The sequence below is a fragment of the Alkalihalobacillus sp. BA299 genome (assembly GCF_017745675.1).
Taxonomy (GTDB): domain Bacteria; phylum Bacillota; class Bacilli; order Bacillales; family Bacillaceae_F; genus Alkalihalobacterium.
Window position 1 is genome coordinate 1 of sequence record NZ_JAFLJM010000012.1, and the last position, 57,671, is coordinate 57,671.

General features: G+C 37.6%; 57 protein-coding genes (1 of these 57 running past the window's edge). 22 read left to right on the forward strand and 35 right to left on the reverse strand.

Annotated features, from left to right (window positions below; translation table 11 throughout):
- Window positions 1-538 precede the first annotated feature (538 nt).
- The 3 genes from J0N78_RS15660 to J0N78_RS15670 are packed head-to-tail and all read right to left on the reverse strand — an operon-like array spanning window position 539 to window position 3,125.
- Complete coding sequence (locus J0N78_RS15660; RefSeq protein ID WP_209124056.1) at window positions 539-1,324, reverse strand: ABC transporter permease; 786 nt, start codon at window positions 1,322-1,324, stop codon at window positions 539-541.
- Between the two features lie 3 nt (window positions 1,325-1,327).
- Entirely contained in the window at window positions 1,328-2,122 is a 795-nt protein-coding gene (locus J0N78_RS15665) for an ABC transporter permease (protein WP_209124057.1), read from the reverse strand.
- Window positions 2,112-3,125, reverse strand: coding sequence for an ABC transporter ATP-binding protein (locus J0N78_RS15670; protein ID WP_209124058.1), 1,014 nt, complete (start codon window positions 3,123-3,125; stop codon window positions 2,112-2,114). The genes J0N78_RS15665 and J0N78_RS15670 overlap by 11 nt, the downstream gene beginning before the upstream one ends.
- 162 nt (window positions 3,126-3,287) lie before the next feature.
- On the opposite strand from J0N78_RS15670, the gene J0N78_RS15675 reads away from it, so the two are divergent.
- The 3 genes from J0N78_RS15675 (at window position 3,288) to J0N78_RS15685 (ending at window position 10,907) form a co-directional block, all read left to right on the forward strand.
- A complete protein-coding gene (locus tag J0N78_RS15675) occupies window positions 3,288-4,580 on the forward strand; it encodes a glutamate-1-semialdehyde 2,1-aminomutase (RefSeq protein ID WP_247747366.1) in 1,293 nt (430 codons plus the stop codon).
- Between the two features lie 466 nt (window positions 4,581-5,046).
- Window positions 5,047-9,534: a glutamate synthase-related protein gene (locus tag J0N78_RS15680; protein WP_209124059.1), complete on the forward strand. Its 4,488-nt coding sequence runs from the start codon at window positions 5,047-5,049 to the stop codon at window positions 9,532-9,534.
- A gap of 290 nt (window positions 9,535-9,824) precedes the next feature.
- On the forward strand, window positions 9,825-10,907 hold the full coding sequence (locus J0N78_RS15685) for an FUSC family protein (protein ID WP_209124060.1): 1,083 nt from the start codon (window positions 9,825-9,827) through the stop codon (window positions 10,905-10,907).
- Between the two features lie 399 nt (window positions 10,908-11,306).
- On the opposite strand, the gene J0N78_RS15690 is transcribed toward J0N78_RS15685, so the two are convergent.
- From J0N78_RS15690 to J0N78_RS15705, 4 genes are all read right to left on the reverse strand, one after another.
- The gene (locus J0N78_RS15690; protein ID WP_209124196.1) at window positions 11,307-13,052 is read right to left on the reverse strand and encodes an ABC transporter ATP-binding protein; all 1,746 of its coding nucleotides are present in this window, start codon (window positions 13,050-13,052) and stop codon (window positions 11,307-11,309) included.
- Window positions 13,053-13,212: 160 nt separating this feature from the next.
- The gene (gene ntdP, locus J0N78_RS15695; RefSeq protein ID WP_209124061.1) at window positions 13,213-13,743 is read right to left on the reverse strand and encodes a nucleoside tri-diphosphate phosphatase; all 531 of its coding nucleotides are present in this window, start codon (window positions 13,741-13,743) and stop codon (window positions 13,213-13,215) included.
- A gap of 18 nt (window positions 13,744-13,761) precedes the next feature.
- The gene (locus J0N78_RS15700) at window positions 13,762-14,211 is read right to left on the reverse strand and encodes a DUF3939 domain-containing protein (RefSeq protein WP_209124062.1); all 450 of its coding nucleotides are present in this window, start codon (window positions 14,209-14,211) and stop codon (window positions 13,762-13,764) included.
- A 306-nt stretch (window positions 14,212-14,517) separates the two neighbouring features.
- Window positions 14,518-14,715, reverse strand: coding sequence for a gamma-type small acid-soluble spore protein (locus J0N78_RS15705; protein WP_209124063.1), 198 nt, complete (start codon window positions 14,713-14,715; stop codon window positions 14,518-14,520).
- Window positions 14,716-14,916: 201 nt separating this feature from the next.
- Here J0N78_RS15705 and J0N78_RS15710 point away from each other — a divergent pair, with 201 nt between their 5' ends.
- From J0N78_RS15710 to J0N78_RS15725, 4 genes are all read left to right on the forward strand, one after another.
- Window positions 14,917-15,138 (forward strand): hypothetical protein, encoded by a 222-nt coding sequence (locus J0N78_RS15710; protein WP_209124064.1) that lies wholly within the window; start codon window positions 14,917-14,919, stop codon window positions 15,136-15,138.
- Window positions 15,139-15,782: 644 nt separating this feature from the next.
- On the forward strand, window positions 15,783-16,934 hold the full coding sequence (locus J0N78_RS15715; protein WP_209124065.1) for an LL-diaminopimelate aminotransferase: 1,152 nt from the start codon (window positions 15,783-15,785) through the stop codon (window positions 16,932-16,934).
- A gap of 17 nt (window positions 16,935-16,951) precedes the next feature.
- A complete protein-coding gene (locus J0N78_RS15720; protein ID WP_247747367.1) occupies window positions 16,952-17,926 on the forward strand; it encodes an NADPH:quinone reductase in 975 nt (324 codons plus the stop codon).
- A 64-nt stretch (window positions 17,927-17,990) separates the two neighbouring features.
- The gene (locus tag J0N78_RS15725; RefSeq protein ID WP_209124066.1) at window positions 17,991-18,326 is read left to right on the forward strand and encodes a hypothetical protein; all 336 of its coding nucleotides are present in this window, start codon (window positions 17,991-17,993) and stop codon (window positions 18,324-18,326) included.
- A gap of 115 nt (window positions 18,327-18,441) precedes the next feature.
- Here the strand turns inward: J0N78_RS15725 and J0N78_RS15730 are convergent, their stop codons facing one another.
- The 6 genes from J0N78_RS15730 to J0N78_RS15755 all read right to left on the reverse strand — a co-directional run bounded on the left by J0N78_RS15730 (window position 18,442) and on the right by J0N78_RS15755 (window position 22,755).
- Window positions 18,442-18,972 carry a chromate transporter gene (locus J0N78_RS15730; RefSeq protein WP_209124067.1) on the reverse strand — a complete coding sequence of 177 codons (531 nt, stop codon included), beginning with the start codon at window positions 18,970-18,972 and terminating at the stop codon, window positions 18,442-18,444.
- Window positions 18,969-19,535: a chromate transporter gene (locus J0N78_RS15735; protein WP_209124068.1), complete on the reverse strand. Its 567-nt coding sequence runs from the start codon at window positions 19,533-19,535 to the stop codon at window positions 18,969-18,971. The genes J0N78_RS15730 and J0N78_RS15735 overlap by 4 nt, the downstream gene beginning before the upstream one ends.
- A gap of 373 nt (window positions 19,536-19,908) precedes the next feature.
- Entirely contained in the window at window positions 19,909-20,562 is a 654-nt protein-coding gene (gene bluB / locus J0N78_RS15740) for a 5,6-dimethylbenzimidazole synthase (RefSeq protein ID WP_209124069.1), read from the reverse strand.
- 12 nt (window positions 20,563-20,574) lie between these two features.
- Entirely contained in the window at window positions 20,575-21,333 is a 759-nt protein-coding gene (locus J0N78_RS15745; RefSeq protein WP_209124070.1) for an SDR family NAD(P)-dependent oxidoreductase, read from the reverse strand.
- Window positions 21,334-21,337: 4 nt separating this feature from the next.
- Entirely contained in the window at window positions 21,338-22,423 is a 1,086-nt protein-coding gene (gene mutY, locus J0N78_RS15750) for an A/G-specific adenine glycosylase (protein WP_209124071.1), read from the reverse strand.
- 17 nt (window positions 22,424-22,440) lie between these two features.
- On the reverse strand, window positions 22,441-22,755 hold the full coding sequence (locus J0N78_RS15755; RefSeq protein ID WP_209124072.1) for a hypothetical protein: 315 nt from the start codon (window positions 22,753-22,755) through the stop codon (window positions 22,441-22,443).
- Window positions 22,756-22,880: 125 nt separating this feature from the next.
- On the opposite strand from J0N78_RS15755, the gene J0N78_RS15760 reads away from it, so the two are divergent.
- On the forward strand, window positions 22,881-23,864 hold the full coding sequence (locus J0N78_RS15760; protein ID WP_209124073.1) for a metal-dependent hydrolase: 984 nt from the start codon (window positions 22,881-22,883) through the stop codon (window positions 23,862-23,864).
- A 75-nt stretch (window positions 23,865-23,939) separates the two neighbouring features.
- On the opposite strand, the gene J0N78_RS15765 is transcribed toward J0N78_RS15760, so the two are convergent.
- The gene (locus tag J0N78_RS15765; protein ID WP_209124074.1) at window positions 23,940-24,080 is read right to left on the reverse strand and encodes a YfhJ family protein; all 141 of its coding nucleotides are present in this window, start codon (window positions 24,078-24,080) and stop codon (window positions 23,940-23,942) included.
- Window positions 24,081-24,218: 138 nt separating this feature from the next.
- On the opposite strand from J0N78_RS15765, the gene sspK reads away from it, so the two are divergent.
- Window positions 24,219-24,368 carry a small, acid-soluble spore protein K gene (gene sspK / locus J0N78_RS15770; protein ID WP_209124075.1) on the forward strand — a complete coding sequence of 50 codons (150 nt, stop codon included), beginning with the start codon at window positions 24,219-24,221 and terminating at the stop codon, window positions 24,366-24,368.
- Between the two features lie 41 nt (window positions 24,369-24,409).
- Window positions 24,410-24,556, forward strand: coding sequence for a YpzG family protein (locus tag J0N78_RS15775; RefSeq protein WP_209124076.1), 147 nt, complete (start codon window positions 24,410-24,412; stop codon window positions 24,554-24,556).
- 811 nt (window positions 24,557-25,367) lie between these two features.
- Here the strand turns inward: J0N78_RS15775 and J0N78_RS15780 are convergent.
- From J0N78_RS15780 to recX, 3 genes are all read right to left on the reverse strand, one after another.
- Window positions 25,368-25,673 carry a YfhH family protein gene (locus J0N78_RS15780; RefSeq protein ID WP_209124077.1) on the reverse strand — a complete coding sequence of 102 codons (306 nt, stop codon included), beginning with the start codon at window positions 25,671-25,673 and terminating at the stop codon, window positions 25,368-25,370.
- Window positions 25,674-25,798: 125 nt separating this feature from the next.
- Window positions 25,799-25,945 carry an L-lactate permease gene (locus J0N78_RS15785; RefSeq protein ID WP_209124078.1) on the reverse strand — a complete coding sequence of 49 codons (147 nt, stop codon included), beginning with the start codon at window positions 25,943-25,945 and terminating at the stop codon, window positions 25,799-25,801.
- Window positions 25,946-26,039: 94 nt separating this feature from the next.
- Window positions 26,040-26,849 carry a recombination regulator RecX gene (recX, locus tag J0N78_RS15790; protein WP_209124079.1) on the reverse strand — a complete coding sequence of 270 codons (810 nt, stop codon included), beginning with the start codon at window positions 26,847-26,849 and terminating at the stop codon, window positions 26,040-26,042.
- A gap of 170 nt (window positions 26,850-27,019) precedes the next feature.
- On the opposite strand from recX, the gene J0N78_RS15795 reads away from it, so the two are divergent.
- From J0N78_RS15795 to J0N78_RS15825, 7 genes are all read left to right on the forward strand, one after another.
- Window positions 27,020-27,925, forward strand: coding sequence for a TIGR01777 family oxidoreductase (locus J0N78_RS15795; protein WP_209124080.1), 906 nt, complete (start codon window positions 27,020-27,022; stop codon window positions 27,923-27,925).
- Between the two features lie 88 nt (window positions 27,926-28,013).
- Entirely contained in the window at window positions 28,014-28,127 is a 114-nt protein-coding gene (locus J0N78_RS15800; RefSeq protein ID WP_209124081.1) for a YfhE family protein, read from the forward strand.
- A gap of 165 nt (window positions 28,128-28,292) precedes the next feature.
- Window positions 28,293-28,451 carry a YfhD family protein gene (locus tag J0N78_RS15805; protein WP_307794953.1) on the forward strand — a complete coding sequence of 53 codons (159 nt, stop codon included), beginning with the start codon at window positions 28,293-28,295 and terminating at the stop codon, window positions 28,449-28,451.
- Window positions 28,452-28,888: 437 nt separating this feature from the next.
- Window positions 28,889-29,413: a diaminobutyrate acetyltransferase gene (gene ectA / locus J0N78_RS15810; RefSeq protein WP_209124082.1), complete on the forward strand. Its 525-nt coding sequence runs from the start codon at window positions 28,889-28,891 to the stop codon at window positions 29,411-29,413.
- 123 nt (window positions 29,414-29,536) lie between these two features.
- Window positions 29,537-30,820 (forward strand): diaminobutyrate--2-oxoglutarate transaminase, encoded by a 1,284-nt coding sequence (gene ectB / locus J0N78_RS15815; RefSeq protein WP_209124083.1) that lies wholly within the window; start codon window positions 29,537-29,539, stop codon window positions 30,818-30,820.
- Between the two features lie 474 nt (window positions 30,821-31,294).
- Window positions 31,295-31,684: an ectoine synthase gene (locus J0N78_RS15820; protein ID WP_209124084.1), complete on the forward strand. Its 390-nt coding sequence runs from the start codon at window positions 31,295-31,297 to the stop codon at window positions 31,682-31,684.
- Window positions 31,685-31,947: 263 nt separating this feature from the next.
- Window positions 31,948-32,148, forward strand: a complete 201-nt coding sequence (locus tag J0N78_RS15825; protein WP_209124085.1) for a PLDc N-terminal domain-containing protein — start codon at window positions 31,948-31,950, stop codon at window positions 32,146-32,148.
- Here the strand turns inward: J0N78_RS15825 and J0N78_RS15830 are convergent, their stop codons facing one another.
- The 3 genes from J0N78_RS15830 to J0N78_RS15840 all read right to left on the reverse strand — a co-directional run bounded on the left by J0N78_RS15830 (window position 32,149) and on the right by J0N78_RS15840 (window position 34,115).
- Window positions 32,149-32,451: a hypothetical protein gene (locus J0N78_RS15830; protein ID WP_209124086.1), complete on the reverse strand. Its 303-nt coding sequence runs from the start codon at window positions 32,449-32,451 to the stop codon at window positions 32,149-32,151.
- Between the two features lie 163 nt (window positions 32,452-32,614).
- Window positions 32,615-32,779, reverse strand: a complete 165-nt coding sequence (locus J0N78_RS15835; protein WP_209124087.1) for a hypothetical protein — start codon at window positions 32,777-32,779, stop codon at window positions 32,615-32,617.
- A 241-nt stretch (window positions 32,780-33,020) separates the two neighbouring features.
- Window positions 33,021-34,115 carry a nitric oxide synthase oxygenase gene (locus J0N78_RS15840; protein ID WP_280637236.1) on the reverse strand — a complete coding sequence of 365 codons (1,095 nt, stop codon included), beginning with the start codon at window positions 34,113-34,115 and terminating at the stop codon, window positions 33,021-33,023.
- 260 nt (window positions 34,116-34,375) lie between these two features.
- Here J0N78_RS15840 and J0N78_RS15845 point away from each other — a divergent pair, with 260 nt between their 5' ends.
- On the forward strand, window positions 34,376-35,092 hold the full coding sequence (locus tag J0N78_RS15845; RefSeq protein WP_307794957.1) for an endonuclease/exonuclease/phosphatase family protein: 717 nt from the start codon (window positions 34,376-34,378) through the stop codon (window positions 35,090-35,092).
- Window positions 35,093-35,479: 387 nt separating this feature from the next.
- Window positions 35,480-35,794 carry a DUF3817 domain-containing protein gene (locus tag J0N78_RS15850; protein ID WP_209124089.1) on the forward strand — a complete coding sequence of 105 codons (315 nt, stop codon included), beginning with the start codon at window positions 35,480-35,482 and terminating at the stop codon, window positions 35,792-35,794.
- 74 nt (window positions 35,795-35,868) lie between these two features.
- Here J0N78_RS15850 and J0N78_RS15855 read toward each other — a convergent pair whose 3' ends face one another.
- From J0N78_RS15855 to J0N78_RS15865, 3 genes are all read right to left on the reverse strand, one after another.
- Entirely contained in the window at window positions 35,869-36,561 is a 693-nt protein-coding gene (locus J0N78_RS15855; protein ID WP_209124090.1) for a pseudouridine synthase, read from the reverse strand.
- 143 nt (window positions 36,562-36,704) lie between these two features.
- Entirely contained in the window at window positions 36,705-38,114 is a 1,410-nt protein-coding gene (locus J0N78_RS15860) for an alanine/glycine:cation symporter family protein (protein ID WP_374193921.1), read from the reverse strand.
- Window positions 38,115-38,469: 355 nt separating this feature from the next.
- Window positions 38,470-39,804 (reverse strand): S8 family peptidase, encoded by a 1,335-nt coding sequence (locus tag J0N78_RS15865; RefSeq protein ID WP_209124092.1) that lies wholly within the window; start codon window positions 39,802-39,804, stop codon window positions 38,470-38,472.
- Window positions 39,805-40,044: 240 nt separating this feature from the next.
- On the opposite strand from J0N78_RS15865, the gene J0N78_RS15870 reads away from it, so the two are divergent.
- Entirely contained in the window at window positions 40,045-40,863 is an 819-nt protein-coding gene (locus J0N78_RS15870; RefSeq protein ID WP_209124093.1) for a tyrosine-protein phosphatase, read from the forward strand.
- Between the two features lie 85 nt (window positions 40,864-40,948).
- On the opposite strand, the gene J0N78_RS15875 is transcribed toward J0N78_RS15870, so the two are convergent.
- Both J0N78_RS15875 and J0N78_RS15880 read right to left on the reverse strand, forming a co-directional pair.
- Complete coding sequence (locus J0N78_RS15875; protein ID WP_209124094.1) at window positions 40,949-42,310, reverse strand: aspartate aminotransferase family protein; 1,362 nt, start codon at window positions 42,308-42,310, stop codon at window positions 40,949-40,951.
- Window positions 42,311-42,331: 21 nt separating this feature from the next.
- Window positions 42,332-43,798 carry a CoA-acylating methylmalonate-semialdehyde dehydrogenase gene (locus J0N78_RS15880; RefSeq protein ID WP_209124095.1) on the reverse strand — a complete coding sequence of 489 codons (1,467 nt, stop codon included), beginning with the start codon at window positions 43,796-43,798 and terminating at the stop codon, window positions 42,332-42,334.
- Between the two features lie 583 nt (window positions 43,799-44,381).
- Between J0N78_RS15880 and J0N78_RS15885 the strand changes: the two genes are divergently transcribed.
- Complete coding sequence (locus tag J0N78_RS15885; RefSeq protein ID WP_209124096.1) at window positions 44,382-44,594, forward strand: DUF1540 domain-containing protein; 213 nt, start codon at window positions 44,382-44,384, stop codon at window positions 44,592-44,594.
- A 108-nt stretch (window positions 44,595-44,702) separates the two neighbouring features.
- On the opposite strand, the gene J0N78_RS15890 is transcribed toward J0N78_RS15885, so the two are convergent.
- From J0N78_RS15890 to J0N78_RS15920, 7 genes are all read right to left on the reverse strand, one after another.
- Window positions 44,703-46,316, reverse strand: a complete 1,614-nt coding sequence (locus J0N78_RS15890) for a PucR family transcriptional regulator (RefSeq protein ID WP_209124097.1) — start codon at window positions 46,314-46,316, stop codon at window positions 44,703-44,705.
- 276 nt (window positions 46,317-46,592) lie between these two features.
- A complete protein-coding gene (locus tag J0N78_RS15895; protein ID WP_209124098.1) occupies window positions 46,593-46,832 on the reverse strand; it encodes a hypothetical protein in 240 nt (79 codons plus the stop codon).
- Between the two features lie 44 nt (window positions 46,833-46,876).
- Window positions 46,877-48,334: an NCS1 family transporter gene (locus J0N78_RS15900; RefSeq protein WP_209124099.1), complete on the reverse strand. Its 1,458-nt coding sequence runs from the start codon at window positions 48,332-48,334 to the stop codon at window positions 46,877-46,879.
- Between the two features lie 219 nt (window positions 48,335-48,553).
- Complete coding sequence (hydA, locus tag J0N78_RS15905) at window positions 48,554-49,966, reverse strand: dihydropyrimidinase (protein ID WP_209124100.1); 1,413 nt, start codon at window positions 49,964-49,966, stop codon at window positions 48,554-48,556.
- A 30-nt stretch (window positions 49,967-49,996) separates the two neighbouring features.
- The gene (gene preA, locus J0N78_RS15910; RefSeq protein WP_209124101.1) at window positions 49,997-51,283 is read right to left on the reverse strand and encodes an NAD-dependent dihydropyrimidine dehydrogenase subunit PreA; all 1,287 of its coding nucleotides are present in this window, start codon (window positions 51,281-51,283) and stop codon (window positions 49,997-49,999) included.
- Between the two features lie 28 nt (window positions 51,284-51,311).
- Complete coding sequence (locus J0N78_RS15915; protein WP_374193917.1) at window positions 51,312-52,682, reverse strand: NAD(P)-dependent oxidoreductase; 1,371 nt, start codon at window positions 52,680-52,682, stop codon at window positions 51,312-51,314.
- Between the two features lie 176 nt (window positions 52,683-52,858).
- Complete coding sequence (locus tag J0N78_RS15920; protein ID WP_209124103.1) at window positions 52,859-53,749, reverse strand: nitrilase-related carbon-nitrogen hydrolase; 891 nt, start codon at window positions 53,747-53,749, stop codon at window positions 52,859-52,861.
- 557 nt (window positions 53,750-54,306) lie between these two features.
- Here J0N78_RS15920 and fbpA point away from each other — a divergent pair.
- Complete coding sequence (gene fbpA / locus J0N78_RS15925) at window positions 54,307-54,486, forward strand: Fur-regulated basic protein FbpA (RefSeq protein WP_209124104.1); 180 nt, start codon at window positions 54,307-54,309, stop codon at window positions 54,484-54,486.
- Window positions 54,487-54,561: 75 nt separating this feature from the next.
- On the opposite strand, the gene rlmN is transcribed toward fbpA, so the two are convergent.
- From rlmN to J0N78_RS15940, 3 genes are all read right to left on the reverse strand, one after another.
- Window positions 54,562-55,626, reverse strand: coding sequence for a dual-specificity RNA methyltransferase RlmN (gene rlmN / locus J0N78_RS15930; protein ID WP_209124105.1), 1,065 nt, complete (start codon window positions 55,624-55,626; stop codon window positions 54,562-54,564).
- Between the two features lie 168 nt (window positions 55,627-55,794).
- The gene (gene menC / locus J0N78_RS15935; RefSeq protein WP_209124106.1) at window positions 55,795-56,913 is read right to left on the reverse strand and encodes an o-succinylbenzoate synthase; all 1,119 of its coding nucleotides are present in this window, start codon (window positions 56,911-56,913) and stop codon (window positions 55,795-55,797) included.
- Window positions 56,914-56,918: 5 nt separating this feature from the next.
- Window positions 56,919-57,671 carry the 3' portion of a GNAT family N-acetyltransferase gene (locus J0N78_RS15940; protein WP_209124107.1) on the reverse strand. 72 nt of this gene lie beyond the right edge of the window, so 753 of the gene's 825 nt are visible here — the last part of the coding sequence; its start codon lies off the right edge, out of view; it ends in the stop codon at window positions 56,919-56,921.

Consider the following 57,671-nt stretch of genomic DNA (forward strand, 5'->3'; position numbering starts at 1 on the left):
CATAATACTAGCTCCTTTCGTAATGTAGCTCTGTTTTGGTTTGGTTTTTTTCATTAAACAGCTTAGCCAAAATAATCTACGATATTACGAGTAAGGGGCTAGTTTCGTTCATGATAACTTATCGTACAGAGGTGAGGGAAGTCTCGCTAGTCGGTGGGCGATGGAGCTAGACAATAAGAAAAGCGCAATCGCCCGTTTACTGACGTACGGTCTGGACTGAACCGCAGAAGATAAAGGAAACACAATGAACGGTAGTGAATTGATGTTGACTTATCGTACGGCGGTGAGGGAAGCCTCGCTAGTCAGTGGGCGATGGAGCTAGACAATAAGAAAAGCGCAATCGCCCGTTTACCGACGTATGGACTGGACTGAGCCGTAGGAGATAAAGGAAACACGATGAACGTTAGTGAGTCGATGTTGACTTATCGTACAAAGGTGAGGGAAGTCTCGCTAGTCGGTGGGCGATGGAGCTAGACATCCTCTAAAAAAGCTATACTTTCTTCAAACAAGTACGAAGAGACACTGCTCTTCGTCAATATTAATTGCCTGCACCTCGGTATTTAGTGACACCAATATTCCAAATCATGACCGCGAGTGTAAAAAAGACGATCCCCATAACCGGTGTCAACGCCGCATATACAAACCACTCTTCTCTCCCAAGAAAATAAGCAGATGGATAAACCCCCACAAAGGCAAATGGTAAAATCCAAGTTAAAATAAATCGGATCACTCCATTATAAATATCAACAGGGTATCTACCATAATTTCCGATATTGTACATCATCGGCATAAAATCCGTTTTACTATCCGACCAAAAGCTAATACTGGCAAGCATTGTAAATATACTACCGTAAATTAAGGCCCCACCCAGAGCTAAGGCTACAAATATAAACGGGTCATACCAGGATAATGTCAATTCTAATTGAATTCCTGCATAAATCATAATTACAAGACCTGTAATTACTCCAAATAACGATTCCAACTCCATCCTTTCAAGCACGATTTGAAACAGACTATGAATCGGTCGTGTTAAAACACGATCCATTTCTCCTTTTACAATATACCTTTCATTAAAATCCCATATATTAAAAAAGGATGTGAAAATCGCAAAAGGGACAAGGAAGAAACCATAAATAAAAATGATCTCTTCCCGGTTCCAACCACTCAAGACAGAGGTATGACCAAAGACAACGAGGATAAAAACGAGGCTAACCGCTTGAAATAATAAGTCAGATAAAATTTCAACAATAGTGTCCACTCGATAAGTTAATCTTGTTTTTAAATATTGAGAGGCATATTGAAAAAACATTGATATATGAAACATATTTTAGCCTCCTTGTACTACCATTTGTTTTCTAGCAATTATCCATAAAACTTGGATCGGGACAATTAATATAAGAGCCCAAAAGAATTGAATAGCTAAACTTTGCCATACTTCACTTCGAGTAAACCCTTCTGTAAAAATCATACTCGGAATATAACTAATCGCTTGAAACGGTAAAAGTGTCATGACATTTTGCGCCCAAATCGGGTAAAAACTAATCGGTAATAATAACCCAGAAAACAAGTCAATAACGACACGTTTCCCTCGGATCAACCCAGTATTGTTATATAAGAAAAATGTTAAAATGCCAGTGAGTAAATTAATCTGTGTATTAATAATAAAGCTAAACATTAGAGAAATACTAAAGAGTAACCATGTAAAAGCACTTGCTGAAAACGTGATCGGAAACACGAACCAAACGATCAACAAGCCAGGCGCCGAAAAGAAAAACAATCGAAAGAGTCCTTCCCCAAGCCCTTGCATAGTCTTCATTCCTAAATAATTGTATGGACGAATGAGTTCAATCGCTACTTTCCCTTCTTTTATTTCCTGTGCAATCTCACGGTCAATATTATTAAAATAAAACGCTCTTGCCATCCAAGCAACCGCAATATATGTTGTCATTTGTATGACAGAAAGCCCCTGTATTTCGTCATTCCCTCCATAAATTGCCATCCATAAAAAATAATACGCACCAATATTAATACTATAAATTAAAATGCCGCTATAATAGTTTGTACGGTAGGCAAGCATCATGAGGAAACGAATACGAATCATCTCCACATATTTACTTGCCATAAAAAACACCTTCTTCGTAAATGTTACGGATAATTTCCTCAGTCGAAACTTCGTTGATTCTCATATCCGACAACTTAAATTGACTAGCAACTAAACTAATAATCTGAGAAACTATTTCTTCTTGCTGAACAATAGCTACCCATACATTTTCTTGATTACCTTGTTTCCATTCAACCGGTTGATCCTTCGTTGCTTCTACTAAACTTTGTTGTAAAACAACCTCATCAAACTGGAACTGAATTTCTTTTCCTTGTCCCCAATTCCCTCGTAAGTTAGCTAGGGAGCCGTCGTAAATTATTTTTCCTTCATCAAGCATGATCACTCGCTCACATAAAGCTTCAATATCACTTAGGTCATGCGTCGTTAAAAGAATAGTCGTATTAAATCTTTCATTGATTCTCTTTAAAAATTCACGAATTTTTAATTTAACAAGTACATCAAGGCCAATCGTCGGTTCATCTAAAAATAAAAGCGGCGGGTTATGGATCAAGGCTGCCGCAAGTTCACACCGCATTCTCTGTCCTAACGAAAGTTTTCGAACAGGCTTATCTAACAGCGGCTCCAAATCTAATGTTTCAATAATTTCCTTTATATGAGGCTCATACTGTTCATCTGGTATATTATAAACTTTTTTTAGTAGTCGAAACGATTCTTGTACAGCGATATCCCACCATAGCTGTGACCGTTGCCCAAACACAACACCAATTGTTCGCACAAATCGTTCTCTTTCTTTATGAGGATTCATTCCATTAACAACGACCTCCCCCGCACTTGGAGTTAATATCCCAGTAAGCATTTTAATCGTAGTTGATTTCCCTGCACCGTTTTCCCCGATATACCCTACCATTTCTCCTTTTTTCACTTCAAATGAAATATCATCAACAGCCGCTAACACTTTATAATTCCTTGTAAATAAATCACGAAATGCTCCGGCCAATCCAGAACGACTAGAATAGGATTTAAATTCTTTTCTTAACTTACGTACTTCTATTGCATTCCCCATTACTTGTTATCACCTTTCCTGAGAAAACTCCTCACTCTTCATATTTAAGAAGAGGACGTAAATTCTATAACTAAAATAGTGTAACGCAATCACTGTTTTCGCTCAAGAACGAGGCTTATGGTAAAATAAAGAAGGCAAATTACGTTAAGAGGAGTTATAAAAATGAATCATACAAAGTCTGAAACACTTTATAAAGAAGCTGTAGAACATATTGTTGGAGGTGTAAACAGTCCCTCTCGATCTTATAAAGCGGTAGGTGGAGGAGCTCCTGTTTTTATGGAACGAGGTAATGGGGCTTACTTCTGGGATGTTGACGGGAACCGATACATTGATTATCTAGCAGCATATGGGCCGATTATTACAGGGCACGCCCATCCCCACATTACAAAAGCTATCACTCGAGCTGCTGAAAATGGTGTGTTATATGGGACACCTACAAACCTGGAAATTCAATTTGCAAAAATGATAAAAGATGCCATTCCTTCAATGGAAAAGATCCGATTTGTCAATTCAGGTACAGAAGCAGTGATGACGACAATCCGTGTCGCAAGAGCTTATACTAGACGAGATAAAATCATTAAATTTGCTGGGTGTTACCACGGCCACTCCGACTTAGTATTAGTTGCAGCTGGCTCTGGTCCTTCTACACTCGGCACTCCCGATTCTGCTGGCGTACCTCAGTCCATCGCAAAGGAAGTCATTACGGTTCCTTTTAACTGCCTCGACAGCTTTAAACAAGCATTAGAAAAGTGGGGTGATGAAGTAGCTGCCATTTTAGTAGAACCTATTGTCGGTAACTTTGGTATCGTCGAACCTAAGGAAGGGTTCTTAGCAGGCGTAAATGAATTGGCTCACCAAGCTGGGGCTATAGTCATTTATGATGAAGTCATAACCGCATTCCGCTTTATGTATGGCGGAGCCCAAAATCTGTTAGACGTTGAACCAGATATGACTGCACTTGGAAAAATTATTGGTGGCGGATTACCGATCGGTGCATACGGCGGAAAAAAAGAAATTATGGAAAAGGTTGCACCGCTTGGCCCTGCCTATCAAGCAGGAACGATGGCCGGAAACCCCGCTTCTATTAGTGCCGGCATCGCTTGTTTAGAAGTTCTACAAGAAGAGGGGCTATATGAACATCTTGACAAATTAGGTAAAATACTTGAAGATGGCATACTAACACATGCAAAAACATACAACATCCCAATCACAACCAATCGCCTAAAGGGTGCTTTAACGGTCTACTTTACCGAAGAGAAAATTACCAATTATGAACAAGCTGAAAAAAGTGATAGTGAAATGTTTGCTACGTTCTTTAAACTTATGTTAGAACAAGGCATTAATTTAGCACCTTCAAAATATGAAGCATGGTTTCTTACTATAGCTCATACCGAACAAGATATAACGGATACACTCACTGCTGTAAAACACACGTTTACAAAAATGGCAAAATGAATATTTATACATTCAATACAACCAGAAAAGAAAATGCTTTTCTGGTTTTTTTGCTACTGCACCCATTGTAAACGCTTACATAGTCAACATTTTCTTGTTTTAACAAACGTCAATCTCTTGTCAATTTTGAATGCCAATTACATGAAAATGAATAAAAATAATTGATTTTATTCACTGATCATGATATACTTGCTATACAATTCTGACAATTAGAACCTGCATTTAGAGGTTCTATTTTGATATGTTAGGAAACTATAATCAGGAATGTTTTATAGTCAAAAAGGATGTTCGAAAAGTTCACAAACAGAAAGAACGAACGAACGAGGAACTAGTTTCTTGCATCGACTTAAAATTTTTTCGGTATTTTTTGTCAGATTTTTTAACATTAGGTACTAACTGCTTGCTAATTTTTCGAACATGCACTTTCAACCTTAGGAGGTGAAGGTCAGAAATTCTGACCAAACAAATGAAGAAAACATGGAGTCCAAGTACATTTAAGAACTTTAACACGATTGAACATGATAGCTGTGGAATTGTATCTGTCATGGAAAAAACGAAGAAACCAACTAAAAAGAACATCGATGACTGTATCGATGCCTTAGTTAAAATGAATCACCGTGCCGGCTTTATTAACGACGAAGGTGATGGAGTGGGAATTCACATTGATATTCCTAAAAAAGTGTGGGAACAAAAATTATCTGCTGCTAATATGGACAGCAGTCTTGCTAATCGATCTGACTTTGTGGTCGGTCATTTATTTATTGATAAAAAAATAGATACAGATGCAGCGAAAGAGCGTATTCGCCAATTAGCTGTTAAACATGAATTTAATCTGGTCTTTGAAACCGACCAAGTCACAAATAGTGACGCATTAGGTCCATTAGGTCGAAAAGAAGAGCCTGTATTCTTCCAAATTGCATTACTGCCAAAGTTTGATTCTTCTAAGCTCGATTTAGCGATTTTTAATTTAATGCTTGATATTGAAGAAGATACGAATGTTCATGTCGCTTCATTAAGTAATTATTATGTCATTTACAAAGTAATGGGTGCTGGTGATGTATTACCTCGCTATTATGATGACTTGGCAAATCCACTCGTAGCTTCAACGATGACACTTGGGCATAACCGTTACTCGACAAACACATTATCTACCTTTTTCCGTGTTCAACCATTTAGCATCATTGGACATAACGGAGAAATTAATACAATCGCCAAACTTCGTGATGAAGCACGTATGGTAGATATTCCACTTGTTGACGGGGCGAGTGACTCTCAAGATTTAAACCGTGTTATAGAAACGATGATTTATAAACATGGATACAGCTTATTTGAAGTATTAGATATTTTATTTCCTCCAATCGTTAATGAAATCAAAGCTTTACCTGAACATTTACAAGATTTATACGCTTATATAAGAGAAGCTTGGGGACATTTCGCCCAAGGACCTGCAGGGATTATTTCCCGTTTTGGAAACGAAGCAGCATTTAGTGTAGATGCACTTGGCTTGCGTCCGGTATGGATGATTGAAAATGAAACATCTTACTATTTTGCATCAGAACAAGGGATTATTCCTTCTTCTGAATTTGTATCAGAACCAAAGCCTTTAGCTCCCGGTGAAAAAGTCGGCCTTAAATGGAATGATGATGATACTTTGTCTGTGTATTTCCAAGATGAGTATCAAGAAGAAGTTTACAAACGTCTAAATAAAAAATTAAATGTAGTAGGTAGTTATAAAAGACTTAACCCTCCTGCATTCGAGACTACAAACAAAGTGACAAACTTACCATTGAAGGTAACAAACAATCATTATGCTGCGTTCGGATGGGATCGAGAGCACATTCAAATGGTTGAGCAAATGGCAGAAAAAGGTGTTGAACCGATCCGTTCACTTGGTCATGACGCTCCTTTAGCTGCTCTACATCAAGGACGTAAAAACATTGCTGATTTTATAAAAGAAAGTGTCGCTGTCGTTACAAATCCAGCGATTGACCGTGACCGTGAAATGGAGCACTTCTCTACCCGCGTTATTTTAGGTAAACGTCCTTCATTATTCGAACGTGAAGAAGGTCATACGAATTTAGAACTTTCTTCTCCAATCGTTGTGGAAGGAGAAGCTGGTCTTTATTTAACAGAACAAACAGCTCATCCATCATATGATCAAGTCGTAGAATATTACACAAACCTTGATAGTAGCCATGTATTATCCGCCACTTTTACAAATGAAGAAAGTGTTGCAGAAGCATTAGGCCGCCTTATCGAAGAAGCAACAGAGGCTGTTCAAAACGGAAAAGAGCTCATCATAATTGATGATGCAAAAGCACATGTTGATGGAAACCTATGGCTCGATCCACATCTTGTTACATCGGCGATTGATCAAGGATTAACGAAAAAACAAATTCGTCGCAGCTGTTCTTTATTGGTACGTTCTGGATCCATTCGTAGCTTGCACGATATCGCCGTCATTTTCGGCTTAGGAGCAGATGTTGTTAACCCGTATCTACTCATTGCAACAGTTTGTGGCGATTCAAATGAACCTGTTATTAAAGTAACAGAAGCCTTAAATAAAGGTTTAGAAAAAGTGATTTCTACTATTGGTATTCATGAGTTACGCGGTTATGGAAGACTTTTCTCTGCAATTGGCTTAAATACTGAAATCGCAGATGTTCTGAACATCGTTAATTTCCTAGGATCTGAAGAATTAAGTTATAACTTCGAAGAAATGAAAAAAGATGCGTTAGATCGTGTTGAAGATTTCGCTAACGATAAAGCACGTCCAGGTAAATCATTCCATTTTTTCCCGCGTATTTGGAAAGCAATTGGAGATATTGCTTCAGGTTCAGGAGAATACTGTCAGTATAGTCAAAAGTTAAAGGAACAAGAAGAAAATAACCCTATTTCAATTCGTCACCTTGCTGATATTAAAGAATCTAAAGCGAAAATCGATGCTGAAAAAGTTAATGTTGGTGTAAATAAGCACAGCCTTCCTTTCATTATAAGTTCGATGTCGTTTGGTTCTCAAAATGAAGTTGCTTTTAGAGCGTATGCAGAAGCAGCTGACCGCTTAAACATGATTAGCTTTAACGGTGAGGGCGGCGAAATCAAAGATATGTTAGGCAAATATCCTAATACACGAGGCCAACAAGTCGCTTCTGGCCGCTTTGGTGTAAACGCTGAGCTAATTAACTCTACCAATTTAATTGAAATAAAAATTGGTCAAGGAGCAAAGCCAGGTGAAGGTGGACATTTACCGGGATCAAAAGTAACGGCTAAAGTTGCTGCCGCTCGTAATGCTACACTAGGTTCTGACTTAATTTCACCTTCAAATAACCATGATATTTATTCGATCGAGGACTTAGCTCAAATGGTTACCGAAATTAAGACGGCAAATGACCAAGCGAAGGTTTGTGTTAAAGTCCCTGTTGTTCCAAACATCGGAACAATTGCAGTCGGAATTGCAAAAGCTGGTGCTGACTACATCACATTAAGTGGATTTGATGGTGGTACGGGAGCCGCTCGTGTTCATGCACTTCAGCACGTTGGTCTTCCTGTTGAAATCGGAATTAAAGCAGCACATAACGCATTAATAGAATCTGGTTTACGTCATAAAGTTGAACTATGGGCAGACGGTGGTATGCGTAGTGCGTTAGATGTTGTTAAAATTATGCTACTCGGTGCAAACCGTGTTGGGTTCGGAACTCTATCAATGATCGCGGTTGGCTGTACGACTTGCCGTGGCTGTCACTTAGACACTTGTCATGTTGGTATTGCTACGCAAATTGAATCCGAGGCTCAAGCGAAAGAACATGGCCTTCGTCGTTTCGTTCCTCGTCAATTTGATAATGCTGTTCAAGGGTTAATGAATCTCTTTACAACGTTCGGTAAAGAGCTCCAAGCATTAACTGGCGCACTCGGGTTTGACAATGCACAGGATCTTGTTGGCCGATCGGATTTACTCGAGCAAACACGCGGTCTAGAGTTAATGGATTTAAGCAATATGCTTGAAGTCATTCCTGCTCAAGATGTTCCAATGCTTCCACAGCATGAAGTTACTGCTTCAAGCGAAGAAACTAAACTGGCTGTTGCCGCTGGAGCTGAATATCTCGACTATAACGTGGAAGATTTAACTAAATCTCGAGAATTCTCTGGAGTTACAGCTGAACAAAGAATACTTGGAAGTCGCGTATCTTGTCACCGTGTGAGAGGTCATTTAGATGGTTCTTATCGTACTCTTCCTGAAGTCAAATTAAGCTTTAAAAATGGTTCGATCCCCGGAAACGGTCTTGGTGCTTATAACAGTGAAGGTATCGCAATTCATGTTGATGGTGGCGCACAAGACGGAATTGGTAAAACTTCTTTCGGTGGTCAAATGATGATTTTTAAAGCAAAAGGTAAAAATGGTAAGTTCTATAATGGTTCTGTCGGTAAAGGAGCTGGGTACGGTGCACAAAAAGGCGTATTTATGTTCCAAGGAAATGCCGATGCCCGCGCAGGTATTCGTTTATCCGGTGCAGACATGATCTTCGGTGGAAGATTAACCAAACCATTAAAAGAAAAGCATTATGCAAACCTTGGTGTAAATGCAAACCTTAAAGGATTTGCGTTTGAATATATGACAAATGGACGTGGTGTTGTGTTAGGCGATCCTGGTCCATGGATTTGTGCTGGTATGACAGGTGGCGTTGTTTACCTTCGTCATCAACCAGAACTAGGCTTAACAAAAGAAGCATTACAAGCTCGTATTGCAAAAGGCGCTAAAGTAGAATTACAACCTCTTTCAGAAACTGGAATATCTGATCTAACTGAGCTTTTAGGCCTATATCAAGAGCGTTTAAATGAATACGGCCAAACAGAAGAAGCTGCATTAATCTCAGACCTAATGAAAGACCTAGAGACTAATTTCATGCAAATCATCCCTGTTAAACAACAGGCTGACCCTTCTGTATCAACAGAATAATATCAAAATTGCCCTCATAATAAATGAGGGCGTTTTTTTTGTAGATGATCGAGCATTATTTTTCTTGTTAATTAAATAAATGCCGATCTCGTATCATAGACAATTTAATTTCTTTTATTCATTTTCTATTCCCTTTTTGTTAACAATACCTTTAAGCTCAATCAATTTTTGAAAAGCTTATTTATAATAATCGTAAATTCTCTTGATTATTTTTTAATAAGGGTGTATATTACGTCATTGTGCTAGCTTATTTATATTTTAGGTGTTGTCGATGAAAGGATAGTACGTCTATGAAATTAGGTGCAAGAATTTTTAAAACGGGGTTGGCTATTATTTTATCATTATATTTAGCCATTTGGATTGGACTTGATAATCCATCCTATGCGGCACTGGCTGCAACTTTTGCAGTTCAACCTTCCATTTATCGTTCTTTCCAAACGATACTCGAACAAATTCAAGCAAATATTATTGGCGCTGTACTTGCAGTTATCTTTGTTCTTACATTCGGACCCGATCCGTTCGTTGTTGGCTTAGTCACTGTGATTGCAATTGCCATTATTATCAAACTGAAACTTGAAGCATCAACCATACCATTAGCGATAGTAACAATCATTATAATTATGGAAAGCCCCGTTGAAAACTTTATTGAGTTTTCTTCCATTCGTTTTCTTCTCATTATCATTGGTGTTTTCGCTGCATTTATCGTCAACTTAGTGTTTATCCCGCCGCGCTATGAAACGAAGCTTTATTATAAGGTCGTCGAATACACAGAGCAAACCATTCAATGGACCATGTTATTTATACGAAAAGACGCGGACCATAAAGCGATGCGAAAAGATCAAACGGTTCTTCATGAGAAAATGGTTAAGCTCGAAAACCTCTTCCTTTTATATAAAGAGGAACGAAATTACTTTATAAAAAATAAATATAGCAAAGCCCGTAAAGTCGTTTTATTTAAACAAATGATTATATGTGGACAAAAAATCTCTACTATACTAAAAAGCCTAGACCGCCGTGAAAATGAATTGTTTCATATGCCTGAAAATCTACAGGAATTACTAAAGGAACAGTTAAGACGTTTAACAGATTATCATAATCGAATTCTTCTGCGTTACGCAGGAAAAGTACATTCTCAACTAAAACCAGACATTTTAGAAGAAATAGATGAAGGAAAAATAACTTTAATGGAAAGTTATTTGGAGTTATATGAGCAAGCGGAAATTAGTAAAGAAGAATGGCTCCACCTTCTCCCCATCATTTCTCACATCATGGAATATGAAGAGAAACTAGAACATTTAGACCAGCTTGTCGATAGCTTTTTCACGTATCATAAAAATGAAAATAAAGTACTTATGCAAAAAGAAGAAGAATAAGAAAAGCTGAAGGTGTCTGCTTATCGGCGACAAGCGCTGGAGGCCCAGCAATTAGTGTCCTGACTTTTGGACACGTTTGATGGACCGAAGCGACCTCGAGCCGATGACAACTGCAGCTAGACATCATCGAAAAGTTATATTAATTTTTTAAAAAATCCTCTGAGATGTCCCAGGTGAAGTGAATCACTTGGGACGTTTCTCTGAGAACTTTTTTGAATGTTTTTGAGCAAGCTTAGCACTCCAAGCTACATTTAGCAGACTTTCTAAAGTGAAAGCGAAATTCTACACTCTTTATTTACTTACTATCCATTTCGTTTTATAACCAATCTTCATTGAATAGCTATTACCGTAATTCCCGCTAGCATTAATGCTAAATCTGTAACAGGAGCTTTCACTTTACTAATTCAATTGCTGGACTTCGAACAATCTTTTGTAGCTACCATTTTTACTTATTAATTGTTCATGAGTGCCGATTTCTACAACTTTTCCATCTTCGATCACTACGATACGATCCGCATGAGTAATCGTTGAAAGACGGTGTGCTACGATAAATGTCGTTCGATTTTTGGCCAGTATTTCTAAAGCTTCTTGAATATAGTGTTCGCTTTCTAAATCGAGAGCGGATGTTGCTTCATCAAAAATCAGGATTGGGGGGTTTTTCAAAAACACTCTCGCAATGGCAATCCGCTGTTTTTGACCACCTGAGAGCTTAACTCCTCTTTCACCTACTTCGGTATCATACCCTTTAGGTAAATTCATAATAAAATCATGAGCATTAGCAGCTTTAGCTGCAGCAACCACTTCTTCATCGGATGCATTTGGGTTTCCCATCAAAATATTCATTTTAACGGTATCGCTAAAAAGAATATTGTCTTGTAGAACCATCCCAATTTTATCACGTAGACTTTGAACTTTATAATCGCGAATATCTTGTCCATCAATTTCAATACTACCTTCTGTAACATCATAAAAACGAGGGATCAAGCTTATGATCGTACTTTTTCCTCCACCACTCATCCCTACGAAGGCTATCGTTTCTCCAGCCTTTACATCTAAATTGAAATCTCTAATTACCGTTAAGCTATCTACTTCATATCGAAACGTTACATCTTTAAATGTAATATCACCTTTTACGTACTTTAATGGTGTAGCATAATCCAGGTCGACTATATCATACTTCTCATCCATAAACTCAAAAACCCGATCCATTGAAGCAATAGCCTGCGTTAACGTTGTTGATGAATTAACGAGCCGTCGTAAAGGATTATAAAGGCGCTCCATATACATGACAAAAGCCACCATTGCACCAATTTCAAGACTGCCTGAAATGACGAAATAACCAGACACAAAAATGACGAGAAGCGGTGCGACGTCCGTTATAGTATTTACGACAGCAAAGGTTTTTGCATTCCATCGTGTATGATCAAGAGCTTTTTCAAGAAACTGATTATTACGTTTTGCAAACTGTTTTTTCTCGTAATTTTCCAAGGCAAAACTTTTAATGACATTCATTCCTTGAATTCTTTCATGAAGATGTCCTTGAACTTCAGCTAGAGCTTGTGAACGAACTCTCGTTAAATGCCTTAGTCGCGAATAAAAAAACTTAATGGAAAACCCATAAAGCGGAAACATACATATGGCAACTAGCGCTAACCAAGCATTCATTGAAAACATGATGGCTAATGCAATTAAAATAGTAAATAAATCAAGCCATATATTCATAAGTCCAGTGATGACAAAGTTCTTCGTTTGCTCCACATCATGAATCACTCTTGAAATAATTTCTCCAACTTTTCGATTAGAATAATAACGAAGACTCAATTTTTGAATATGAGAAAATAATTTTTTCCGAATATCATACAATACTTTACTTCCAATCCATTGAGCAAAGTACTGCCGATAGTATTCAACTGGTGGTCTCACGACAACAAATATAAAAAACATAATTCCCATGACCCATAATAATTTCGAAACCTTTTCATCTTGCAGCAACGCCTCTGCTAATACGATGTCATCTATGACATACTTAACAATAAGCGGGGTCAGTAACGGGATTCCGAACTTGAAAATCCCGATACAAACCGTTAACCCCACTACTTTCCAATATGGTTTTACAAACTTTAAATACCTTCTTATAGATCCCAGTCCTTATCCCCCCATATTCTTTAATAAAAATTATAGTTAATGCATTGAAAACAAAAGGCGACTCAAATATAAAGTATCAGGCACCTTTTCATGTATAGATGCTACCTACTGGTTGCACCATATTCAAGAATAGGAGCACAGATACTTATTGAGTCAGCCTCTACAGTCGGTATTGTAAAAATCGTTCATACCACATTTCAACAAATTGAGGAGCAAACGGTCCTTTTCGTTGATGGATCCAGGAAACAAGCTCTTCGACATTACGCTCTAAAATTTGATCGAGTTGCTCTGGATAGTTCATTTGTTTTCGATGAACAGCATACTCATCTTCATCTAAAAGCTTGTATGTCATATCAGGAAAAACTTTTATGTCTAAATCATAGTCAATATACTTTAACGCTTCTTCATCCCATGTAAAGGGGGAACCTAAATTGCAGTAATAGTAAATCCCGTCGGATCTGATCATACCAATCGTATTAAACCAATGATTGGCATCAAAATAACATATTGCTGGCTCACGTGTCCGCCATTGACGGCCATCTGCTTCCTTCACTAATATACGGTCATTACCACCAATTACTACTTTTGACGTCCCCTTTAGAACAACAGTTTCTTCCCAAACACGATGAATGAAGCCGTTGTGCTTATAACTCTGGATTTCGATAACACTTCCAGTCTTGGGGAAACCCATGTATTACTCCTTTCTCGCTTAACGATTTGGACGCCGGTGTGAAACTAGTCGATCATCAGGATCGATATATAAAGGATAATCTGGCTCTTCATGATGTAAATATTCCTTAATTAGAAAGTAATTAATTCGAAATGCTGGATCACCGGGTATCACTGGTATTTCGTGCTTCTCTTTGATATATTGATCGACTGCAACTTGTACTTTATCCATTGTTCTTGCCTTTTCAGCGTCTTCAAATACTTCAAACGTCTCTTTTGACATATAAAATTTTTGTTTCGGTATACCTTTTAAAATACTTTTTAACAATTCAAAGTTAATGGAATAATCATCGAGAACTAACGAACGTAATGATATTCCTATTGGCATATCACTGGCACATTGCTTAATAGCCTGTCTAACTTCGTCAATTGTTACTTCAATTTCCTGATGTTTTTCTTCCTCCTTTTTACGTTTCTTTTTCCAAAACATTACGTTTCTCCTTCCTAAAGAAGCTGTTGAACTAAACCACCTATTTCGCCTTCAAAAAAGTTTTATCTATATTATTATACATTTTTCAAATTTATTTTAAAATGAATAAGATAATTATTTATTTTCTCATTTTAAACTGTAGTAAAACGTCCACTTTGACTCAATATGCTTTATGAGAGGATTTTGTATCTTTTATAAAAAAATTAATTACTGATTATGGGAATGATTTGAACTAAAATGGTTCCTCCAACTAAAAAAAGACACTTTCTGAACGTCTCTCAGAAAGTGCCTTGCGTCAATAAATGATTATTGACTTTGTTGATTTGGATTTGCTTGTTGTTGCTTGCGTGCAGCTGATTGCTGGTTTTGCTGACGTACTTTTTGTGCGTCAGTTTCACTAGCAAATTCAGTGTTAAAGCTTTGCCCTTGAGCTGATGCAGCGTTTTGCTGTCTCACCTTTTGAGCGTTAGTTTTTGAAGCTTGATTTTGTTGGTTGTTATTCATGAGTCTCACCTCCACAAGAATTAATTTGTCCTGGAGGTCAACATTTTATCCATAAAATTTTTACTTAAATATAATTTCTCTCCCAGTATATTATCTAACTTTTATTCCGTTAGTTACTTTTACCACTTCAATGCTGCCCTGCATAGGACACATCCACTACAGAAACACTATAGATACTTATAAAATAAGGAGGACATATGAATGTACGTAGGACGTGACATGACTGAATTATCAATGATGCCAAAGAAAGATTGGTCTGATAAAGAATTAGCTCACTTTCATAAAAGCTTACAACAAATGACACCATACTTAAATTCTGAAGGAGTAACAATACACCGTGAAATTATTAAAGAAATTGAACAAAGAGGTGGTTTTAACCGAGAAGCTGATTATGAACATGGTAGCCAACTTCATTATGATTAATATGAAAAGCGGAAGCGCCCGTTTACCGACGTACGGACTGGACTGAACCACAGGAGATAAAGGAAACACAATGAACGTTAGTGAATTGATGTTGACTTATCGTACGGCGGTGAGGGAAGTCTCGTTAGTCGGTGGGCGCTGCAGCTAGACAAGAAAAGCGGAAGCGCCCGTTCAGCGGCGTATGGACTGGAGCCCCACCGTATGAGATAAAGGAAACACGCAGAGCGAAAGCGAGGCGATGTTGAATTATCGTAAGGAGGGGGAGCGAAGTCCACTAGACGCTGGGCGCTGCAGCTAGACAAGAAAAGCGGAAGGTGTCTGCTTATTGGCGACAAGCGCTGGAGGGCCAGCATTTAGTGTCCTGATCTTTTGGACACGTTTGCTGGATCGAAGCGATCTCGGGCAGATGACACCTGTAGCTAGACATCCTAAAAATTTATATTCCTTAACTAAAAAGGCTAACTCTCTAATGTCCCCTTTTAGTCCCACGATAAGAACCTACATTTATCGTAAACCGTGGGTCTTATCTACGAGATTGAGTTAGCCTCTTTTTTGTGAATCTTAATAAATATAAGTGAAATGGATAGGCATATGTTTTATTTTCCGTTAGACTATTTTGTAAAAGCATGTTTGGGGGATGAACAATGATAACACCATCACGAAGATTAAATCACTTAACGACAAGCGTCTTTTCTGAAATGGCGCAACGAAAAAAAGAAAAAATCAGTCAAGGAATAGATATGATTGATTTAAGTATTGGTAGTCCAGACTTACCACCGCCACTCAGCGTAAGAAAATATTTTGCAAATGAAGTACTCCATGACGACTCCTATCAGTATGCCATCAATAGCACTCAAACATTTAATGAAGCCGTTGTTTATTTCTATAGAGAAAGATATGATGTTGAAATTCAACCTTCAGAAGTCCTTCAGCTTATGGGCTCACAAGATGGATTAGCACATATCGCTCTAGCCTATCTAGATAAAGGTGACGTAATTATCGTTCCTGACCCTGGATATCCAATCTATTCAGCTTGTGCTCATATTGCTGGTGCTGAGCTTTACTACCTTCCTTATACGGAGGAAAATCAATTTATGCCAGACCTAAACTCCATACCAGAAGACATCCGAACACGTGCAAAGTTAATGATTACAAACTATCCAGGAAATCCAACGGCTGCGCTTGCGGATCGCAGCTATTTTGAAAAGCTTATTCATTTTGGGTTAGACCATAATATTTTAATCATCCATGATTTCGCATATTCTGAACTTATTTTTGACGGGAGAACACCGTTAAGTATTTTTTCTATTCCTGGTGCTGAAAAAACGGCAATTGAATTTAATTCTTTATCCAAAAGTTTTAATATGGCTGGTGCAAGAATTGGATATGTTATCGGTGACACAAACTTTCTAAATCCCCTCGCCGTGCTAAAATCTCATTTAGACTACGGGGTCTTTTTGCCGGTGCAAAAGGCAGCTGTTGAAGCCCTAACTGGAGACTTCTCTTTTTTAGAAAAGCATTGTCAAACCTATGAACAAAGACGAAATGTATTTATGAATGCACTTAAAGACATTGGTTGGAACGTTCGCCAACCTGATGGAGGTATGTTTGTATGGGCTAAAGTTCCTGAACAATATACATCAATGTCATTTTCACTTGCTGCATTAGATGCTGGAGTTGTAGTTACACCTGGAAATGCATTTGGTCGTGCGGGTGAAGGCTATGTGCGAATTGCCTTAGTCCAAAAAGAAGAGCAGCTAATAGAAGCAGCCAATCGGTTAAAATTGATTTTATAGGAGGAGAAGCGAAAGGAATGGTTATAAAAATGAAAGCAGTTGTTTATCAAAAATACGGTGGACCTGAAGTCCTTGAAATAATTGAAGTAGAAAAACCAAATCCACAGCCTGGTGAAGTTATTGTCAAAGTAGGAGCTAGTGGAATTAATCCAGTCGATACATATTTTCGTTCGGGTATCCGTCCTGTCGATCACTTTCCTTATATCCCGCATTTTGACCTAGGTGGGTCAATCGTTGACGTAGGAGAAAACGTAACGAAATGGAAAGTGGGCGATCGTGTTTGGGGTACTAATATTAAAGGTACAGCGGCAGAGTACGTTTCTGTTCCAGAAGAAAAACTTTTTCCACTTGCTAGTCATTTAAGTGAAGAAGATGGTGCTGCACTCTCAATGGCTTTCATGACTGCTTATTTAGCCCTTTTTGACCGCGCTCAGCTAAAAAGGGGAGAAACCGTTTTAATTTACGGTGCAGCAGGTGCTGTTGGAAATGCAGCAGTACAACTTGCAAAGCAACATGGAGCAAATGTTATCGCTACGGCTAGTTCACCTGAAAAAGCAAAAATTGCGAGTGATGCAGGTGCTGATGAAGTAATCCTATATACTGAAACAAATGTAGTGGATGCCGTTAAAGAGAGGACTGACAATCAAGGCGTCCCAGTAATCCTTGATATGTCATTAAGCGAAAATATGGAGACAGACTTCGAAGTTTTATCAAATGGCGGAAGAATTGTCGCGATCGGTTCACCAAAAAATAATACACCTACTCTACCATGGCGACTACTCAATATGAAAAATGCAGCATTATTAGGCGTACTATTATTTACAACACCATCCGAACAGTTAATAAATGCAGGTGAAAACATCTCTAACCTTTTTGCTGAAAAAAAGCTATTCACTCATATTGCTAAAGTATTCGACTTTAAAGAAGCGAGTGAAGCTCATGTAGCTCTAGAAAGCAAAAAATATAATGGTAATATATTAATAAAACCGTAACGTATGTTTATTATTACTCCCTCTTGCAAAACCTAACAAAAATGAGGTAAGGGGGAGTATTTTGGTGAAAAAAGAAGTTTACTACGTCAATCTAAACCCAATTAGTATGGACAACATTAGTCGAACACCTGTACAGGATGGGCAAATGATTGAATATGAAATTGAAGCTTCAGACGAACAATACAGAGAATTACAAGAATTATTAAAAGAAGTTCAAGCTCATGATTTAGAGTTATCCGATTTATTTACATTCAAACACTTTAATGAGGAGTTTGCCGAGGCAGATCGGCGCGAAACTCAACGCGGACTAAATCAAATTTATCGAAAAATCTATGAACTAGGCACTCCTCAAACCAAACAAGCTCTCGAAGAAATTCATCTAATGGAAAATGATGAATAAATTCATAAACTTATGTAGCTTCATACAAAAAATTATCATGATAAAGAAGAGGCTGACTTTGTACCTTCTCCATTTTCAGCCTCTTTTTTATTATTTTTAGTTGTTTACAGTTCAGTCAACCTAAAAACACCGCTCCATAGACTAGTGCTCCTGCGATGACTAGAGCCGGATGAACTTTCCACTTTTCTAAAAGGAAATAACTAACAATGATTAGCAATCCTGTTTGCCATATTCCTGTCGCTTCATAGGAAGAGGAAAAAAAACGATAGGCTAATACACCCAAAAGTACGGCGATTGTCGGACGAATTAACATAGTCATTTTTTTCACTTTAGGTGAATGACGGAATTTATATAACAAACTTAATAATGCAATCATTAATATGAGTGAAGGTGCTACAGTAGCAAATACACCAACGATTGCTCCGAGTACTCCACCTTGTTCAAAACCAACAAATCCAGCCATTTTCGGAGCAATTGGACCTGGTAATGCATTACCTAGAGCAAGTACTTCTCCAAACTCATCTACTGTCATCCATCCGTATCGATGGACCACTTCATGTTCAATTAACGGGATCGAAGCCGGACCTCCGCCATAGCCAATAATCCCAGGTATAAAGAATGCAATAAAGATCTCAATATAAATCATGAGCCTCCAGCCACCTTTTCACTAGATGCCTTTTTCCTGCCTACTAGTGCATAAGTAAGGAGAAGTGCAATCACAATCCCTGGATGAATACCTAAAAATTCAATAATAACTAATGAAATGATGACTAAAAATGATGTTTTCCACCAGCCAAGTCCCTCTTTTCCTTTATCAAAAAATTGCCAAGTTAATACCGCCAACATCACACCGACGACCGGGAGAACACCATGTGTCATCCCTTGAACCCATGCTTCGTCCTTATACGCTGCTAATGATGTTAAAAATACGATCATTAAAACAATTGTAGGAACAATTGATGCAATTATGGCATTCACCATCCCAATATATCCACCAACACGATAACCGATATAACCAGCCATTTTCGTAGCAATTGGCCCAGGCAATGTGTTCCCAATTGCTAATATATCACCAAATTCATCATTTTCCAGCCACTTATATCGCTCAACAACCTCTTTCTGAACAAGAGGGATGGACGCAGGTCCACCCCCATAACCAAATATACCGACTCTAAAAAAAGCGCTAAAAATTTCCCATTGTAATTTCATGTTGCACTTCCTCTCTTACCAGACAGCAATTGCTCCATCTGTCCGTATCTCAGTTCCTCCCGCTAAGACACCCGTCTTTAAGTCTCTCCAAATAATTTGCCCTCTACCGAAACTACCTGAATATGGGGCAATTTAAACTTGATATCCCTTTGCTGCTAATGCTTGTACAAGATGTGCTGGCATCGATTGTTCTACAAGTACAGTCTTAACTTTATCTACTGCCAACGCGGGGCATCTAAAGCCGCTCGGGGATTTTATTGAAAATCAATTGTTTTCATCACAACTTGCATATGTTTTTCTTTAACAAGCGTCTATTGAAATTTTACTTGGAGACGGACCATTTAGCCATGTAGCTTCCCTTTTCCTCAAACGTTTATTCTACTTTGTCTCCCCATTTTTCTGCAAAAATAAGTCCATCTAACTGTTGTCTTTTTTCCCAACCTTCTGCTTCTAAAATGGGTTTATCTGGATAGTGATTAGTATACCCAATCGATAAAAGGGCTACTGGATCAATATGAGGTGGAATATTCAATATATCCCTTACATCATTCTTTTTATAAAAGCTTACCCAACCTAATGCTAACCCTTCCACTGTTGCAGCCAACCACATATTTTGAATGGCACAAGCGGTTGACATGATATCTGTTTCCGGTATCGAGTTTCTGCCTAAAACATGCGAGCCTCCTCGAGTCGGATCGCACGTCACACAAATCGTAATCGGTGCTTCTTTTAACCCTTGAACTTTTAAACCAAGAAACTTCTGATGTCGTTCATCTTTATCTTCATAATGAATCGCAAGTGCTCTTTTTTCTTTATTTGCTGCCCAAGCCAATTTTTCTTTCACTTCTTGCGATTGAATAATAATAAAATTCCATGGTTGCATAAAACCAACCGATGGGCCATCATGACCTGCTTGAATGATGTTCATGATCGCATCTTCAGGAATCTCTTTATTAATGAATGATCTTACATCACGACGTCGTTTAATTACATCATATACTGTTTTCTTCTGTTCTCCCGAATACATCCGGTTTCCCCCTTAAAAATTAGATTTTGATTGTCCACCATCAACATTTAACGTTGCCCCAACTACCCACGATGCTTTCTCACTCGCCAGGAAAAGGACTGTATTTGCAACTTCTTCTACTGTACCAAATCGCCCTGCAGGAATTTCATTATTAACAAATTCTTTGATTTTTTCAGGGTTTTCCTCTAAACGTCTTTGCCAGTTTCCAGTAGGGTGCAAAATGGAGCCAGGAGCTACTCCATTAACACGTATACCGTCCTTAATGACTTCATCTGCAAGTGATTTTGTAAAACTAATCATCGCAGCCTTTGCACTATTATATGTCGGTTTCCCACCGGATTCCCTACCAAAAACTGAAGAAATATTAATAATACTTCCATTCTTCTTTTCCTTCATGATTGGTAGCGCTAGCTTACTAAAGTGAACGGCAGAAAAGTAATTCAGCTGCATCGCTTCTTCAAACAGAGCTAAGTCTGTCTCTGAAGTTGTTGAACCGTTACTTCCACCTACATTATTGACTAGGATATCAAGTGTTCCAAAATGAGTAATACACTGCTCGAACGCTCTTTTTCGCTCAGAACTGTTCATTAAATCTGCAGTAATACATACAACATCTTTTAACTCTTTCTTCACTTCTTCTAGAACTGAAATATCTCTTGCTATTATAGCTACTTGCGCACCCTCTTCAATAAATCCTTTGGCAATAGCCTTGCCAATTCCTTTTGAACCACCTGTTACTAATACGACTCTATTCTCTAAATTAAGATTCATTTCTTCACCTTCTCATTTGCTTTTCAATTATTTTCTGATGCGAAACTGGAAACGGATAGCTTTCAATCGAATTTGCATCTACCCATCTTGTATTATCACCATTCATTTTTTGATTTTGTAAAAGGGTTCCTTCATATACGGTTATATGCCATACAAGATGGGAAAAAACATGTTCTACCTTTTGTACAGCTTCACCAATTTCAACGATTATATCAAAATCATCAGTTAGAAACTCTCTTAGGCACTTTTGTTGCATAGCCGTTTCTTTCGGTGCTTCTACATTAGGAAATTGCCATAGTTTCGCTAACAGCCCGGTGTCAGGACGACGTTGAATAAGAACTTCTTCTTTCTCGTTTCGTATAACAATTGCAACCATGTCTTTAATTTTAACTTTTGCTTTCTTTTCTTTTATGGGCAAGCTCTTTTCTTTACCTGCATGGTAAGCCCGACAGTAGTCACGAACAGGACATAATAAACACCCTGGTGATTTCGGAGTACATACTAACGCACCTAACTCCATTAACCCTTGATTGAACTCTGACGGTTTTTTTTCTGAAATCATGTGAGACAGAGCTCGTTCGAAAATGGTTCTCGTTTTTGCTTTCCCAATGTCATCTTCAATTAAGAGAATTCTCGATATCACACGCATTACATTTCCATCTACAGCATGCTCAGGCTTATTATAAGCAATGCTTAAAACAGCACCCGCTGTGTAAGGGCCTACACCTTTTAGTTGACTAATTTCCTCTCTAGTGTCAGGCACCACTCCACCGTATTCCTCTGCGACTTCACGAACTGCAGCTTGTAAATTTCTCACTCGTGAATAATAGCCTAAGCCTTCCCATGCTTTTAAAACTTGCTGTTCTTCTGCAAATGCTAAATCCTCTAAAGTAGGAAACTTCTGTATAAAATTATTATAATAAGGAATGACCGTATCGACTCGAGTTTGTTGGAGCATCACTTCAGAAACCCAAATCCGGTACGGATCTTTCGTTTTTCGCCAAGGTAAATCTCGTTTATGTTCTTCAAACCAATGGACTAACTGATTTTGAAATCCTTTTATGTTAAATTCTTGTAGTATTTCTATCAAGCTCTAACCCTCCGCTTTTACACTTCTTTCATTGCACGAAATGCCCAGCAATGAATTTTTTCTTTTCCACCTTCAACCATTGAATGGATTTTACTAAAAAGATAATGCTCTTCATCTTGACGTAACTTTTTCAAGACAACATAATGAGCTTCTGTCGGGACTTTAAACATTTCAACATACAAGTGAGGTTGGTCAGTTGCCACGAACCACTGCATGTTACTTGCTTCAAAATTCGGTAATTCTGCGATAATATGCTCCATAACTTGTTCATATTCGTTAATATTTTCTTGTTTTATTTTATACTCCATAAAAATTTGTAAAGATTGTGTCATAATCTTAATTCCCCCTTTTTAATAACAGCAATTTCGGGTATAAATAAAGTAATGACTGTCGAAGATCTAATACAAAAACAGGTTACTTATCCATTCAAGCTTCACCGAAAGGAGGTAGTTCAAACTTGGATACGGGAACTCACGTTGTCATGGGAATTGCTCTCGGTGGGCTTGCTACATTAGATCCTGTCGTTGGAAATGACCCTATTATGAGACAAACGGTAATGGTTGCAGCGATCATTGGGTCACAAGCACCCGATTTTGATACAGTACTCAAATTAAGAAATAATGCTGTTTACATACGCAATCATCGTGGAATTACCCACTCATTGCCAGCTATATTAATTTGGCCGTTTATTATTGCTGGTGGAATATCGATGCTAGTTCCTGAGACAAATTATTTACATCTATGGCTTTGGACATTTCTAGCTGTTTTCCTTCATGTTTTTGTCGACATATTTAACGCATATGGGACACAAGCTTTACGACCCGTTACTCATAAATGGATTGCCCTTGGTTCGATTAATATTTTTGATCCGTTTATTTTTCTAGCACATATTGTCGGAATTATATTATGGCGTTATGGCTTCGACCCTGGATATACCTTCTTATTTGTTTATTTTCTACTTATACTGTATTACATTTGGAGGCTACAAGCACGTAAAAAAGTCATTGCTCATGCTAAGTCTCTCCATCCAAATGCAACTCATGTGTTTATATCACCAACATTTCGTTGGAATCAGTGGCATTTAGTTATTAGAACAAAAGAAATGTTGTACGTGGCTGAATCAAAAAATCACAAAATTAACTTTTTTGAACAATTTCCATTTGAACCTATCCCTGATGATCCAATTATCAATGCAGCAAGAAAGGATGCGAACTTGTCTGCTTTCCTTTCCTTTTCCCCTACCTATCGCTGGGAAGTGGAGCGGGTCAATGATTATCACGAAGTCCGATTTATCGATTTAAGGTACCGTAGTAAAGGACACTATCCATTTGTTGCCATTGTCCAATTGGACGATAACCTCCAAATTCAAAGCTCGTATACGGGATGGGTATATAGTGAAGAAACTTTAAAACGAAAGCTCGAGCTCTCAACCCAATCATAAGTTCATTATAGAAGTCTAGATTTCACTTTTTCCACTAAAAATAGTTGCTGTTATGGACCAGCAACTATTTTTTTCCTAACCTTTATATGTTCTACCCGCTTTTGCGCGTGTCGCTTCAAAATCTTCCCATAAACTCTCTACCCATTTTCTTGCTTGGCCGTAAAATAACTGATTATTACGTAATTCTTGTGCCAAACGCTCAAACCGTTCATTCACTGCAAATTACCTCCTCTAACAATTATTGCATTCATATCAAATCGTATGTCTCCTCATACTATGAAAGAAGCGATTGTTACTCAAGACATTCGGCTTCATGGTTTGGACTTACACTAGTTGTTGAAGGAGGGTTCACCGATGCGTAACAAAGAGAAAGGATTTCCACTTCGCAAATCATTTTCGGGAGAGCCACGAGCGAAAGAAGAGTATTCTTCTAAGCGAGCCGATGGTACCATTCGCGATCATCCACAAGCACGGATGCAGCAATCGAATCAGTCCCGTTCATGATATTGATTTCATTTCTCTAGGTTATTAGGAGGTGTTTTACCTTGCACAAGGTAAGAGGTAAAAATTATGCTGATCCATTTCAATCTCCACGAGCAAACCCTAAGCATGCATTCCATCAAGTGAACGGTGAAACCGAACAAAGTCAACACAACATCATCCTAGAAGTCCAAACGAGAAAGCGTTCATAAAGTAAAACTTCATTCAGTGGGGGTATTCCTTCATTCCCCACTGAATGTTAGTTGAGGCTCACACAATGTGGGTCACACAGACGTTGCCACAGGACGTGGCGCATTTAGTCTGTGTTCAATTGTCGGGTTGTTACTGGCACTTATTCACTTCATCTTTCTTGTTTCCATAAAGCCTTGAAGTGGGAGTCTTAGTGTTAGTTAAACGCCCCATTGAACGTTTTAGTCTTCACAAACCTTTTCCTTCCTTATTTTAAGGAGAAGCAACTCCTCTGCTTCTCCTTTTTTATACTCAAAAAGAAAAGCGGAAGGTGTCTGCTTATCGGCGACAAGCGCTGGAGGGCCAGCTAATTAGTGTCCTGACTTTTGGACACGTTTGATGGACCGAAGCGACCTCGAGCCGATGACACCTGCAGCTAGACAAAAAGAAAAGCGGAAGCGCCCGTTTAGCGGCGTATGGACTGGAGCCCCCACCGTATGAGATAAAGGAAACACGGCGAAAGTCATCGAGACGATGTTGACTTATCGTAAGGAGGGGGAGCGAAGTCCACTAGACGCTGGGCGCTGAAGCTAGACAACAAGAAAAGCGGAAGGTGTCTGCTTATCGGCGACAAGCGCTGGAGGGCCAGCAATTAGTGTCCTGACTTTTGGACACGTTTGATGGACCGAAGAGCGACCTCGAGCCGATGACACCTGCAGCTAGACAACAAGAAAAGCGGAAGCGCCCGTTTAGCGGCGTATGGACTGGACTGAGCCGATCCTTGAAATTTATAATTTCTGTTCTATAAGCAATTCTCCTTGAAGTTGACCTCGGTTATTTCTTTAATACAGAAATAGGAACTCCCTCTAATTCACTGCTTCCATTTCGATACCCCCAAGCAAATCTTCCATTCATATAAGAAATTAAGAAGCTCGATTGGTTATCAATCATTTCATATGTTTCACCGGGGTAAAACTCTTCTGGATTAAGGAGGTATGCCTTTGCCATGATCATCTTTCGTTCGTACACAGCGAATTCACTGGCCATTCCCATTTGCTCAGCTTTTTTTGCTTTTTCATTTAATTGAGCAATTTCATTTTGTAGTTCAAATTCAGTCATATCACTATAACGTTTTTCCATATACTACGCCTCCATCGGCTTATTCATTAATGTTATTATAATTCATTTTTAAAGGTCAAACCAATAACATTCTATTATAAAATGGGAAAACCAATAATAATTCCCTCTATTGACAAAGCTACAATTTAAACAAATGGAACTTTCCAATATAAATACGCTAAGATACCAGTAGCCATTAAACTAATAGGCATTGCTTTCATTGCCGGCATTCTCATGACAACTAGAAATACTAATACGGATAGGATTGGGGTTAAAGCTATCATGCTGTTCATAAAAAGGATACTCCCTTTCTTTAATTGGTCATATACTCATAATATCAAAGTTTGATCAGTACTTCACAATATCTTCGTTGTTATTTTATGACAATTATTCTTTCCTATCTTTATCTAAGTATTGATCAATTAAAAAGATTGAAAAGCCTTTTTGATAGAGCCTATGTTTCATTTTAAAACGATACTCGTTTTCACTTAAGTGTAAGTATTTTCGTTTTACTTTTTCAGCCTGATATACAATTGCTTCCCATTGTTGATCTAAATCAAAGGACAATGAATTTTGATTAATTCCTTCTTCAATCACTTCATACGAGAACCCTTTTGCTAATAATTGCCTCGTAATTTTCTGCTGGTAAGCTTGCTCAGACTCTGTTAACGTTTTTTTCGCTTGTTTTTCTATCCACTTATTAATATGCTCTAATTGTTCAGAATAAGGATATTCACGTAGAGCCTCTTCGGCTAAACTTCCATAAATACCCTTTCCCTGGAGTTCCTGTTTAATAATTTTAGGACCTTTTACTCCTGTATTTTTCTTTGTACGGACAAAAGCAAATGCAAAATCTCGATCGTTTAAAAAGTTATATTCTTTAAGCTTATTAACTACATTAACTATTTCCTGCTCCTCATACATTTTTCTTTTTAAATAATCAATTACTTCTTTTTCTGACCTCATACGATAAGACAGATAAGATAGCGCTAAATTGTATGCTTTTTTTATTTTATCTTCAGCTAAAATTTTTTCTAATGCTTCAACATCTATTTCCATCCCTTTAGTTAAACGCCATGCAATGAGAACATCTTGGTCAACACTAAATCCGTACTCTTCACCGTTTCCTTTATCAATGTAAATATTAAAACGTTCGGTATTATTTTTTTGTGTTGTAATTTTTGTAATAACAGCCATAGACATCTACCTTCTTACTTTCATTTAATTTTAAAACTGTTTTCGAATATTTTAGAAAATAGCCTTTTGAACAAATTATAAGGAAGTAATTATTTTTCTTTTGCTAAAAATATAAATCACTTATACTTAACTAAACATTTCTTGTAAAAATTTTGAAAGACGGTGGTTTTTTGAATATTGCTATTGCTGGAGGGATAGGCTTTATTGGTACAGCATTAACTCATCACTTTACAACACAGGGTCATCAAGTTTATATTTTATCGCGAACACCTAAAGAAAAGAAGAAAAACTTAAATTATATACAATGGTTAGTACCCGAGGCTAATCCACTTGAAAATCTTCCTCCATTAGATGCATTTATTAATTTGGCGGGAGAATCGATTGGTTCTGGACGCTGGACACACCAAAAAAAAGCGCAAATCTTAAATAGTCGTATTACAACCACTAAGGCTGCTATAAAATTACTTGAACAACTGGAACAAAAGCCTTCTATTTTTATTAATGCCTCAGCGGTCGGATATTATGGACATTCAACTACCGAAACCTTCACGGAAGAACAGGATCAAGGTGGAGAATCTAACTTTTTAAAGGACGTTGTCATCCAGTGGGAAAGAGAGGCAAAGAAAGCTGAACTATTAGGGATCCGGACCGTTCTTCCAAGGTTAGGCTTAGTCCTTGATCCAAAGGAAGGTGCATTACCCAAAATGTTACTTCCATATCGGCTTTTTGCTGGCGGTGCTTTAGGGTCAGGAAAACAGTGGTATTCGTGGATCCATATCCAAGACCTTGTCCGAATTTTTGAGTTTGCCATCGAAAACGAATCAATTCATGGTGCGTTAAATGTAACAGCACCTCATCCCGTTCAAATGACAGATATGGGGAGAGCCATTGCAACTATTCTAAAGCGACCACATTGGTTACCTACTCCTTCTGTTGCATTAAAAGTCATATTAGGTGAAATGAGCTCCTTACTTCTTGATGGCCAAAGGGTTATACCCAAAAAAGCACTCAATAATGGATTTAAGTTCACCTATTCAACAATAGACAAAGCGTTAAACAATATTCTTCATAAATGATGTATATTAAGAACTTCTTTTACTTTAGAATATTTTTCCTTCTATATACTCATACTATAAATATTACTTCATTACTAGGAGGAAAAACATGGAGAAAAAGAAGCGTCGCGACCAGCATGAAAGACAATCTCTTAAGAAGGCTCAACAAGTAACGTATCAATCAGATTTTAAAGCTGCAGATCGTGCAGCTCGCTCAAGGTAGTACGTGGTGACAGGCATCTTTATTACACTAAAGGTGCCTGTCACCACTATAACAAACACTATGGAAAATTTTTTATAACATGAACCTTATCCCTCTTTCTCAAAATAGAAATAGATGTTTGCAAAGCTTTTGCTACATCTATATTAAAAGTTTGGAGGGATTTTTGTGGGTAAAAAGAGAAAAAAGCAACAACAAGTGGCTAACGTTCAAAACGATGGCATGGATGTTGAATACTCTGCTGAATTAGCAGATGCTGAAGACATCGAAGCAAATGCTCGTGCAGCAGCTGCAGACCGCCGCGCGAAAAAAAAGAAAAAGAAATAGCTAGGTATTAACTAATACTTAATAATAAGGCTAATTAGTGAGTCGAGTGTGTACAACCCTCTTTAGATATGTTTATTTCATATCATTGGGTGTCTGCAAAAGGCTCATTGATTAGCTTTTTTAATGATTTCATTAGCTTTTAAAATTTATCACCACTAGCTGTTAAAAGAATTCGTCATGTTTTGTAAGATTTGCTCACATTTTTTCAAATTGTCCGAAAACATAACAATATGGGAGGAATATAGAAGATACGTGCTCTTAATAGATGGCAGCGTAAGTCATCATCATTAATCCTTGTTTATCATTAAATAGCTGGTTTGCTTTAATTACAGCATCCCCTTATCATTTATAATAGCTAATGAAAAAAATAATAAAACATCCATTAAGGAGGAATACGTTATTATTTACAATAATTTGCGGTTTGTAGGTGAAAAGCGATGAGTCAACTAACAAAAACAGTTAAACCATCCATTCCTAATGTCACTTTTGAAAAGCCATCCCTTGAAGATGGCGCCGCCATGTGGGAACTTGTAAATAACTCTACTCTTGATTTAAATTCTTCTTACAAATACATCATGTTTTGTGAGTTTTTTGCAGAAACTTGTGTAGTAGCAAAAGAAAACGGCAAGCTTGTAGGGTTCGTTACAGCTTTTGTCCCCCCTACTAAGCAAGATGTTGTTTTTGTGTGGCAAATCGGAGTCGATTCTTCTCAACGTGGAAAAGGGCTTGCATCTCATCTATTGCAAGAGTTAATTAGCCGAGAAGGTTGCCAAAATATTAATTATCTTGAAGCCACTGTTACACCTTCAAATCAGGCCTCTCAATCACTATTCCGACGCCTAGGGCGAGATCTCAATACGAACTGTGAAGTGTTAGAGTGTTTCTCAGAAGATTTATTTCCTGGAGATGATCATGAAGAGGAACTCACTTTCCGAATTGGACCATTCAATAAAGATAAATAATATTTATTAGAAAATGTATTAGGAATTGGAATGATTCGATCGGCTCATGTGAAAAACTTCACAAATTCTTTAGATTGATGCTTTATTCCTTTCTTACCAACTAAAAGGAGGATCTATATCAAAATGGAAACCAATAATTTAAGTATATTTAACGAATTAGAATCTGAGGTTCGAAGTTATTGCCGAAGCTTCCCTGCTATTTTTAATAAAGCAAAAGGATATAAACTTTGGGATGTTGAAGGAAATGAGTATATTGACTTCTTCTCTGGAGCAGGAGCCCTCAATTACGGACACAATGATCCAAAAATGAAAGCAAAACTTGTTGATTATATATTAAATGATGGGATTGCCCATTCATTAGATAAAGCAACAGCAGCAAAAGCTGAGTTTTTAGAGAAATTTAATAATGTAATTCTTAAACCGCGTAATATGGAATACAAAGTGATGTTTCCTGGACCAACTGGGACAAACACAGTCGAAAGTGCATTAAAGCTTGCTAGAAAAGTCACTGGTCGTACAGATGTGATTAGTTTTACAAATGGTTTTCACGGTATGACAATTGGTTCTTTATCAGTAACAGGTAACTCTTTCAAGCGTAAAGGTGCAGGTATTCCATTACAGCATGTTGTGACAATGCCTTATGATAGCTTTGTCAATGACGAACTCGACACTCTGGAGTATCTCGAGCGCTTTTTAGAAGACAACGGAAGTGGAGTAGAAATTCCTGCCGCAATGATCCTCGAGACAGTCCAAGGTGAAGGGGGCATTAACGCTGCCCGTTTCGAGTGGCTGCAGAAAGTAGAGAGCATTTGTCGTCGTTGGGGTATTTTACTAATTATTGACGATGTTCAAGCTGGAGTTGGTAGAACAGGTACATTCTTCTCTTTTGAAGAAGCAGGAATTAAACCAGATATCATTTGTTTATCAAAATCAATTGGTGGCTACGGATTACCATTAGCATTAACACTAATTAGTCCAAAATACGATATTTGGGAGCCAGGCGAGCATAACGGAACATTCCGTGGTAATAACTTAGCATTTGTTACAGCTACTGAGGCACTTACGTATTGGGAAAATGATTCTTTTGAAAAGAGCATCCAAGAGAAATCTAAAAAAATCAGCGAGTTTTTAGTAAGCCTTACTGTGAAATATCCACAAATTAAAGGTGAAGTGCGTGGCCGTGGCTTTATGCAAGGAATTGTAAGTCAAGTTGAAGGCTTAGCCTCAGAAATTGCCAAAGCTGCATTTGAACGAGGGCTTATTATGGAAACAGCAGGTCCAGACGATGAAGTATTCAAGCTCTTCCCTGCCCTTACAATTGATAATGAAGGTTTAGAAAAAGGCTTCGCTATCATTGAAGATAGTATTAAAAGCTTAGTAAAAGAAAAAGAAGTCGTATCGTCATAGAAAAGCGGAAGGTGTCCGTTCAGCGGCGTAGGGACTGGAGCACCCCCGTATGAGATAAAGGAAACACAACGAGTGCAGCGAGTCGATGTTGACTTATCGTAAGGAGGGGCGCGAAGTCCACTAGCCGCTGGGCACCTGCAGCTAGACAAATAGAAAAGCGGAAGGCGCCTGTTTATTGGCGACAAGCGCTGGAGGGCCAACAATAAGTGTCCTGATTTTTGGACACGTTTGATGGACCGAAGCGACCTCGAGCCAATGGCGCCTGCAGCTAGACAAATAGAAAAGCGGAAGGTGCCCGTTCAGCGGCGTAGAGACTGGAGCACCCCCGTATGAGATTAAAGGAAACACGACGAGTGCAGCGAGTCGATGTTGACTTATCGTAAGGAGGGGCGCGAAGTCCACTAGCCGCTGGGTGCTCAAGCTAGACAGCAAGAAATCTTTCTCATAATAAAACAATTACTGGAGGAAATGATAATGAAAGTCATTAAACTAGAAGATGTTATTGGAACAGAAAATGAAGTAAAAAGTGATAACTGGATTAGCCGTAGACTACTATTCAAAAAAGACGGTATGGGATATTCTGTTAATGATACTATTATCAAAGAAGGTACAGAAACACATATTTGGTATCAAAACCATTTAGAAGCTGTATATTGTATTGAAGGTGAGGGTGAAGTAGAAACTTTAAGCGATAATAAAATTCATCCGATTAAAGCCAATACCCTTTACGCATTAGATAAAAATGATGAGCATTTACTTCGTGCAACTAAAGGTGATATGCGTATGGTTTGTGTGTTTAACCCACCGCTTACAGGAAGAGAAACACATGATGAAAATGGTGTGTACCCTGTTGATGACGAGTAATCAGTAGCTTTATAGGAAGTAGAATAGTTACTAAGGACGGAACCTATTTTGGATAGTCTCACCAACTTATTCTATTACATTCTGTACAAAAAAGCTGTGCCTAGGATTATTTCCTACTCGCACAGCTTTTTTATATGGTTATGGTAGTAAGTACGTTTGATTATTAATAATGGACTATTGCATAGTGTAATACTACAAACAACTAGTCATATAAGTTCTGGTAATATATTATATATACATAATTATGTAAAGGAGAATATAATATGGATATTTTAGCTGTATTCAGTTTTATTATTTTTTTTGTAGTTGGACTGTTTCTTTTAAACATATTTACTAGTATCTGGGCCTACAGAGATGCTATAAGTAAAGGCAACAGTAAGGAATATGCTGTCATTGTTTTAATAGGGACTTTATTTTTCCCAGTCTTAGGGTTAATCGTTTATTTTCTTATTCGAAACGATTAATTAATGCAACAATATTTTTTGAAATTGAATATTATTCGTATTAATTCCAATTGTTGCTAAAAGCTCAATTACTTCATCCAGTGAATCAGCTGGATATGCAGACTGACAAATATGATCAGCTTTTGATAATTTTTCCTCTGTTAGTACTTCTTGCGGTAGGAGCTCCTTCATTGAAGTAATAACCTTAATCACTTCTTCATCTCTCTCAAATGATATAAGACCAGTAACATTATTGTATAGAATAATAAGCGGCACATCTGTCAACGGGTGGACAAAATGCGCTTTATAAATCACCTGTTCCATAATTATCAAACTCCCTCCTTACTATAGAACATATTCTACCATAAAAATGAGGGTAACTCATAAAAGTCTGCGCTCCCGTTTTACACAAAATATAGTTGTTATAATAGCAACTATATTTTGTGTAAAAGGTGCCTGATACCTAACTGTTAAGTCACCCACATTGTTATTTATTCATTTTTTCATCAATCTCAGATAGTAGTTTAGTAGCCTCTCTAGCAGTTAGCCTTTCTATGGCATGAGCTATTCTGTTACCTAACACCATAAAACCAAAGAAAATGGAGAAAAATAATACAACGAATACCACAACGAACCCTTCAAACAAAGTCATATGTTTCCTCCTCGTATTCTACTTTATGAAACTATATGAGGTTCGAACGGGTTATATGCAAATTAATCTGAAACATTCCAGGTAAGATTGTATAACTTTTGAACACTATGATTTTTGTAAAAAAATTTATACCGTTCAATTTGAAAAGTAATCAAAAACACGAGAACATTGCTCCTATTCTCGTGTTTTTTAAAAATATTTATTTCGTGATAGCTATAATAACGTAATTCAAATTCTTATTTTATTCATACCGTTTTTCTTGATAAAAATAATTTGGAGTAATCGTTTCATTTTCATATGCTTTATGAAATACATGCGTTGTTGCTGGCGATACTGGCGGTATTAACCATGTCCAGTCTCCTGTTAACGAACGTCCGCAGCGATTCTCTTTTGTCTCAAAATGTTGAAATTGATTCGCTGCCGTATGATGGTCTACAATACTAACTCCTTTCTCTTTAAAAGAATGAAGAACTGCAACATTTAACTCAACTAACGCTTTATCTTTCCATAATGTCGATGCTCGACTTGTATCTAATTCCATTAGTGATGCGATTTTTGGCAATATATTATAACGATCTTCATCTGCTAAATTTCTTGCTCCAATTTCAGTACCCATATACCAACCATTAAATGGGGCTGCCGTATAATGCAGACCGCCTATTTCAAGCCTCATTTCAGACACAAAGGGAACACCATACCACTTTAATTGAAATTTTGAAAAAGCATCTAGTTCAGGGTGAACGATTGGTACTTCTAAAACGATGTCTTTTGGAATGTCAAACCATTGCGGAACGCCCCTTTTCATTTGTATGACGTACGGCAAAATATCAAAATGTGTTCCTTCTCCTTTCCACCCTAACTTAGTACAATACTTTGTAAACGATATAGAAGCTGGGTCACCGATACTACCGAATTCAGTAGTATAACCTGCGTATCGTATAAGTTGATAATTCCATATTCTAACTTGTTCTTCACCGCAGATTACTGGCTTGAACACTGTTATGGTCGGAAGAATCTTTCCACCATTTGTGCCATATGTAATATGTCGGTTTAAAGCCTCAGCAACTTGTTCTGCGGTTTCAGCACGTCTTTCATCTATCACGTGAAGGCTGTCCCAAAAAAGTCGACCAATACACCTGTTACTATTTCTCCATGCTATTCTTGCTCCGTGTTCTAGTTCTTCATATGTATGATCATAATGGCCAGTCTTTTCAATACTTTTTCGAACCTCTTGTAATCTTGCTTCTATTTGCTCCGTACTCTTACCTAGTTCTCTATAACAGATATATATAAATTTCTCAGCTTCCTTTAGTATGTCTTGCTTAAACTGCAACATAGTCCACCTCATTGTCCAAATAACCTATATTAGTATGCCCTTCTTCAATTATCATTATTATAGCTGACATTTAGGTAGACCTACCGATTAAGGTAGCTATTTCACCAAAACGACATAGTATTTAACTGTACGCTATCATTATTGATCATTTACACCTTTTTAAAAAACGTTATGTCTAAACCTAGCTAGTCTCGGTAAAAATAGAAGTTAAAAGACTAAGGAGGCGAGCTACATTTAAACTTAAAGTTCTATCATTTAATATCCGGCACGGACTCGGAACAGATCGTCGTTTTAACTTACATAGAATCACTAAAATTCTGAAGCAAAGTGATGCTGATATAATTGGGTTGAATGAAGTCGACAAATCGTTTTCAAAGCGCAGTCATTTTATTGACCAAGCAAGTTGGATAGCAGAACAACTACAAATGGAGTATGTGTTTGCTCCAGCCATATCTATTCGATCACGAAAAGTAGAACGACGAGAGTATGGGAACGCCTTATTATCGAGGTTCCCTATATTAAAATCTGAAGCTCACATCGTTCGCCTACGCCCATTTCTATGTGAGCCACGATCGATTATTGAAGCTTCCATTCAAATGAATCATAGACATGTAAAAGCTCTTGTTACTCACTTTAGCCTTCATCCTTTATTACGAAAAGTACAGATGAATAAAGTGTTGGAACTGTCATCAAAAGAACTCCCTACTTTCTTAATGGGAGATTTCAATTGTAGGCCTTTTTCTAGAGATTACAACAAAATAGCTCATTACTATAACAATTCATGTAATAAACGCATACAAAAAGAGCTCCGAACTTTCCCTTCCAGGAAACCCAAAATGCAACTCGACTATATTTTTGTAAATGATAAAATTGAGGTCATATACTCTGACGTCATCACTACATTTAGAGAAGCTTCGGATCATTTACCAATTACTTCACTAGTAAAAATTAAAAATAATTTTTCAACCACTTTATAATGCTTCCTGACCTTCCATTTACTGAAGGCAGGAAGTATATTAATTAGGCTCTTTTCTCAAAGATTGTTGCTTTTAGCTTTTGGACCGTAAGCCAAGTGTATGCTTGGCTCTTCACGCATAGCGTGAAGGTTTTGAAAATAAAATAGCCGTTTAGACAAATGAATTTGTCTTGAAAAGGCTATTTTATTTTCAAAAAACGGTCCAAAAGCAACAAAGTTTACGAATACAGCCATTAATTATATGTTTAGATTGCATTTATACCTTTTAACGTTATCTGTATATCGTTGACTTTTTTGTTTCACAATATTGTTGTTTTTATACTCGCATAGTTATTGTTATAATTACAGTGTTAAACTTGTTTATATTTTTAATGGGAGGTTCTCTTAGATGTTAGACACACCGCTTAAATGGTTTCGAAATATCGGTATATTAGAAGGCTGGTCATTTATTTTACTTTTGGGTATAGCTATGCCTTTAAAATACATGGCAGATATTCCACAGTTTGTCACTGTGATTGGAATGGCACATGGTGTTTTATTTATGCTTTATGTAGGAATCGCTTTATATGTGACAGTCAAATACCGGTGGTCATCACCACGTTTTATCGGTGCAGTTCTTGCATCCGTTATCCCATTTGGCCCATTTATATATGACGCACGTATCATCCAGCAATATAAAATAAATGTAAAAGAAAGTATTTAATGGTATAAACACCCTGCTATTTTCACAGAAAAAAGCGGGGTGTTTATATAGATGCCTACTCACTTTTTGTATTTCTATAACATCGTCATTAATTCTTTAAGTTCACTTTCACTTAAATCGCGCCATTCACCTGTTTCTAGTGATTCAAGAGTTATATTCATAATTCGAACCCGCTCTAGACGTTCAACTTCATAGCCAAACACCTTACACATTCTCCTAATTTGACGGTTAAGCCCTTGAGTGAGAATAATTCGAATCACGTAATCATTGACCCGTGACACTTTGCATGGCTTTGTTTTTGTACCGAGAATTTCTATCCCAGTTGACATTCCATATAAAAAATTTTCAGTAATTGGTTTATCTACTGTGACTATATATTCTTTTTCGTGATTATGTTCAGCTCGCATTATTTTATTAACGATATCTCCATCATCAGTTAACAACATTAAGCCTTCAGATGCTTTATCGAGTCGTCCAACCGGAAAAATTCTCTCGGGGTAGTTAATAAAGTCAATAATATTGCCTTCTACTAACGGCTGTGCTGTACAGGTAATTCCGACAGGTTTGTTAAATACAATATATATTTTTTTATGGTTAACCCTCATTTTAATTTGTTGCCCATCAATGCATACGATGTCTGTGCATTCAACTGTATCGCCATGTTCGCAAACTCTATCATTAATAGTGATTCTTCTGGCATCAATTAGCCGATTCGTTTCTCGTCTAGAACATCTGCCGGTTAAGCTAATAAATTTATTTATTCTCATCTTACGTTTCCTTCCTTAGGTACGAACGAATCCGTGTCTTTTTAATACTAAATCAAATACGAATAAACACAAAAAGCTACGGTTTTCTTTTTGGAAATACCGTAGCTCTTCATTGTAGCTATATTCCATTATGGTAATGAAGCTTAACTCGACATTTTATCTTTATCCTTGTTATATTCATGCTCCCAGAAATCAGCATTTTTAATATCTAGCTTGACAGGATCAAAGACTGGATCAATGCCTTGTTTTTTCTGTTCTTCGTAGTCTTTGAGTACTCTTAATGCTGGTTTGGCAAGAATGAGGATCGCAATTAGGTTTAACCAAACCATCAATCCTAAACCAACATCACCTAATGCCCAAGCAAGGTCAGCCTCACGAACCGCTCCGAAAAATACCGCAGCAAGGAGAATAACTTTTAATAAAAACATTCCTGTTTTATTAAATTTGCCTCTTATTAAATAGGCAATGTTTGTTTCCGCCATATAATAATACGCCATAATTGTAGTAAATGCGAAGAAAAATAAAGCAATGGCCACGAATGCTGCCCCAAAACCAGGAATAACCGATTCAATTGCCGCTTGCGTATAACCAGCCCCTGCAGGAACTTCTCCAATATAATTTACAATTGTATTTCCAGCATCATCGACAACATTATACATACCTGTAAAAAGGATCATAAAGGCTGTTGCCGAACATACGAGTAAAGTATCAATATAAACAGAGAAAGCTTGTACTAACCCTTGTTTCGCTGGATGAGAAACTTCTGCAGCCGCTGCCGCGTGTGGTCCAGTTCCTTGACCTGCTTCATTCGAGTAAATACCACGCTTAACTCCCCAAGCAATGGCTAATCCAATGATTCCACCAAATGCAGCATCAGCACCAAAAGCACTACTTACAATTAAAGAAATAACCGCTGGTAGTTGAGTAATATTTGCCCCGATGATTACAAATGCGAGTAAAATATAAGCAATTGCCATAAACGGAACGACTAGCTGTGCTACGTTTGCAATCCTTTTTACCCCACCAAAAATAATAACACCAATAATAACGATTAAGATAGATGCAGTAATATACGGATTAATAGAGAACGCATTATCTACCGCAACTGCGATTGAATTGGATTGAATCCCTGGCATTAATAAACTCATTGCAAGAAGTGTAGCAATCGCAAAAATAACTGCATACCATTTCCAGCCTATCCCTTTTTCAATATAATAAGCTGGTCCACCACGATATAATCCATTTTGTTTCTCTTTGTAAACCTGTGCTAAAGTCGATTCAACGAATGCACTAGATGCTCCTATAAAAGCAATCGTCCACATCCAAAACACTGCACCTGGTCCCCCGAAGGCAATGGCAGTAGCAGTACCCGCAATGTTACCTGTTCCTACTCGACCTGATAGTGCAATAGACATCGCCTGGAAAGAAGAAACACCAGCGGATGAGCTTTTACCTCTAAACATTAAGGAAACCATATCTTTAATATGTCTTACTTGTAAAAAGCGCGTAAGTATTGAAAATAATAGCCCTACTCCTAAACAAAAGTAAATCATCGGATTGCTCCATAAAATACCATTAAGCCAGTTTACAAAAGCCTCCAAATAAACCCCTCCATATTCTTCCAAATTGTTTGAACCTTTTTTATATTCGAATTATAATTGAAATTAATTTTTATTGCAATATACTAAACTACCTTATTAATTCGCTAAAGTAATATAATAATATATTTTCATATAAAAAACACCCTTTCAACCTAATTTGAAAAGGTGTTTTTCCTTGGTAAATATAGGGTTGATTGCTTTATACAGTTTGAACTCTCTTTCTTAAACTCACCATCAGTCATAACATTTCCTGTCGCTTGAAAATCTGGATCGTTTTTTCACCTGGAACCCATTTCATTTCGGTGACTTATTGTGGTATAGAGTTTTCGGCATTGATATAACCAGTCCCGTAAATATATTTATCGTATTTATCTGGATCGTTCCATAGATCTGTGCCGCTTTTCAACAACTCTTTTACTTGTTGTGGAGTAGCATTTCGATTATGCTCTAATATTAATGCGACGATCCCAGCACAAATTGGTGTTGCCATTGAAGTTCCTGATAAGATAATATATTCTGAACCAACCCGATTATCTTTTTGAAGTTTATCTATATACGATTTTGGGGAACGGAGTGAAGTTATATTAACACCTGGAGCTAAAATATCGGGTTTTTCCTTTCCATATATCGTTGGGCCCCTACTAGAAAAGCTCGCAACATCATCATCAATTCTTTCTATTGTTTCTCTGTCATCCAACGCTCCAACGGTAATTACTCGTTCACTGATTCCAGGACTGGCAATAGTTTGCCGTTCTGGCCCTTCATTTCCAGCAGCAACACAGACAACTATTCCAGCCTCCCACGCTTTCTCTACAATTTGCACCATTGGATCATCATTTTCACTTTCAAATCGTTGAGCAGTTGCCCCTAAAGACATACTTATAATATCGATTTTTCGATCAGAATTACTTTCATTGTATTTAATACAATATTCAACGCCCTGCATCACAGTTTCTAACGTGCCAGACCCTATTTTATTTAATACTTTTACACCAACAAGGTTAGCTTCTGGAGCAGGTCCTCTATACCTTCCTGATGAAGCCGAACCGTCCCCAAGAGCATCTCCGGCGCAATGAGTTCCATGCCCATTATCATCGTACGGCTCACTCTTTTGATTAATAAAGTCCACAAATTCTATTATTCTTCCCGAAAGATCCTGATGAGAGTATATTCCTGTATCGATTACAGCAATAGTTACTCCCTTACCGGTCAGCGTCGTTCCATTCCTAACCACATTTTTTGCATTTGATGCTACAACAGCAGTATCTAGTAAAGCGTGAACTTTGCGATTTAAATAAATTTTTCTTACGTGTTTACAGCTCGAAAGGATTTTTTCTAAGGCAATTGGTGTCATATCTGCACTACAGCATGATACTATGTTAAACCCTTTTCGAATCTTACAACCTGAATGATTACTAAAGATTTGTCCTACTTCATGGCACCCCTCTTCATAGCATCCCTTTTCAAATTCAATAATAACCGTCATTTTTTTCCTTACTTTTATTACCCCTTCAAAAAATTTATGAAGAAAGCATGGTGTCCATTTAAATGGCTTGTATAGATTTAACACTTTTTCACGTAAAGGTTTGTCAAGCTTATGACTATGAGAGCGCACCATTTGTACCATAGAGTATCCAAACACTTGTATACCTCCTATTAATGTTTTAAATACTCTATGGAATTTATAAATATTTGATTCAGTTATTGTCTATAACCATTTGAAAATATGTTAATAACTATCATCAAGTTTGACCATTTGATTATTTTCTGAATAATCTGTTAAGATAAAGAGGCTTACGTGAATTAATGCTTATATAGGGACATTGGAAAGGATTACATATATTAAAATAACAAATAAAAATCAGGTGAAGGAGATAAGTCCATGAACAAATTAAATTTACATTCACGACGTCATGACGAGCAAAGTATGAGAGAAATCCCTTTAGAAGGGGCTGTTAATTTTCGTGATATGGGGGGATATCCAACCGTTGATGGACGAAAAGTAAAGTGGGGAAAATTATTTCGGTCTGGCGCATTAAATGACTTAACAGAAAATGATATCGTTCATTTACAAAAATTAGGAATAAAAAGAATTTGCGATTTAAGACGGAGTATCGAAACGAAAGTTAAACCGAATCCGATTATTCCTGGTGTTGATTATATCCATCTACCCGTTATTCCAGAAAATGATGAGAAGTCGAACGTTCGTCAAGTTGGCGATTTATCATTACATGGAGAAAAAGTTAATCTAGGTGAACCAGGTGAAATGCTATTGCGTCTCAATCAAGTAATCGCTCACCAAACAGAAACGTATACTCAGTTATTAAAAATGTTATTTGAAGAAGAACGTGTTCCTCTAGTTATACATTGTGTTGCTGGAAAAGATCGTACAGGAGTTTGTAGCTCACTTATATTACTGACATTAGGAGTTCCACAAGAAATTGTTATTGAAGACTTTACTTATACAAACAAATTCCTTGATCAATTAAGACAAAAATTATTGACTAAAAAGTTTATAGAAAAAACGAAAGATGTTAATCCAAAATCGATAGATGCTTTACTTGAAGCAAGACCTGATTATTTATATGCATTCCTTAAAGAAATTGAAGATCACTATGGTTCCTTTGATACCTATTTATATGAAAAGCTCGGGATAAGTAAGGGTGACCGAAAAGATATTCAAAACCGCTTTCTTGTGTAACACACCCTTTTTCATTATGTAAATGATGTAAAAAAGGTGTCAGGTACTTTTAGTTCACTAAAGGTACCTGACACCCCTTTAATACCTATTCATCTTTCAATTCATTTAGTGCTTCTTTTATTGTCTTGACTAAAAACGCTAAATCTTCCTCTTCCGTATTTAAAGGTGGTGCAATCGTTAACACATTGTTGTAACCTGCAACTGTAGCTCCATTTTTTCCAATAATCACACCCCTTTGTTTACATGAAGCAATTACTTTATTGACGATACTAACATCGATTGGCGTCTTCGTTTCTTTATCAGCAACTAGTTCGATACCAATTAGTAGACCTTTCCCACGAACATCTCCTACATAAGGGTGATTTTGCAAAAGGTTCGTTAAGTCATTTTTTAATCGCTCTCCTAGCTGTTTAGAACGTTCAAATAAATTTTCATTCTCCATTATCTCTAAGTTTTTCAATGCTAAAGCACATGCTGCTGGACTGCCACCAAACGTATTGACATGTCTAAAATAGTCATACTCCTCTGTTCCTTTAAAAGCTTCATAGATTTCTCGTTTAACTGCTGTCGCTGATAATGGCAAGTATGCACTCGTGATTCCTTTTGCCATCGTAATAATATCTGGCTTGACCCCATAGTTCATAAACCCGAACGGTTCACCGGTTCGGCCAAACCCACATATGACTTCATCAGCGATCAGCAATGCTCCATGCTTCTCGCAAACTTCTTTAACCGCGGACATATATCCATCAGGTGGCATGAGAACTCCACCACCAGTAATGATAGGCTCCATAATCACTCCAGCGATCGTTTCGCTTAACTCCCATGTCATTGCACGATCAATGTCTCGGACGGATTCTAATTCTTCAGGAGGACAATTTGGTGCATCATTCGATCGGTATAAATCTGGTGGCGGAACATGAATAAACCCAGGTGCTAACGGTTCATATTTGTATTTTCTTTCGGCCTGACCTGTTGCAGCTAACGCCCCCATTGAATTACCATGATACGCACGATACCTTGAAATAAATTTATAACGATTAAAATCACCTTTTTGTTGATGATATTGTCTCGTGATTTTAAAAGCCGTTTCGTTTGCTTCTGAACCACTATTTGAAAAGAAGATGACGTACTCATCACCAAGGATTTCATTTAGTTTCTCCCCAAGTTTGATCGCGGGCAAATGACTTTGCGTCAATGGAAAATATGCTAATTCCTTTAATTGCTCATAAGCTGCTTCAGCTAGTTCCGTACGTCCATAACCTACATTGACACACCATAACCCGGACATCGCATCTAAATATCGCTTACCATCATGATTTGTTACCCAAGCACCCTTTGCTTTTGTGATAACCATTGTTCCATCAGGATTATAAGGCTTCATCGAATGCCAAATATATTTCTCATCTTTTTCTAGTGCTTTACTATTTTCATTTGTACTTAGCATTGTAATTCCTCCCTCCTACCTTTAAAAATCATATCGAGATGTAATCATTTTTTTCCGTGTGAAAAAGTTAACGCCGTCCTTACCATTCACATGAAGATCACCGTAAAAAGAATCTTTCCAGCCTGAAAACGGGAAGAAAGCCATCGTCGCCGGTACACCAACATTGATTCCAAGCATACCTGCATCGGCTTCTTCACGGAATTTTCGGACCGCTTTTGCATCTTTCGTATAGATCGTTGCACCATTTCCATAGCGAGACTTCCGAATAAATTCTAATCCTTCATCTAAGTCTTTAGCCCTTAACATACTAATAACGGGGGCGAAGATTTCTTCTTTAGCGATGACCATATCTGGTGTCACGTGATCGAAAATCGTAGGACCTAAGAAATTCCCTTCTTTCATTTCATCCATTTCTTTTCGACCGTCACGAATAAGGGACGCACCTTCTTCGACACCCTTTGATATAAAATCTAAAACTTTAGCTCGATGCGAGTTGCGAATGACGGGTGTTAAAAGGACTTCATCATCCAAGCCGTTACCGATGATTAATTCATCAGCCCGCGCTTTTAACTCGCTTACAAAGGCTTCCCCCTCACCAACAACAACAACTGCACTACAAGCCATGCAGCGTTGTCCTGCACTACCATAAGCGGAAGCTACAATATGAGTCACAGCTTTTTCTACATCGGCATCGGGCATAACGATATGATGATTCTTCGCACCAGAAAGCGCTTGAACTCGTTTACCATTTGCAGCTGCTCGCTCATACACATATTTTGCGACAGGCTGGGAGCCAACAAAAGATATCGCTTTCACATCTTCATGTTCAAGTAAACCATTTACAACATCATGGGCTCCGTGAACGACATTGAGTACACCATCAGGAGCACCTGCTTTTGTAAACAATTCGGCGAGTTTATTAGCTAACATCGGTGTTCGTTCAGACGGCTTTAAGACGAACGTATTCCCACAAGCAATGGCTAGCGGAAACATCCATAATGGCACCATCATCGGAAAGTTAAATGGAGTAATTCCACCAATGACTCCTAATGGATAACGAAACATTTCCGAATCAATATCCTCAGCAATCCCTGATAATGTTTCTCCCATCATTAAGGTTGGTGCACCTGCTGCAAATTCTACACATTCAATCCCACGTTGCACTTCACCATGTGCTTCTTTAAAGGCTTTTCCATTTTCTTGCACAATGAGCTTTGCTAATTCATCATGATTGTCGGAGAGTAGCGTATGAAATTTAAATAAAATTCGAGCTCTTTTTGGTACAGGTGTGTTTTTCCATGTAAGGAACGCTTCACTTGCTGCATGTACTGCTTGATTGACATCTTCCTCCGTTGATACTGGAACAGTAGTCAACACCTCACCGGTAGCTGGATTGGACACATCTAATGTATTTGTAGTACTTGCTTCCACCCATTGGCCATTGATGTAATTTTTTAAGACATTCGTTTGTTTTTTTATTACTGTCATAGTCGTTGCCTCCTGTAATTTTTCTGATTTTTCCAACATCTATTTTCTTGTATCCATTATCTCTCATTTTGAAGAAGTCTTCATTAGACACAATGTCAAATATCTTAGTGAGAAAATTCCACAAAATGAATAATGAAAAAATTATTTTTATGCTAAGAAAAGCGCAAGCGCCCGTTCAGCGGCGTATGGACTGGAGCCCCACCGTATGAGATAAAGGCAACACAGAGAGCGCAAGCGATCTGATGTTAACTTATCGTAAGGAGGGGGAGCGAAGTCCACTAGACGCTGGGCGCTGCAGCTAGACAAGAAAAGCGCAAGCGCCCGTTCAGCGGCGTATGGACTGGAACCCTCCGTATGAGATAAAGGCAACACAGAGAGCGCAAGCGATCTGATGTTAACTTATCGTAAGGAGGAGAGCGAAGTCCACTAGACGCTGGGCGCTGTAGCTAGACATCCTCGAAATGTAACTTTCTTATTCTTTAAAAAAGTAAAATTACAAATGCTTAGTTTTTATTAGAGTAAAAATAGATGATTGCGGAAAAATAGTAGCAGAAAAGGATTAAAATAATAGGAGGATTTATTAATGCCTAAAGTAGAAGTTTCTTGTGCCATTTCAAATTGTTCGTTTTACGGGGAAGGGAATATTTGTACAGTAGAGAAAATTATGGTTGAACTAGATGCTCATGCTAGATATGATACAGAAATGTCTTCTGAATTAAGCGAAAAAAATCATATAGATAAAGCCGGTCATTCAGCAGAAACATGCTGTAAAACATTCAAACCTAAAAGCAAATAACTATAAACCATCAATGATTTGTTCATATCAAGTAGTCATTAAATATTTTTATCTTGAGTGTCAGGAACCTCGCCTCAATGCCTGACACTCAAATAGATTAGTTACCCTTTACATTTCATACGACGATATTTGTTCATTTCTTTCGGTCATATTTAAATAATTATAAGCGAGCAACATAAATTCTATCGCTAACCTTTTTTCTGAGTTCATGAAATCGTCTCCTAGAAGGTTCTCTAACTTTTCAATTCGGTGATACATTGTTTGCCTTACAACATATAGCTTTTTCGCGGTTTCTTGTTTTGAACCATTACATGCCAAATAAGCTTTCAACGTTTCGATCAACTTACCATTATACTTTTGGTCGTACTCTATTACAGGCTGTAAATACTCCATGACGATTTCTTGAAGGTCGCTATGTCTATTAATTAAAGACAAAATACGGTACAAATGTAAATCATCATAAAAATAGCTTTTCCCCTCTTTCGAAAGCTTATCTTGGAGTACTAGCGTTTCTTTGGCAGTAATATAGCTCATATGTATCTCACTTAAATGTTTTACAAATTTACCTACTCCAAACGAAATCGAGGAAACCTTTAATTTTTGACAATACTCAGCAGCATTAAAACGATAAAAGCCTTCAGACATTCTCGGCTTCCACGTTTTTATCGTTCGTTTATTGCCTAAAATGAAAATGATATGATGCCTAATCTCAATCGAAAATACATAAAATCCTTGTTGCTCAAAGATCGTTCGGAATAATAGCTTAAAGTATGTCCTATCTAAAGTAGATGATGGGTCGGTTAAATCAAGCTTACACGCACAAACGACTCCCCCATTTAACTTAAGATCCGGCTCTATATATGCTAAATGTTCTTTAATACCTTCATTGCTGTGATGACCTTCAAGCCAATCTGTCATCCATTCCGCTTCTTCCATTCTTCTTTTTTCTTCTACATATAAATCACGTAACAAATATTGTGCAAGAGCCGTTGTTGTACGATCAAGGATAAGCAAGTCAAATTCGTTGATCTCTTTATGCTTTGTGAGAATGACCAACTCAGCAAATTGGTTGCCTAAAATTTGGACAGGCTGACGTGCAATCGAGTTAACAGGAATGTGTTGTGCCATCTCAATTTTCTCTAGTACACTACTCCTTTCACTAACAGGTAACTCTGGAACAAATATCGTATCATCATCAAAAAAAGCGACAACTTGTACGTCCAAAAACTTTTGGAAAAACTTTAAGATGTCTTCATAATGGTTAATTTCTAAAAGCTTTTTATTCAAGTGCTGAGAGTAACTTTCTAAATCTGAAATCATTTGGTACTGTTGATTAATTAATAGTGAGTGGATATCTTGAGTAATTTGAACAAAGGCTACTTCTTGATGAAAGAGGATGACCGGAAACTGATGTTCATTCGCCATATTAATTACTTCTTGAGGAATGTTTGAAGTGTGTGTACCCATTTCAATACACAGGCCTGAAGCATTACTTTCAATTAATTGTACGAGAAAGGAAAGAAATAATGCTTTATTCTCCTTCCATCCTAACCCAGTTGTCAGAATCAATTCATGTCCATTTAGTAGCTTTTTAATATTGATCACTTCAACGACATGAACCCATTTTACATTTCTAGTCAGACCGTCTTTTCCAGCAATGACTTCTGTATTTTCAAAGTGCTTCCTGCTTAGTATTTCATTGATCGTTAAATATGATTTCATTTACTCACTTCCTCTTTACACCATCTACTTTGCAATAGAAAAAATAGGCTCTTTTCTCAAAGATTGTTGCTTTTAGCTTTTGGACCGTAAGCCAAGCGGATGCTTGGCTCTTCACGCATAGCGTGAAGGTTTTGAACATAAAATAGCCGTTCAGCCAAAAAAAATTAAGGTAACCAACTACTTCTACTTTATAACTTAATTTTCCTTTATTTTCAGAAAATTAAAAGGCAGGGGGAAAGTACCCCTGCCTTACGCTAGTTTAACTTAAAAATAACCTCAGCTTACTGATCGTTTATTTTGTTGAATGATAATTGAACTAAAGTACTTTCTAGCATCGGCCGTTATTATGTGTAACCTTTCAATCTCATTTTTGCGGCCAGTTATATCAGGTGTTTTTAATTCAAACTCGACAAACGCACCGCTTAAGTTTTCTGTGACTGCTTTGATCCGGTACCCTTGTTCAATTAGGAAATCAATTTTCTCCCTTTCTGTAATATATTGATGATATTCAGACATGTTTATCCTCCTAACAATATTAATGTAATCTACTCTACACTTGCTTATGGTGCAACTTGCTTTACCGGTTCATCCTTCTCATTTACTTCCCAATCTCTACCGACCGTTATACCTAAATACTTTTCATCACTAGGGTCTTCAATTTCAGCTTGCTTGTATTTCACAAACCACCAATACTTAGCGAGGTAGTAATACGATATTAGACCAACAGCAAACCCGACAACAAACGAATAGTTCGGTAAAAAGTATGCTACAACTCCACCTAAGCCCCAAGCAATAAAGCCTGCTGCATTAAAGCCTCTAGCATAATGGTACTGCCCTTCTTCTCGATATAAATCAGGTACATTGACTCGACGCTTACGAAGTAAATAATAGTCAGCAACTAAAATTCCAACGATGGATGATAAAATTCCACCTACAATAAGTAATGCTGGAATTATAATACCAAATAAGCTCCACGGCTGAACGAGACAACCAATGATACCAGCAGCGACTACACCTGCCCAGAAAGGAACTTTTGGTCCTCCGATATTCGAAAAAATCGTTGCCGCTGGAATTAAATTCGCTGAAATATTTGTTGACCATTGAGCAAAAACAATCATTAGTAAAAGTACCCCTAGTACAACTCCACTCGCTGCTTGTTGAAGCGCTACGACTGGATCATAGTTAGAAACCGCAATGTATGAAACCCCACCGATAATGACCATGAACGTTTGTACAATAGGAAGAGCTATTAAACTTCCAGCAATTTGTGATTTATTCCGTTTCACCCAGTTTCTCTCTAGTTTTGGTCCTTTAATAAACCGCGATATCGATGGCATGTCAGCCGCCAGTGTTCCCCAAAATCCCATATTACTCATAATGACAATCATAAATGCCGTAACAGCCGCTCCACCTGTGACTGGACTTTCTACCCATGCCCAAACGTTCCGACCTTCTGCTAAAGCTTGATCAGATAACGTTAAGTACATCCAGCCTGAAATAATGATAATAATCGGTGCAGCTAAGTCTGCAAACCGTTCAACAGCTTTAATTCCTAGTGCAGTATTAATCACTTGGACCGTTGCAAATATTAAGAAGCAGACAAACCAATTATCAAAACCAAATAACACAAATAAAATACCATTCATTGCAGTTGAACCGAAGTACGTATTAATACCAAACCAGCATGCAGCAACAAACCCACGAATAACGGAAGGAATATGAGTACCAATTGTTCCAAATGGTGCCCTCATATATACCGGAAAAGATAAACCATGTTCAACACCGATATCACCAGTCAATGTCATACATAAGCCAATAGCAATACTCCCAATAATGGTAGCTAATACAACCCAGCCTAGTGAAAGACTTTGTACACCAGAGCCGCCAATGGCAAAGGCTGCTAATACGACCGCCATTCCAATCCAAATAAACGCGAACCCAATCGATCCAATCTTTTTACCACTATGTGGTATTGGCAATAAATCTGGAGACTTGAGATGATTTTGTTTTTCCTTCATCATATCACCCTACCTCTTATTATTTTCCCAATATTCAGTTAAAAAATGACAGATCGACGATGGGTCAACTGTTTTATTTACTCCACTTAACTAACATTTAGTGGGCGATACATAACCCCAAAAAATAAATGAATTTTCACTTTATAAAGACAATTGCTCGACCATGACAGCCAGTAGCCAAGCAATTGTTATTTTATTTCTTGACCATTCAAAGCTTCTTCAATTGATGACTTTATTTGTAACATTTGACGGCGTATTGTATCGTCTTCGTTTTAAATATTGACCTTTACCTAGTTTACCAACGAACTGCTTATCACGGATAACAAACTCACCCCGCGATAACACCGATACAGGTTCTCCCGTAACTTTCATCCCTTCAAATGGATTATAATCTGCAGCCATATGGTGGAACTCTGCTGAAATCGTCCTTTCAACATTCGGGTCAAAAATAACAAGATCTGCATCTGTACCGACTGCAATAGTTCCTTTTTGTGGATATAACCCAAATAATTTAGCATTCCGAGTTGCCATAATGTCAACAAATTGGTTTAAGGTAATTCGGCCTTTTTTAACTCCTTCAGAAAAGAGAATACTTACACGATCCTCAATAATTGGCCCACCGTTAGGAATTTTAGAAAAGTCTCCTTTTCCTAAGTCTTTTTGACCGTTAAAATCAAACGAGCATTGGTCAGAGCCTAGTGTTTGTAAGTCTCCGTTTTTTAAAGCGTTCCATAGAACGTCTTGATGCCATTTTTCTCGAAGTGGCGGTGACCAAACATACTTTGCCCCCTCAAAATCAGACTTTTCTAAATACGTCTGATCAAGTACGAGGTATTGAGGGCATGTTTCACCCCACACATCATAGCCTTTTCTTCTTGCGTTAGCAATCTTTTCAACTGCTTCTGCACACGAAACATGAACTACATACAGTTGGGAATTGGCTAGCCCTGTTAACTCAACCGCTCTTCCAGTCGCTTCGCCTTCCACTTGAGGTGGCCTAGTCAGAGCATGGTAGATCGGATCGGTGTTTCCTTCTTCGAGCGCTTTGTTAACTAGATACTCGATCACATCCCCATTTTCAGCATGAACCATCACTAAGCCACCGAGCTCTTTAGCTGCAATGAGTGTTCGAAACAATGTTCCATCATCGGCTTGAAAGACGTTTTTATACGCCATAAATACTTTAAATGAGGTAATTCCTTCTTCTTCCATAACCACCGGAAGTTCTTCTAGTACATCCTCATTGATTTCACCAATCATAAGATGGAAGCTGTAATCAATAACTGCTTTATCCTTTGATTTTGCGTGCCATGTTTGGATCGCGTTTTGCATTGGCTCGCCTTTATTCGTTAAGCAGAAATCAATAACGGTCGTTGTTCCCCCAAAAGCTGCCGCAATCGTACCTGTTTCAAAATCGTCCTTTGATACTGTTCCTCCAAACGGCATTTCTAGATGTGTATGAGGATCAATTCCACCTGGAAATACATAGGAACCTTTAGCATCAATTACTTCCGCTCCACCTACTGGGAAATCCTGGCCGATCGCTGCTATCTTTCCATTATCAATGAGTAAATCCGCTTGATACGTATCTGTTGCTGTTACGATGATCCCATTTTTAACGATTTTTTTCATTCCTACGCCTCCTATTACTCTATTACTTATTTACTTGATTATATCTACTTCACAGCTTTGGACAGAGCCGATCGCCGCTTGACGCTCGTTCCAAGTCATTGGTGGCTGTTCACTTTGCAGTTCTACCATGTCAATTGCTCCATCAACAGGACAAACGATCGAACAGAGATTACAGCCAACACAGTCTTCTTCACGAACTTTTAAATAGCCGTTCCCATTACCGTCTTTTAACATATCGATACACTGATGCGATGTATCCTCACAGGCAATATGACATTTATTACAGTTAATACAAACATCATTATTGATTCTAGCAACAATTTTATAATTAAGATCAAGATTTCCCCAATCAGAATATCTTTCTACGGATTTTCCAATAATTCCATCTAGTGAAGCGATCCCTTTTTCATCTAAATAGTTTGATAGTCCCTCAATCATATCTTCTACGATTCGGAAGCCATGGTGCATCGCGGCTGTACAAATCTGTACCCCTGTTGCACCCATGAGTAAATACTCCACCGTATCTTTCCAGTTAGAGATTCCGCCGATACCTGAGATTGGTACATTAATACGTGGATTCCTCGCACATTCGGCCACCATATTTAGAGCGATTGGCTTCACAGCTGGCCCACAATAGCCGCCGTGAGCACCTTTACCCGCGACATGTGGAATTGTATTCCATGTATCAATATCGACACCTGCTAAACTGTTAATTGTATTAATCATACTAATCGCATCAGCCCCACCTTGTACCGCTGCTTCAGCAGTTACTGTAATATCAGTAATGTTTGGCGTAAGCTTAACGATGACAGGCGTTTGTGCTACTTCCTTTACCCAATACGTTTGCTTTTCGACTAATTCTGGAACTTGACCAGAAGCAGAACCCATACCTCGTTCTGCCATACCGTGTGGACAGCCAAAGTTTAACTCAAGTCCGTCAACCCCTACATCCTCTACCCGTTTTACAATCTCATGCCATTTTTCTTGCTTCGGTTCTACCATTAATGACGCAATAATCGCGTGGTTAGGGAACCTCTTTTTCGTTTCATAAATTTCTTTTAAATTAACTTCGAGCGGGCGGTCTGTAATGAGCTCTATATTATTAAAGCCGGCGACTTTTTGACCATTGAAGCTTACAGCAGCAAAGCGTGAGGATACGTTTAAAATCGGATCCCCTAATGTTTTCCAAACAGCTCCGCCCCATCCGGCTTCAAACGCACGTTGAACTTGGTAGCCTGAATTCGTTGGAGGAGCCGAGGCGAGCCAAAATGGGTTCGGCGACTTTATTCCTGCAAGATTGATTCGTAAATCAGCCATAATGAATACAACCTCCTCGATTTATACTTTACGCAGTTTCTGTTACTTGCTTAAACAATTGCTTATGGATTGCATATGCAGTTTCTTTTCCTTGTTGCGCCGCAGAAACAACCATTGCTTCTCCTTGGCCCTTGCCAAAAATAACATCTCCGCAGGCAAATACTTTTTCATTCGATGTTTGGAAGGTTTCTTTATTGATTTTTACGACTCCGGCATCATGTTCAAGACCGAATTGCTCAATCAATTGAATGTAACGTGATTGTCCAATTGCTTTAATTACAGCATCTACTTGCAAGATAAACTCTGAGCCTTCCACAGGGACAGGACGTCTTCGCCCACCTTCATCTGGCTCCCCTAATTCCATCTTAATACACTCAATGGCTGTTACTTTTCCATTTTCATCGCCAATAATTCGCTTTGGTGCAGTTAACCAGCGGAACTCTACGCCATCTTGCTTCGCAAACTCATATTCAAAGTCATAAGCTGTCATCTCAGCTTCTGTTCTACGATAAAGGATCTTCACATTTTCGGCTCCAAGGCGTACTGAACATGTCGCACCGTCGATAGCCGTGTTACCTGCACCAATAACGACTGCACGCTGTCCTACAAAACGCTCTGAAACTTTATCTTTAGTTGCTTTTACAAACTCAATCGCATCATAGACACCGTCCAGATTTTCTCCATCAATGCCGAGCTCTGGCACACTTGACATTCCGATTGCCAAAACAACAGCGTCGTAATTTTCTATTAGCTCACTCACAGCTATGTCTTTTCCTACTCTCGTATTCGTACGTATTTCTACGTCCAAGCTTTTTACTTGATCTACTTCCCAAAACGAAATCGATTGCGGTAATCGAAATGAAACAATTCCATACGTATTCAAACCACCAGCTTCTTTTTCCGCTTCGAAAATCGTCACTTGATAGCCTAAAAGTGCTAATTCACGGGCAGCAGATATCCCAGCCGGTCCTCCACCAACAATAGCTACTTTTTTGCCATTGCTCTGACCTGCTTTGAATAGTACTTGTTCATTTTTTATCGCCCAATCAGTTGCAAATCTTTGTAAATTACCGATCATAATCGGTTTTGTAGAATGATTTAGGACACAGGCCCCTTCACAAAGTTCCTCTGTTGGACAAACTCGGGCACAGCTTGCACCTATTGGATTGGATGTCATAATTGTTTTTGCAGAACCTTTTAAATTTCCTGAAGCGATTTTTTTAATAAATGTGGGGATATCTATTCCGGTAGGGCAAGCGGTAATACAGGGAGCATCATAGCAATATAGACAGCGGTTAGCCTCTTCAATTGCTTCTTGATTGGATAGGCCTGGATGTACTTCTTGAAAGTTGTTCTCTAGCTCAGATAACGATATTTGTGTAGAGTTCCTCAGATTCAATAGAAGTGCCTCCTTTACAAAATAAAGTAAAACTTTCTTCAGTCGGGAAATCTTGCTTTTTAATTTAGTTGTATTCATCTTGAGTATCCGAATGCCATGTACTATTGAAAAGATTATCTTTTTGAAACTAGAGGGTACCTTAAAGCAAAGTGGAAGGTCCCCCTTATGTTTTAATTTTACGGAAGAAGAGATGTCATTTCTTCGTATGTTTCTGGGCGGCGATCACGATAGAACTGCCAAGTGTCTCTTACCTCACGAATAAGCTTTTTATTCATTTCACCTATAATGACCTCATCTTGGTCCCGGCTTCCAATCGAAACGAAATTACCTCGTGGGTCTACTAAGTAGGATTGACCGTAAAATTCACCCATGTTCCAAGGAGCTTCTACTCCAACACGGTTAATGGCTCCAACGTAATATCCGTTCGCTACCGCATGAGCAGGTTGTTCTAACTTCCAAAGGTATTCAGATAAGCCAGCTACTGTTGCTGATGGATTAAAGATGATTTCAGCTCCTTTTAGCCCTAGTAATCTAGCTCCTTCTGGGAAATGACGATCATAGCAGATGTAAACACCAATCTTCGCAAACGCCGTATCGAATACTGGATAGCCTAAATTTCCTGGTTTGAAGTAATACTTCTCCCAGAAGCCGCACCCTTCATTACCAACTGCAACTTGAGGAATATGTTGCTTACGATATTTACCTAAATAAGATCCATCAGCGTCAATGACAGCTGCTGTATTATAATACGTTGCAATTCCTTCTCGCTCATAGATTGGTAGAACAATAACGACACCTAGTTCTTTCGCTAGTTCCTGAAAGAGTTTTGTTGTCGGACCATTCGGTATTTCTTCTGCTGCATCATACCATTTAGAATTTTGTTCAGAGCAGAAATATGGGCCATAAAAAATTTCCTGTAAACAGATGATTTGAGCGCCTTTTTCTTTTGCATCCCTAACTAGCTTTATATGTTTTTCAATCGCTTTTTCTTTATGAAGCTCAACAGGCTCATCTCCATGTACATCATTAGAAGCTTGAATTAGTCCAATTTTTACGTGATCTGACATTTGTTCATACCCCCTATATATTTCAATTCATTTATAAAGTAAAACTTCATTCGGTTTGTAAGCGTTTACATATTTTTTTGTTACACTACTCCCTACTTTTAAATTTCTATATATGTACCTCCCTTCTCTTCTAGCTCGAATATTATATGACTGAATATTTTGAAGTTTGAGTTAATTTTACTTATATTTCTAGGCTATTACACTATACAAAGTGTTAAATAGTGGCATTCATTTATTTATCATTTTGTAAAATATAGTATTATTTTATGAGGGGAATATGAAGCCACTTCTTACAACCTAGCTCTATCACTCAAACAACCATTCTATTAATATAATACTAGTTATAACACAGGATTTTTGCGAAAAATGTAATAATTTAGGTTGTGTAAAAAAATGATTGGTATAAAATCTCTCGCTTAATACAAGGTCTATTTTTGAACCTTCATAAACAATATTTCACAATTTTACTTAGGATGAAATCTTTCCAATAGTTTGACAATGATACCAAAAGGTACTACAATATAATTGAAAGCGTTTACATGAGAGGGGTTATAATAATGTCTTTTGTAACAAAAAACCTAGTCGATAAAGAACAGCTTATCGATTCCCTTATAAAAAACCAACATTATAAAATGCCTGATGGTCGTCAGTTTTATGAAGCGTCTGAGCAAGAGTTAAAGACGTTAATATGTTCACATGTCGATAATCAATATGCTTTCTGTGAGATTAACACTTAAATTTAATTTTAATCCAAATATAAAAGCCTGTATTAATGACATAAATCATTGATACAGGCTTCTTTCATATCTTCATTAGTTCTGATTTTGTTTAATTTGCTTACTTCTTAACTGTCCACAAGCAGCATCAATGTCTGTACCATGTTCTTGCCGTACAACACAATTAATACCATTTTTCTTCAATGTATCATAGAATGCCATTACCGCTTCACGTGAGCTTCTCTGATACTGACTGTGCTCATCAACTGGATTATATGGAATTAGGTTGACATAAGCTAATTTACGACGATCCCCGATGAGATCAGCAAGCTCTTGAGCATGTTCTCGTTGATCATTTACATCTTTTAATAAAATATACTCTAATGTGATCCTGCGATTTGTCTTTTCGAGATAATAATCAATCGCTTTCATTAACTTCTCAATCGGAATCGCTCGATTAATTTTCATAATTCTCGTTCTAAGCTCATTATTTGGTGCATGCAATGAAATCGCTAAGTTTACTTGTAATTTTAAATCTGCAAATTTATAAATTTTATCAGAAAGGCCACTTGTAGATACGGTAATATGTCTTGCACCGATAGCAAGACCTTTCTGATCTTTCATGATTTCTAAAAAGGAAATAAGATTGTCAAAGTTATCAAACGGCTCTCCAATTCCCATTACGACGATGTGACTTACTCTTTCATCTTGTCCTGCTTGGTCGAGATGGTGCTGAACATTCATAATTTGTTCGACGATTTCGCCACTCGATAAATCACGACTCTTCGTTAATAGTCCGCTTGCACAAAAACTACAGCCAATGTTGCAGCCAACTTGTGTTGTCACACATACAGACAATCCGTATTTATGTCGCATCAAGACTGTCTCAATTAAGTTTCCATCTTGTAATTTAAACAAAAACTTAACCGTACCATCTGCCGCCTCTTGCTTAACGTGCTCTCGTAATGTGTGAATTACAAAGTGATCTTCTAATAATTGAATACACTCTTTATTTATATTCGTCATTTCAGAGAAATCGGTTATCCGTTTGCGATATAACCAATCCCATACTTGTTGGGCACGGAACTTCTTATGCCCATGATCCATAAGCCATGACGTCAGTTGCTCTAATGTTAATCCATAGATGGATTCTTTATTCATTTCTTACCCTCTTTTCAAAACGTTAAAATTGAAATTATTCTACATCACGTAGTTTAAATTCGTATCCTATTGTCTCAAAAAAACTCGATGAAAACAAGAAAGGAGAAAAGTAAACAACAAAACCCCATTCATACTTCAACTTACGCATGTAGAAATTATTTAGCTGCACTAATTTAAAGAGGGATAAAATGACTTACTATACAAAGTCAAATCCTCAATCCTCGTTCTATTTAATTCAAAACCAATTCCAGCACTAGTAGGCACATGAATATAACCTTCTGTCATAGTGACTTCTGGTTCAATAATGTCTTGTTTCCAATAGTGAGAGGAAGGTGCGGTATCACCTGGTAGAGTAAAATTTGCAAGCGACGTTATTGCAATATTATGTGCTCTGCCAATTCCAGCCTCAAGCATTCCCCCACACCATACTGGGACATTGTTCTTTTGACATAGGTCATGAATTTTTTTAGATTCGGTTAATCCACCAACACGCCCTATTTTTAAATTGATAATTTTACAGCTTCCTAACTCAATTGCCTTTCTCGCATCTTCAACGGTGTGAATGCTTTCATCCAGGCATATCGGTGTGGCTAGCTTTGCCTGTAATTTTGCATGATCTATAATGTCATCACAATCTAGAGGCTGTTCAATCATCATTAAATCAAATTCATCTAAAGTCTGAAGATGATCAGTATCATTTAATGTATAAGCACAATTAGCATCTGCCATTAATTCAATCTTAGGAAACTCATGGCGAATCGCCTTTAATATATGATAATCCCACTCAGGCTTAATCTTTACTTTTATTCGTTTATAACCTTGTTTTAAGTAATTTTCAATTTCAAAAAGTGTGTCTCGTTCCGACCTTTTGATACCTACACTTATGCCTACTTCAACTTTATCTTTTACTCCACCCAATGCTTTTGAAAGAGGCATATTTTGTTCTTTAGCATAAAGATCCCATATCGCCCCTTCAAGTGCAGCTTTTGCATTAAAATTTCTTCGAATAGGCTTAAACCGTTCTGAAACCTCATCAGGATGTTGAATAGCAGTTTGAAAAATTAACGGAATTAAATGATCACTCATGATCTGCCAGTTGGTTTTTACGGTTTCTTCATTATATATTGGTTCTTTTATGGATACAGATTCTGCCCAACCCGATAAACCACTTTTAGAATTCACTTCAACTAGAATAAAGTCTTTATCGATTTCAGTCCCCACACTTGTTGTAAACGGGTTTAATAATTCCATTTTGATTTGCCTTAAAATAATCTGCTTAATTTCCATTTATCTTATCTCCTTGTATGCTGTTTTTCCAAGTGGTAAAAGTATTGATTTTGGTTTTCAAAGTCCCTAACGATATCATTTACAATCCAACCTAGGGATAAATAATAAGTAAAGACTTGACGTGTTACTTCTCGCCACTTAAGAGCAATAGCAAAATCTTCTTTTTTAAGTTCTTGATAATTAGAAGGAACTGGAACCCATAATTCGTTTTGATCTTGCTTTAAATCCACACTTACTGGGATTTGATAACCATTTTGATTGATCGTTTGAATGGTTAAAGGGTAATCATTGGTTTTCAGTGGGTTTTTAGACTGCATTATTGATTGCTTAGTACTCCATTCGACTAAAAAGCGATCCGAAGAAATTCCTGAATTTAATTGATCTGGTATTTCTCCATAAACATTCTCAAGGTATGTAGTACATATTGCCCCTAGTTTATGAAGATTCAAGTTCCCATTCACCGTTTCTAATGGGTCATAAGTCCATTTAATAAGATCATAGCCTTTTTCTATCGCTACTTTTTTTTGAGCCCGCTTCAGCTTTTCACCAATCCCACATTTACGATACTTAGGATGAATCCCTAAGGTATGAGAATAAAGATATATTTTTCTACCATCAAAACCTGGAAAACTATATTGGAAGCCAATTAGCTCCTCTTTTAGAAAGGCTCCCAAAACAAACCCTCCATTTTTTACAGTAGCTACGACTTGAGTGATGGGGGTAGATTCTTTATGACTCCAAATTAATGCTTCTAAATT

Bases quoted from the DNA above. Each gene is read 5' to 3' on its own strand.
- J0N78_RS15660 (WP_209124056.1), bottom strand. From the start codon at position 1,324: ATGTTTCATATATCAATGTTTTTTCAATATGCCTCTCAATATTTAAAA.
- J0N78_RS15895 (WP_209124098.1), bottom strand. From the start codon at position 46,832: ATGTCTGAATATCATCAATATATTACAGAAAGGGAGAAAATTGATTTC.
- J0N78_RS15670 (WP_209124058.1), bottom strand. From the start codon at position 3,125: ATGGGGAATGCAATAGAAGTACGTAAGTTAAGAAAAGAATTTAAATCC.
- J0N78_RS15730 (WP_209124067.1), bottom strand. From the start codon at position 18,972: ATGATTTATATTGAGATCTTTATTGCATTCTTTATACCTGGGATTATT.
- J0N78_RS15890 (WP_209124097.1), bottom strand. From the start codon at position 46,316: ATGAAATCATATTTAACGATCAATGAAATACTAAGCAGGAAGCACTTT.
- J0N78_RS15735 (WP_209124068.1), bottom strand. From the start codon at position 19,535: ATGAAATTACAATGGGAAATTTTTAGCGCTTTTTTTAGAGTCGGTATA.
- J0N78_RS15680 (WP_209124059.1), top strand. From the start codon at position 5,047: ATGAAGAAAACATGGAGTCCAAGTACATTTAAGAACTTTAACACGATT.
- J0N78_RS15800 (WP_209124081.1), top strand. From the start codon at position 28,014: ATGGAGAAAAAGAAGCGTCGCGACCAGCATGAAAGACAATCTCTTAAG.
- J0N78_RS15685 (WP_209124060.1), top strand. From the start codon at position 9,825: ATGAAATTAGGTGCAAGAATTTTTAAAACGGGGTTGGCTATTATTTTA.
- J0N78_RS15855 (WP_209124090.1), bottom strand. From the start codon at position 36,561: ATGAGAATAAATAAATTTATTAGCTTAACCGGCAGATGTTCTAGACGA.
- J0N78_RS15830 (WP_209124086.1), bottom strand. From the start codon at position 32,451: ATGGAACAGGTGATTTATAAAGCGCATTTTGTCCACCCGTTGACAGAT.
- J0N78_RS15860 (WP_374193921.1), bottom strand. From the start codon at position 38,114: ATGATTTACTTTTGTTTAGGAGTAGGGCTATTATTTTCAATACTTACG.
- J0N78_RS15710 (WP_209124064.1), top strand. From the start codon at position 14,917: ATGTACGTAGGACGTGACATGACTGAATTATCAATGATGCCAAAGAAA.
- J0N78_RS15900 (WP_209124099.1), bottom strand. From the start codon at position 48,334: ATGAAGGAAAAACAAAATCATCTCAAGTCTCCAGATTTATTGCCAATA.
- bluB (WP_209124069.1), bottom strand. From the start codon at position 20,562: ATGTATTCGGGAGAACAGAAGAAAACAGTATATGATGTAATTAAACGA.
- menC (WP_209124106.1), bottom strand. From the start codon at position 56,913: ATGGAAATTAAGCAGATTATTTTAAGGCAAATCAAAATGGAATTATTA.
- ntdP (WP_209124061.1), bottom strand. From the start codon at position 13,743: ATGGGTTTCCCCAAGACTGGAAGTGTTATCGAAATCCAGAGTTATAAG.
- J0N78_RS15705 (WP_209124063.1), bottom strand. From the start codon at position 14,715: ATGAATAACAACCAACAAAATCAAGCTTCAAAAACTAACGCTCAAAAG.
- J0N78_RS15675 (WP_247747366.1), top strand. From the start codon at position 3,288: ATGAATCATACAAAGTCTGAAACACTTTATAAAGAAGCTGTAGAACAT.
- J0N78_RS15700 (WP_209124062.1), bottom strand. From the start codon at position 14,211: ATGTTTTGGAAAAAGAAACGTAAAAAGGAGGAAGAAAAACATCAGGAA.
- preA (WP_209124101.1), bottom strand. From the start codon at position 51,283: ATGGCTGATTTACGAATCAATCTTGCAGGAATAAAGTCGCCGAACCCA.
- J0N78_RS15665 (WP_209124057.1), bottom strand. From the start codon at position 2,122: ATGGCAAGTAAATATGTGGAGATGATTCGTATTCGTTTCCTCATGATG.
- J0N78_RS15880 (WP_209124095.1), bottom strand. From the start codon at position 43,798: ATGACAGTAATAAAAAAACAAACGAATGTCTTAAAAAATTACATCAAT.
- J0N78_RS15785 (WP_209124078.1), bottom strand. From the start codon at position 25,945: ATGAACAGCATGATAGCTTTAACCCCAATCCTATCCGTATTAGTATTT.
- J0N78_RS15920 (WP_209124103.1), bottom strand. From the start codon at position 53,749: ATGTCAGATCACGTAAAAATTGGACTAATTCAAGCTTCTAATGATGTA.
- J0N78_RS15835 (WP_209124087.1), bottom strand. From the start codon at position 32,779: ATGACTTTGTTTGAAGGGTTCGTTGTGGTATTCGTTGTATTATTTTTC.
- recX (WP_209124079.1), bottom strand. From the start codon at position 26,849: ATGGCTGTTATTACAAAAATTACAACACAAAAAAATAATACCGAACGT.
- ectB (WP_209124083.1), top strand. From the start codon at position 29,537: ATGGAAACCAATAATTTAAGTATATTTAACGAATTAGAATCTGAGGTT.
- J0N78_RS15885 (WP_209124096.1), top strand. From the start codon at position 44,382: ATGCCTAAAGTAGAAGTTTCTTGTGCCATTTCAAATTGTTCGTTTTAC.
- sspK (WP_209124075.1), top strand. From the start codon at position 24,219: ATGCGTAACAAAGAGAAAGGATTTCCACTTCGCAAATCATTTTCGGGA.
- J0N78_RS15825 (WP_209124085.1), top strand. From the start codon at position 31,948: ATGGATATTTTAGCTGTATTCAGTTTTATTATTTTTTTTGTAGTTGGA.
- J0N78_RS15715 (WP_209124065.1), top strand. From the start codon at position 15,783: ATGATAACACCATCACGAAGATTAAATCACTTAACGACAAGCGTCTTT.
- J0N78_RS15840 (WP_280637236.1), bottom strand. From the start codon at position 34,115: ATGTTGCAGTTTAAGCAAGACATACTAAAGGAAGCTGAGAAATTTATA.
- hydA (WP_209124100.1), bottom strand. From the start codon at position 49,966: ATGAAAAAAATCGTTAAAAATGGGATCATCGTAACAGCAACAGATACG.
- J0N78_RS15875 (WP_209124094.1), bottom strand. From the start codon at position 42,310: ATGCTAAGTACAAATGAAAATAGTAAAGCACTAGAAAAAGATGAGAAA.
- rlmN (WP_209124105.1), bottom strand. From the start codon at position 55,626: ATGAATAAAGAATCCATCTATGGATTAACATTAGAGCAACTGACGTCA.
- J0N78_RS15720 (WP_247747367.1), top strand. From the start codon at position 16,952: ATGGTTATAAAAATGAAAGCAGTTGTTTATCAAAAATACGGTGGACCT.
- ectA (WP_209124082.1), top strand. From the start codon at position 28,889: ATGAGTCAACTAACAAAAACAGTTAAACCATCCATTCCTAATGTCACT.
- J0N78_RS15755 (WP_209124072.1), bottom strand. From the start codon at position 22,755: ATGACACAATCTTTACAAATTTTTATGGAGTATAAAATAAAACAAGAA.
- J0N78_RS15850 (WP_209124089.1), top strand. From the start codon at position 35,480: ATGTTAGACACACCGCTTAAATGGTTTCGAAATATCGGTATATTAGAA.
- J0N78_RS15745 (WP_209124070.1), bottom strand. From the start codon at position 21,333: ATGAATCTTAATTTAGAGAATAGAGTCGTATTAGTAACAGGTGGTTCA.
- J0N78_RS15820 (WP_209124084.1), top strand. From the start codon at position 31,295: ATGAAAGTCATTAAACTAGAAGATGTTATTGGAACAGAAAATGAAGTA.
- J0N78_RS15780 (WP_209124077.1), bottom strand. From the start codon at position 25,673: ATGGAAAAACGTTATAGTGATATGACTGAATTTGAACTACAAAATGAA.
- fbpA (WP_209124104.1), top strand. From the start codon at position 54,307: ATGTCTTTTGTAACAAAAAACCTAGTCGATAAAGAACAGCTTATCGAT.
- J0N78_RS15870 (WP_209124093.1), top strand. From the start codon at position 40,045: ATGAACAAATTAAATTTACATTCACGACGTCATGACGAGCAAAGTATG.